Source organism: Kitasatospora sp. NEAU-CNBT7 (assembly GCF_057220535.1).
In genome coordinates this window covers 1-57,671 of the sequence record NZ_JBXQQB010000018.1, presented here as the reverse complement: position 1 = coordinate 57,671, position 57,671 = coordinate 1, and the positions used below count along the sequence as shown (strand labels likewise).

General features: G+C 74.2%; 46 protein-coding genes, 1 tRNA gene, 1 pseudogene and 3 riboswitches (1 of these 51 running past the window's edge). Of the genes and pseudogenes, 29 read left to right on the top strand and 19 right to left on the bottom strand.

The window, feature by feature from the left end; genetic code table 11:
* The 5 genes from AC2TEW_RS22950 to AC2TEW_RS22930 form a co-directional block, all read left to right on the top strand.
* A protein-coding gene (locus AC2TEW_RS22950; RefSeq protein ID WP_484625210.1) for an ATP-binding SpoIIE family protein phosphatase crosses the window boundary here: on the top strand, positions 1-1,774 show its 3' portion. Its footprint begins 290 nt before the window's first position; 1,774 of the gene's 2,064 nt are visible here — the last part of the coding sequence; its start codon lies off the left edge, out of view; its stop codon occupies positions 1,772-1,774.
* Between the two features lie 124 nt (positions 1,775-1,898).
* A complete protein-coding gene (locus AC2TEW_RS22945) occupies positions 1,899-2,738 on the top strand; it encodes an alpha/beta fold hydrolase (RefSeq protein ID WP_484625209.1) in 840 nt (279 codons plus the stop codon).
* Between the two features lie 52 nt (positions 2,739-2,790).
* The gene (locus tag AC2TEW_RS22940; protein ID WP_484625208.1) at positions 2,791-3,576 is read left to right on the top strand and encodes an alpha/beta fold hydrolase; all 786 of its coding nucleotides are present in this window, start codon (positions 2,791-2,793) and stop codon (positions 3,574-3,576) included.
* A gap of 108 nt (positions 3,577-3,684) precedes the next feature.
* Positions 3,685-4,020, top strand: a complete 336-nt coding sequence (locus tag AC2TEW_RS22935; RefSeq protein WP_484625207.1) for a CU044_2847 family protein — start codon at positions 3,685-3,687, stop codon at positions 4,018-4,020.
* Complete coding sequence (locus tag AC2TEW_RS22930; RefSeq protein WP_484625206.1) at positions 4,007-5,227, top strand: trypsin-like serine peptidase; 1,221 nt, start codon at positions 4,007-4,009, stop codon at positions 5,225-5,227. Before AC2TEW_RS22935 ends, AC2TEW_RS22930 begins: the two co-directional genes overlap by 14 nt.
* Positions 5,228-5,242: 15 nt before the next feature.
* Here the strand turns inward: AC2TEW_RS22930 and AC2TEW_RS22925 are convergent, their stop codons facing one another.
* Positions 5,243-5,698, bottom strand: coding sequence for a nuclear transport factor 2 family protein (locus AC2TEW_RS22925; protein ID WP_484625205.1), 456 nt, complete (start codon positions 5,696-5,698; stop codon positions 5,243-5,245).
* Between the two features lie 42 nt (positions 5,699-5,740).
* On the bottom strand, positions 5,741-6,634 hold the full coding sequence (locus AC2TEW_RS22920; RefSeq protein ID WP_484625204.1) for an SDR family NAD(P)-dependent oxidoreductase: 894 nt from the start codon (positions 6,632-6,634) through the stop codon (positions 5,741-5,743).
* Positions 6,635-6,987: 353 nt separating this feature from the next.
* Here AC2TEW_RS22920 and AC2TEW_RS22915 point away from each other — a divergent pair, with 353 nt between their 5' ends.
* The 5 genes from AC2TEW_RS22915 (at position 6,988) to AC2TEW_RS22895 (ending at position 19,770) form a co-directional block, all read left to right on the top strand.
* Positions 6,988-7,539 (top strand): EF-hand domain-containing protein, encoded by a 552-nt coding sequence (locus AC2TEW_RS22915; protein ID WP_484625203.1) that lies wholly within the window; start codon positions 6,988-6,990, stop codon positions 7,537-7,539.
* Positions 7,540-7,828: 289 nt separating this feature from the next.
* The gene (locus tag AC2TEW_RS22910) at positions 7,829-8,653 is read left to right on the top strand and encodes a methyltransferase domain-containing protein (RefSeq protein WP_484625202.1); all 825 of its coding nucleotides are present in this window, start codon (positions 7,829-7,831) and stop codon (positions 8,651-8,653) included.
* 38 nt (positions 8,654-8,691) lie between these two features.
* Positions 8,692-9,963: a cytochrome P450 family protein gene (locus AC2TEW_RS22905; protein ID WP_484625201.1), complete on the top strand. Its 1,272-nt coding sequence runs from the start codon at positions 8,692-8,694 to the stop codon at positions 9,961-9,963.
* Positions 9,960-17,192 carry a non-ribosomal peptide synthetase gene (locus tag AC2TEW_RS22900; protein WP_484625200.1) on the top strand — a complete coding sequence of 2,411 codons (7,233 nt, stop codon included), beginning with the start codon at positions 9,960-9,962 and terminating at the stop codon, positions 17,190-17,192. The genes AC2TEW_RS22905 and AC2TEW_RS22900 overlap by 4 nt, the downstream gene beginning before the upstream one ends.
* A 4-nt stretch (positions 17,193-17,196) precedes the next feature.
* Entirely contained in the window at positions 17,197-19,770 is a 2,574-nt protein-coding gene (locus AC2TEW_RS22895) for an FAD-dependent monooxygenase (protein ID WP_484625199.1), read from the top strand.
* A 29-nt stretch (positions 19,771-19,799) separates the two neighbouring features.
* Here the strand turns inward: AC2TEW_RS22895 and AC2TEW_RS22890 are convergent, their stop codons facing one another.
* Together AC2TEW_RS22890 and AC2TEW_RS22885 are read right to left on the bottom strand one after the other, a co-directional pair.
* Complete coding sequence (locus tag AC2TEW_RS22890) at positions 19,800-20,048, bottom strand: acyl carrier protein (protein ID WP_484625198.1); 249 nt, start codon at positions 20,046-20,048, stop codon at positions 19,800-19,802.
* A gap of 136 nt (positions 20,049-20,184) precedes the next feature.
* Positions 20,185-20,463, bottom strand: coding sequence for a hypothetical protein (locus tag AC2TEW_RS22885; protein ID WP_484625197.1), 279 nt, complete (start codon positions 20,461-20,463; stop codon positions 20,185-20,187).
* A gap of 95 nt (positions 20,464-20,558) precedes the next feature.
* On the opposite strand from AC2TEW_RS22885, the gene AC2TEW_RS22880 reads away from it, so the two are divergent.
* A complete protein-coding gene (locus AC2TEW_RS22880; protein ID WP_484625196.1) occupies positions 20,559-20,921 on the top strand; it encodes a hypothetical protein in 363 nt (120 codons plus the stop codon).
* Positions 20,922-21,018: 97 nt separating this feature from the next.
* Here AC2TEW_RS22880 and AC2TEW_RS22875 read toward each other — a convergent pair whose 3' ends face one another.
* From AC2TEW_RS22875 to AC2TEW_RS22845, 7 genes are all read right to left on the bottom strand, one after another.
* The gene (locus tag AC2TEW_RS22875) at positions 21,019-21,729 is read right to left on the bottom strand and encodes a DUF6193 family natural product biosynthesis protein (RefSeq protein ID WP_484625195.1); all 711 of its coding nucleotides are present in this window, start codon (positions 21,727-21,729) and stop codon (positions 21,019-21,021) included.
* Between the two features lie 323 nt (positions 21,730-22,052).
* Complete coding sequence (locus tag AC2TEW_RS22870) at positions 22,053-22,304, bottom strand: hypothetical protein (protein ID WP_484625194.1); 252 nt, start codon at positions 22,302-22,304, stop codon at positions 22,053-22,055.
* A gap of 82 nt (positions 22,305-22,386) precedes the next feature.
* A complete protein-coding gene (locus AC2TEW_RS22865; protein ID WP_484625193.1) occupies positions 22,387-23,745 on the bottom strand; it encodes a carotenoid oxygenase family protein in 1,359 nt (452 codons plus the stop codon).
* A gap of 95 nt (positions 23,746-23,840) precedes the next feature.
* Positions 23,841-24,329 carry an SRPBCC family protein gene (locus AC2TEW_RS22860; protein ID WP_484625192.1) on the bottom strand — a complete coding sequence of 163 codons (489 nt, stop codon included), beginning with the start codon at positions 24,327-24,329 and terminating at the stop codon, positions 23,841-23,843.
* Positions 24,330-24,451: 122 nt separating this feature from the next.
* The gene (locus AC2TEW_RS22855) at positions 24,452-25,018 is read right to left on the bottom strand and encodes a TetR/AcrR family transcriptional regulator (RefSeq protein ID WP_484625191.1); all 567 of its coding nucleotides are present in this window, start codon (positions 25,016-25,018) and stop codon (positions 24,452-24,454) included.
* Positions 25,019-25,211: 193 nt separating this feature from the next.
* Positions 25,212-25,508 carry a hypothetical protein gene (locus tag AC2TEW_RS22850; RefSeq protein ID WP_484625190.1) on the bottom strand — a complete coding sequence of 99 codons (297 nt, stop codon included), beginning with the start codon at positions 25,506-25,508 and terminating at the stop codon, positions 25,212-25,214.
* A gap of 138 nt (positions 25,509-25,646) precedes the next feature.
* Positions 25,647-26,249, bottom strand: coding sequence for a hypothetical protein (locus AC2TEW_RS22845; RefSeq protein WP_484625189.1), 603 nt, complete (start codon positions 26,247-26,249; stop codon positions 25,647-25,649).
* Between the two features lie 249 nt (positions 26,250-26,498).
* Here AC2TEW_RS22845 and AC2TEW_RS22840 point away from each other — a divergent pair.
* The 13 genes from AC2TEW_RS22840 to AC2TEW_RS22780 all read left to right on the top strand — a co-directional run bounded on the left by AC2TEW_RS22840 (position 26,499) and on the right by AC2TEW_RS22780 (position 41,275).
* Positions 26,499-26,593, top strand: a tRNA-Cys gene (locus tag AC2TEW_RS22840).
* A 298-nt stretch (positions 26,594-26,891) separates the two neighbouring features.
* On the top strand, positions 26,892-27,458 hold the full coding sequence (locus tag AC2TEW_RS22835; protein ID WP_484625188.1) for an RICIN domain-containing protein: 567 nt from the start codon (positions 26,892-26,894) through the stop codon (positions 27,456-27,458).
* A gap of 402 nt (positions 27,459-27,860) precedes the next feature.
* Positions 27,861-28,784: a tetratricopeptide repeat-containing protein gene (locus AC2TEW_RS22830; RefSeq protein WP_484625187.1), complete on the top strand. Its 924-nt coding sequence runs from the start codon at positions 27,861-27,863 to the stop codon at positions 28,782-28,784.
* 361 nt (positions 28,785-29,145) lie between these two features.
* Positions 29,146-29,318, top strand: a riboswitch (cobalamin riboswitch).
* Positions 29,319-29,541: 223 nt separating this feature from the next.
* A complete protein-coding gene (locus tag AC2TEW_RS22825) occupies positions 29,542-31,041 on the top strand; it encodes a CoA-acylating methylmalonate-semialdehyde dehydrogenase (protein WP_484625186.1) in 1,500 nt (499 codons plus the stop codon).
* Entirely contained in the window at positions 31,038-32,186 is a 1,149-nt protein-coding gene (locus AC2TEW_RS22820) for an acyl-CoA dehydrogenase family protein (protein WP_484625185.1), read from the top strand. Before AC2TEW_RS22825 ends, AC2TEW_RS22820 begins: the two co-directional genes overlap by 4 nt.
* Entirely contained in the window at positions 32,186-33,259 is a 1,074-nt protein-coding gene (locus AC2TEW_RS22815; protein ID WP_484625311.1) for an enoyl-CoA hydratase/isomerase family protein, read from the top strand. The genes AC2TEW_RS22820 and AC2TEW_RS22815 overlap by 1 nt, the downstream gene beginning before the upstream one ends.
* On the top strand, positions 33,256-34,143 hold the full coding sequence (gene mmsB, locus AC2TEW_RS22810) for a 3-hydroxyisobutyrate dehydrogenase (protein WP_484625184.1): 888 nt from the start codon (positions 33,256-33,258) through the stop codon (positions 34,141-34,143). The genes AC2TEW_RS22815 and mmsB overlap by 4 nt, the downstream gene beginning before the upstream one ends.
* Positions 34,140-34,916, top strand: a complete 777-nt coding sequence (locus AC2TEW_RS22805) for an enoyl-CoA hydratase (RefSeq protein ID WP_484625183.1) — start codon at positions 34,140-34,142, stop codon at positions 34,914-34,916. The genes mmsB and AC2TEW_RS22805 overlap by 4 nt, the downstream gene beginning before the upstream one ends.
* 150 nt (positions 34,917-35,066) lie before the next feature.
* Positions 35,067-35,287: riboswitch (cobalamin riboswitch) on the top strand.
* Between the two features lie 155 nt (positions 35,288-35,442).
* Positions 35,443-37,758, top strand: coding sequence for a 5-methyltetrahydropteroyltriglutamate--homocysteine S-methyltransferase (gene metE / locus AC2TEW_RS22800; RefSeq protein WP_484625182.1), 2,316 nt, complete (start codon positions 35,443-35,445; stop codon positions 37,756-37,758).
* Positions 37,759-38,027: 269 nt separating this feature from the next.
* Positions 38,028-38,555, top strand: a complete 528-nt coding sequence (locus AC2TEW_RS22795) for a hypothetical protein (RefSeq protein ID WP_484625181.1) — start codon at positions 38,028-38,030, stop codon at positions 38,553-38,555.
* Between the two features lie 112 nt (positions 38,556-38,667).
* Positions 38,668-39,441: a hypothetical protein gene (locus tag AC2TEW_RS22790; RefSeq protein WP_484625180.1), complete on the top strand. Its 774-nt coding sequence runs from the start codon at positions 38,668-38,670 to the stop codon at positions 39,439-39,441.
* A gap of 184 nt (positions 39,442-39,625) precedes the next feature.
* Positions 39,626-40,363, top strand: coding sequence for a YcnI family copper-binding membrane protein (locus AC2TEW_RS22785; RefSeq protein WP_484625179.1), 738 nt, complete (start codon positions 39,626-39,628; stop codon positions 40,361-40,363).
* Between the two features lie 231 nt (positions 40,364-40,594).
* Positions 40,595-41,275 (top strand): scabin-related ADP-ribosyltransferase, encoded by a 681-nt coding sequence (locus AC2TEW_RS22780; RefSeq protein ID WP_484625178.1) that lies wholly within the window; start codon positions 40,595-40,597, stop codon positions 41,273-41,275.
* A gap of 147 nt (positions 41,276-41,422) precedes the next feature.
* On the opposite strand, the gene AC2TEW_RS22775 is transcribed toward AC2TEW_RS22780, so the two are convergent.
* On the bottom strand, positions 41,423-43,150 hold the full coding sequence (locus AC2TEW_RS22775) for an amidase (RefSeq protein WP_484625177.1): 1,728 nt from the start codon (positions 43,148-43,150) through the stop codon (positions 41,423-41,425).
* 271 nt (positions 43,151-43,421) lie between these two features.
* Between AC2TEW_RS22775 and AC2TEW_RS22770 the strand changes: the two genes are divergently transcribed.
* Complete coding sequence (locus AC2TEW_RS22770) at positions 43,422-43,979, top strand: TetR/AcrR family transcriptional regulator (protein ID WP_484625176.1); 558 nt, start codon at positions 43,422-43,424, stop codon at positions 43,977-43,979.
* Between the two features lie 55 nt (positions 43,980-44,034).
* Here the strand turns inward: AC2TEW_RS22770 and tsaD are convergent, their stop codons facing one another.
* The 6 genes from tsaD to AC2TEW_RS22740 all read right to left on the bottom strand — a co-directional run bounded on the left by tsaD (position 44,035) and on the right by AC2TEW_RS22740 (position 52,801).
* Positions 44,035-45,102 carry a tRNA (adenosine(37)-N6)-threonylcarbamoyltransferase complex transferase subunit TsaD gene (gene tsaD / locus AC2TEW_RS22765; RefSeq protein WP_484625310.1) on the bottom strand — a complete coding sequence of 356 codons (1,068 nt, stop codon included), beginning with the start codon at positions 45,100-45,102 and terminating at the stop codon, positions 44,035-44,037.
* A gap of 102 nt (positions 45,103-45,204) precedes the next feature.
* Entirely contained in the window at positions 45,205-46,047 is an 843-nt protein-coding gene (locus AC2TEW_RS22760) for an ECF transporter S component (protein ID WP_484625175.1), read from the bottom strand.
* Positions 46,044-47,687, bottom strand: a complete 1,644-nt coding sequence (locus AC2TEW_RS22755; RefSeq protein ID WP_484625174.1) for an ABC transporter ATP-binding protein — start codon at positions 47,685-47,687, stop codon at positions 46,044-46,046. Before AC2TEW_RS22755 ends, AC2TEW_RS22760 begins: the two co-directional genes overlap by 4 nt.
* Positions 47,684-48,868, bottom strand: a complete 1,185-nt coding sequence (locus AC2TEW_RS22750; protein ID WP_484625173.1) for an energy-coupling factor transporter transmembrane component T — start codon at positions 48,866-48,868, stop codon at positions 47,684-47,686. Before AC2TEW_RS22750 ends, AC2TEW_RS22755 begins: the two co-directional genes overlap by 4 nt.
* A 4-nt stretch (positions 48,869-48,872) precedes the next feature.
* Positions 48,873-49,925 carry a hypothetical protein gene (locus AC2TEW_RS22745; protein ID WP_484625172.1) on the bottom strand — a complete coding sequence of 351 codons (1,053 nt, stop codon included), beginning with the start codon at positions 49,923-49,925 and terminating at the stop codon, positions 48,873-48,875.
* A complete protein-coding gene (locus AC2TEW_RS22740) occupies positions 49,922-52,801 on the bottom strand; it encodes a prenyltransferase/squalene oxidase repeat-containing protein (protein ID WP_484625171.1) in 2,880 nt (959 codons plus the stop codon). The genes AC2TEW_RS22745 and AC2TEW_RS22740 overlap by 4 nt, the downstream gene beginning before the upstream one ends.
* Positions 52,802-53,132: 331 nt before the next feature.
* Positions 53,133-53,208: riboswitch (cobalamin riboswitch) on the top strand.
* Between the two features lie 125 nt (positions 53,209-53,333).
* Here AC2TEW_RS22740 and AC2TEW_RS22735 point away from each other — a divergent pair.
* The gene (locus AC2TEW_RS22735; RefSeq protein ID WP_484625170.1) at positions 53,334-54,740 is read left to right on the top strand and encodes a prenyltransferase/squalene oxidase repeat-containing protein; all 1,407 of its coding nucleotides are present in this window, start codon (positions 53,334-53,336) and stop codon (positions 54,738-54,740) included.
* On the opposite strand, the gene AC2TEW_RS22730 is transcribed toward AC2TEW_RS22735, so the two are convergent.
* Positions 54,728-55,453: an adenosylcobinamide amidohydrolase gene (locus AC2TEW_RS22730; protein ID WP_484625309.1), complete on the bottom strand. Its 726-nt coding sequence runs from the start codon at positions 55,451-55,453 to the stop codon at positions 54,728-54,730. The two genes, AC2TEW_RS22735 and AC2TEW_RS22730, sit on opposite strands and share 13 nt — an antisense overlap.
* Before the next feature lie 302 nt (positions 55,454-55,755).
* On the opposite strand from AC2TEW_RS22730, the gene AC2TEW_RS22725 reads away from it, so the two are divergent.
* From AC2TEW_RS22725 to AC2TEW_RS22715, 3 genes and pseudogenes are all read left to right on the top strand, one after another.
* A complete protein-coding gene (locus AC2TEW_RS22725; protein ID WP_484625169.1) occupies positions 55,756-56,094 on the top strand; it encodes a hypothetical protein in 339 nt (112 codons plus the stop codon).
* Positions 56,095-56,412: 318 nt separating this feature from the next.
* Positions 56,413-57,222 carry a hypothetical protein gene (locus AC2TEW_RS22720; RefSeq protein WP_484625168.1) on the top strand — a complete coding sequence of 270 codons (810 nt, stop codon included), beginning with the start codon at positions 56,413-56,415 and terminating at the stop codon, positions 57,220-57,222.
* 37 nt (positions 57,223-57,259) lie between these two features.
* A pseudogene (locus tag AC2TEW_RS22715) lies at positions 57,260-57,484 on the top strand (helix-turn-helix domain-containing protein); the annotation flags it as partial.
* Positions 57,485-57,671: the final 187 nt, after the last annotated feature.

The window sequence follows — 57,671 nt, the reverse complement described above, 5'->3', positions numbered from 1 at the left end:
CGTCTCCGGATTCCGGCTCGAGGGCAGCGACGGCACGGTGCTCGGCCTGGCCACCTCGCTCACCGACATCACCGAACGCACCCGCGCCGAGGAGCGCCTGCGCCTGCTGGAGAAGGCCGCGGGCACGGTCGGGACGACGCTCGACATCTTCCGCACGGCGCAGGAACTGTGCGACCTCGCGCTCCCCGGCCTCGCGGACAGCGCCGCCGTGGACGTCCTCGACCTCGTCCTGCGCGGGGACGCGGCACCGGCCGGCGCCTGCCGCGGCAACGCCACCATGCGCCGCGCGGGCTTCCGCACGGTGGCCGCCCACCACCGCGAGGGCGTGCCCCGGGTCGGCGAGGTCGACACCTACCCCGACGGCACCCCGCACTCGGACGTCCTCACCGGCCTGCGTCCCCGGCTGATCCGGCGGATGGGGCCCCGCACCCACTGGCTCGACCCCGCCCGCCCGCGCGACGCCCGGCTGCTCGCGGCCGGCGTCCACTCGATGATGGTCGTCCCGCTGCGCGCCCGCCGCGTCGTCCTCGGCCTGGTCAGCTTCTACCGCTGGCACAACCAGGTCCCGTTCGGCCGCGCCGACCTGGCCGTCGCCGAACTGCTCGCCTCCAGGGCCGCCCTGTCCGTCGACAACGCCCGCCTCTACCAGCGCGAACACTCCGCCGCCCGGATCCTGCGCGCCCACCCGCACCGGCCCCCGGAGCTCACCGGAGCCGCCGCCGACACCGCCGGCGCCTACCTCCCGGCAGCGTTCGGCGGCGCCTTCGTCGACGTCATCCCGCTCTCCGGCGCCAGGGTCGCCCTGGTCGCCGGCGACACCACCGGGCGGAAGTCCTCCGACGCCGCCCAGGCCATGGGCGAACTGCGCGCCGCCCTCGCCGCCCTGTCCGACCTCGACCTCGCCCCCGACGAGATCCTCCACCGGCTCCACGACCTGGCCAACGGCCCCGAACACGACCCAGAACCGGGCGGCGTCCGCCCCGCCTTCGACACCCCCGCGACCGCCACCTGCCTCTACCTCATCTACGACCCCGTCACCCGGCTGTGCACCATGGCCAACGCCGGCCACAGCCTCCCGGTCCTCGCCCACGCGAGCGGCGCGACCGAACACCTGGAGATGCCCCGGGGACCGGCCCTCGGCCGCGGCATCGCCCACTACCCGCTCGCCGAACGCGTCCTGCCCGAAGGCGCCACCCTGCTCCTGCACACCACCGCCCTGCTCCCCGCCGACGGCCCCGCCCACCGCCTCCCGCTCGACCTGCTGCCCCCCATCCCGGCCGGTCCCACCCCGCCGCTGCAGGAGATCTGCGACGCCGTCCTCGCCGCCATCGCCCCGGCCCGCCCCCGGCGCGACGCCGCCCTGCTGCTCGCGCGCACCCACCAGCTCGACCGCCGCCACACCGTGTCCTGGACCCTCGACAACCGGCCGCAGGTCGTCTCCGAAGCACGGAAGCTGATCCGCGACCAGCTGGCGGCCTGGTCCCTCGACACCCTCGCCGACACCACCCAGCTGATCGCCAGCGAGCTGATCACCAACGCCGTCCGCTACGCCGACGGCCCGATCGACCTGCGCCTGATCCGCGACCACGCGCTGATCTGCGAGGTCACCGACGACAGCAGCACCGCCCCCCAGCTGCGCCGCGCGCTCGACAGCGACGAGCACGGACGCGGCCTGTTCATCACCGCCCAGCTCACCGACCGCTGGGGCGTGCGCCCGACCGGCCGGGGGAAGACCATCTGGGCCGAACAGCCGCTGGAGGCGGACGACGCCTGACACCTGCCGGCCGGGCCGTCCCGGGCCCGTCACCCGGGCGGTCGGCGCGGCTCGCCCCGCCCCCGGCGCTCCGAGAGGCTGGGATCTCCCGCTGTTCCCGCCCCTCCCCAGGAGACCCAGCACCATGGCCATGACCCCGCCCGTCCGCCCCCGCCGCCCGTGGGTGGCCGCCGCCGCCCTGCTCGCCGCCACCGCCCTCACCACCGCGCTCACCGCCGCCACGCCCGCCGGAGCCGCGGACCGGCACCCGGAAGGGCCGAAGCCGACCGTGGTGCTGGTGCACGGGGCGTTCGCCGACGCCTCCGGCTGGAACGGCGTCGTGGAGCGGCTGCAGTGCGCCGGCTACCGCGTGGTCGCCCCCGCCAACCCGCTGCGCGGTCTCGCCCAGGACTCCACGTACATCGCGAGCGTGCTGGCGAGCATCGACGGGCCGATCGTGCTCGCCGGGCACTCCTACGGCGGCGCCGTGATCAGCACCGCCGCCGCCGGGAACCCCGCCGTCAAGGCGCTCGTCTACATCGCCGCGCTGGTCCCCGACACCGGCGAGGTGATCGGCGAACTGGCCGCCCGATTCCCGGACACCGAACTCGGGCCGGCCCTGCAGCCGGTGCCGTTCAGCAACGCGGACGGCACCTCGGGCACCGACCTGTACATCAAGCCCGACAAGTTCCGCCAGGTCTTCGCCGCCGACCTGCCGGAGAACACCACCTCGGTGATGGCCGCGACCCAGCGCCCCATCAGCGCCTCGGCGTTTGCCGACACCGCCACCGCGGCGGCCTGGCACACGATTCCCTCCTGGGCGCTGGTGGCCCGCCAGGACAAGGCGCTGGGCGCCCAGCTGGAACGCTTCGAGGCCGAGCGCGCCCACTCCACGACCGTCGAGATCGACTCCTCCCACGTCGCGATGGTCTCCCACCCGGAGGTCGTCACCGATCTCATCCTGGACGCCGCCCACACCCACTGAGCGGCACCTCAATGCGGTGGCGCCCACCGCTGCGACCTGCGACCATCTGCGGATGATCACTCTCGCCGACGACCTCGGCCACCTCTCGTACACCGTCGCCGGTGAGGGCCCGCCCCTCGTCCTCGTGCACGCCGGCGTCGCCGACCACCGGATGTGGGACGGTGTGGTGCCCGCCCTCGCCGAGCACCACACCGTCATCCGCTACGACCTGCGCGGCTTCGGCGAATCCGCGCCCCCGACCGGCCCGTTCCGGGAGACCGACGACCTCGGCCGACTGCTGGACCATCTCGGCCACCGGCAGGTCCGGCTGGTCGGCGCCTCCTGGGGCGGCCGGGTGGCCGCCGACTTCACGCTCGCCCACCCGGACCGGGTGCGGTCCCTCGCGCTGCTCGCCCCGCCGTGGCCCGGCTACGACTGGTCGGCCGGGATGATCGCGTACGACGAGGCCGAGACGGCGGCCCTGGCCGCGGGCGACCTCGATGCCGCGGTCCGGGTGAACCTGGACATGTGGCTGCGCGGCCCGGCCCGCGGCTGGGCGGACGTCGCCCCCGGGCTGGCCGAGCAACTCCGGGACCCGGTACGGACCTCGCTGGTCAACCAGGACACCGTCGGCGCGCACTCCCAGGGCGGCCCGCGCGGCGACCTCGCGGCGATCGACGTCCCCACGCTGGTCGGGATCGGAGGCCTCGACGTCCCCGACTTCCAGGACATCGCCCGCCGCTACGCCGCCGCGATCCCCGGCGCCGAGCTGGTCGAGTTCCCCACGGCGGCCCACCTCATCGCGCTGGACGCGCCCGCCGAACTCCTCGCGGCGCTCGTCCCGTTCCTCGGCCGCTGAGCCCGCCGGCTGCCCGCGCCGTCGACCGGCCGCTGCCGGCGAACGCCTGACGGTTCGTCGGCAACTGCCCTAGGGTGGCGGCACGTTGCGCAGAGTGAGGGTGGGGCGATGGCGCGAAAGCTGCTCGAGGTGCCGGTCGAAGGCGGCCGGGCCGTGGTGTTCGAGGTCGAGCAGGCGGACCTCTCGGAGGACCTCCGGCTCGCCTCCGAGGGGGAGGCCGGGCTGACCGTACGGGCCCGGGAGAGCCTGGTGTCCGCCCTGGACACGCTCCGCCCGGCGGTGGCCGACATCCGGCGCTCGCTGTCGGCGGCCTCCCCGGACGCGGTGGAGATCGAGTTCGGCATCAAGGTCGGCGGCGAGAGCGGCGTGATCTTCGCCAAGGGCACGGCCGAGGCCAACATCGTGGTCCGGATGTCCTGGGACAGGTCCGGTGGCGGCGAGTAGGCGCGAGCAGTTCATCGTCCGGATCGGGCGAACGACGGGTGAGAGCCCCGCCGGGGTCGGCTTCCTGGTCGGCCGACGGCAGATCCTCACCTGCGCCCACGTGGTGAACACCGCCCTCGGCCGGCCCCAGCGGGCGCAGGAACGGCCGTCGGCCGACCAGCCCGTCCCGGTGACGTTCCCGCTGCTGGACGACGCCGGCGGGGCGCGGCCCGGCGCGCGCGTCGTCTCCTGGTCACCGCCCCCGGAGAAGGGCCTGATCGGGGCCGACGTGGCGGGTCTGCTGCTGGACGGCGACCCGCCGCCCGGCAGCGCCCGCGCGCAGTGGTTCCGCGGCGAACCACGCGATCAGGCCGTCTCGCTGTACGGATTCCCGGGCAGCCCGCCCCGCAGGGAGCACGGCGCCTGGGCCACGGCGAGGCTGCGCGGACGGGTCGGGATGGGCGCCCTCCAGATCGACCGGGCGGCCGAGTCCGCGCTGCGCACCCAGCCCGGCTACAGCGGCGGGCCGGTCCTCGTCGACGGCGGTCCCGGCCGCGGGGACACGGTCGCCGGGATGCTGGTCGTCGCCAGCAGCGACGACGAGGCCGGGGACGCCTACGCGACCTCCGTCCACCACCTCTCCGCCTGCTGGCCGCAGGCCTACGCGCTGTCCTCCCACCCGGGCGCGAGCGACGCCGCCGCGCGGCTGTTCAGGGACGCGCTGAGCGCGATCCTGGCCGACGCGGCGGCCGACTGCCGGCTGTCCCTGCCGCACGACCTCGAGTACTCGATGATGAGGGCCGAGTACCGGCGCGCCCTGGAACTCCGCTCGCTCGACGGGCTGCTGGCCGTCTGGGGGCGGGCCGGGATCCTCCGGACCGGCTCGCTGATGGCGTTCGGCCCGCACGACCTGGTGGTCCGGATCCGTAGCGCGCGGCCGCTGCGCACGATCCCGTACGCCGAACTGCCGGAGTACCGGGTCGTCCGGTACACCGTGGCGAACCGGCGCGGCGGGGAGATGGACTACGGCGTCCTGTTCACCCGCGGCGGCGACCGTTTCAACTGCGTCCCGGGCTTCGGCCCCACCGGACTCGGCGGGGCCGGGACCCGCCAGCCGATGGCCCGGACCCTGGCCCGGGTCACCGCCCTCGTCCTGGGCGAAAGGCAACCGACCGGTGACGGGCCGACCCCGCTGCACCGGGAGTACCTGGAGCAGTTCTTCCGCTAGCCACCCCTTCGGGGCTCAGCTCCGTGCCATCGTGGGGAGGAGCTGCTTCCAGGCGAGTTCGCCGCCGGCGGCCTCCATCACCGCCCACGGGTTCCAGAAGTCGCGGAAGAGGGCGATCCGGCCCCGCTCGTAGCGCACCACCGACAGGTAGGTCTGCCGGTAGTGGCCGCCGGTGGCGATCAGGGTGCACTCGCCGGTGAAGGCCGCGACCAGCAGGCCGGCGTCGCCGTCCTGGGTGGCGGCGTAGAAGTCGGGTTCGGAGAAGGTGACCTTCAGCTGCTCGCGGAAGACGGTCATCTGGGCGAGGAGTGCCGCCCGGCCCTGGAACCGGGTGGGGAGTCCCCAGGCGGGGTACGGGAATTCGAGCACGCCGTCCTCGGTGAAGCCGTCGACCCACTCCTCGATCCTGCCGTCCGACAGCAGGTCCAGGCCGTACCTGAACAGGTCCTCGAGTGCCTGGGGCGTGGTCATGCGGGTCCCTCTCCGGTGGATGGTCGGGCGGGTGGGCGGTGGTCAGCGGGTGGCGGTACCGGTGGTGACGATGCGGCCGAGGATCCGGTCGATCGCCCGGTCGGGCAGCAGCCTGGCCAGCACCCGGCTGCCGGTTGCGTCCCGGCCGACGCCGTAGCGGGTCCTCGGGCGCTCGGCGACCAGGGCGCGGAAGACCACCCGGGCGACGTCGTCGGCGGTCGTGCGGCTGGTCCGGGCCTGGGCCGCGTTGGCCGCCATGAACTGCGGGAACGTGTCCTGGTAGAGCGCCCGGACGGCCTCGGGGGCGCTGTCCAGCGCCAGGGCGCCCGCCTCGTGCATCTTGTCCCAGATCGGCGTCAGGACGGCGCCCGGCTGGACCACCGAGACCGCGATCCGCTGCGGGGCGAGCTCGCGCCGCAGCGCGTCGCTGAGCGCCTCCTTGGCGAACTGGGCGGCGGCGTAGGCACCGAGGTAGGGGATCGCGACGTTCCCGAGGCCGGAGGTCACATTGACGATCCGTCCGGTACCGGCCCGCAGCAGCGGCAGGAAGCCCTGGACCACCAGCAGCTGGCCCGTGACGTTGGTCTCCAGCTGGCGGCGCAGGAGTTCGCCCGGCACGCACTCGAGGGGGGCCGTGACGGCGATGCCCGCGTTGTTGACCAGCCCCCACAGCCCGGATCCGCCGAGGAGTCCGGCGACCTCGTCCGCGGCGGACCGGACCGACTTCTCCTCCGTCACGTCGACCACCAGCGGGGTCAGCCGTCCGGGCGCGGCCTCGCGCAGCCGTTCCCCGTCCTCGGGGCGGCGGACCCCGGCCAGGACGTGGAACCCGACCCGCGCCAGGTGGAGCGCGCAGGCCCGGCCCAGGCCCGAGGAGGTGCCGGTGACGACCACGGCGCGGCCCTGCGGTCGTACGGGACCCGACGACTTGGACACGTGAATCCTCCGGGTTCGGGGCGGTGCGGGGCGGCGTGGGGCGGTGCGGTGGACAGGGCGCCCGCCGTGTGCCGCCGGCGGGCCGGTGTGCCCGCTCCGCGCGGGCGGGTCCCGTCGGACGGTGGGCAGCCCGGGTCGTCCGTCCACGGCCGGTTCGGCCGGTCCCACCCTAGGGGGTGCCGGGGGGAAGATCCGGGACGCTCGGGCCGGGAGCCGGTCGGGCGCGTCCGTGACCCGGCGGGCCTCACTCGATGGGGTGAACGGCGCGGCCCGCCCGGCATGGCGGATAGTGCACTAACGATCGGCTGGCCATGGTTGCGGGCAGGTACCCCCTTCGTCCCCGAGGAGGAGACATGGCAACAGCCACCCAGGACGTCATCACCGTCAAACTCGAGCGCACGTTCCAGACCATGGACGCCAACAACGACGGCTACGTGGACTGGTCGGACTACCAGAAGCTCGCCGACCGCTACATCCAGGCCTACAAGCTCGGCAAGGACGACCGCCGGGCCAGGGCCCTGCAGACCTTCTGCCAGATCTACTGGCTGGAACTGCTGCGCCACGCCGGTGCGGACACGGACCGGCTCACCAAGGACCAGTTCGTGATGGCCAACCGCCTCGCGTCCATCGACACCAGCCGGCTCAACATGGCCGACGGCGCCGGCCACGTCATCTTCGACGTGATCGACGTCGACGGCGACAACGAGATCAGCAAGGACGAGTTCAAGCGCTTCCTGCGGGACGTGTGGCGGACCGAGGCGCCCGACTCCATGGACGTCTTCATGAAGCTGGACACCGACGGCGACGGCGCGATCTCGCGCCAGGAGTTCATCCGCGCGGTGCGTGAGCACTTCCTCTCGAACAACCCGGACGCACCGGGCAGCCTGTTCTTCGGGCACGTCTGAGCGGACCCGCGCGAGCGGACACCGCGGGGGCGTGACAGGACGTCACCCCGCGCCGCCGTCGGGGGCGTGCAGCGGGGGTGACCTGTCCCGCGACCGTACGTCCGCCCCGCCGGGAGCACCCGCCCGGAGCACCCGCCCGCCGGTGACGGCACCCCCGTCCCGGCGGGCGGGTGACCCCCGGGCCCCCGGCTTCCCGGCCCCCGGCACCCCGGCTTCCCCACCACCCACGTGTTCCCCGTCCCCGCACCCCTGCCGTGGGCGGCTCGACCCCACCGCGAAAGGCCATCCGATGCTGACGCAGCACCCCCACACCTCCGGCGACGTGGGGACCTTCTACAACCGCCACACGGATGTGTACGACAGTGCGCTCGGCGGCAACATCCACGTCGGCTACTGGGACGACGAGGCCGACGCCAGCCCCATGCGCGAGGCGACCGACCGGCTGACGGACCTGGTCACCGACCGCCTCGCCCCGGCCGAGGGGCAGCACCTGCTCGACGTGGGGTGCGGCCACGGCAGCACCGCGGCCCGGATCATCGCGCACCACGCCGTGGAGATCACCGGCGTCAGCGTCAGCGACTACCAGGTCGACCTGGCCAACAGCCGTCCGCAGCCGCTGGACCTCCCCGGCCGCGCCTCCTTCCGGCTGGCCGACGCCATGGAACTCCCCTTCCCCGACGAGACCTTCGACGGCGCCTACGCCATCGAGTCCCTGATGCACATGAAGGACAAGGCCGCGGCCCTCGGCCACCTCGCGCGGGTCCTGCGCCCCGGCGGCCGCCTCGTCATCGCCGAGCACCACCTCGACGGTGACCTCGACCTCCCCGACGTGGCCCGGATGGCCGACGCGCAGGCGTTCTTCAAGTTCGCGCTGACCGGCGACCTCTACCGGCGGCTGCTGCGGGAGGCCGGGCTGAAGGTGGTGGACCACACCGACATCACCGAGAACGTCCGGCGCTCCTACGACAGCATGACCGACGCCTGGCGGGAGGCCGCCCGTACCGATCCCGACCGCAGGGCGGCGGGCGAGTGGCAGACGGCGGCCGACCTGGGCGCGTGGTGCTTCGCCGTTCCCCAGCTCCGCTACGGCCTGCTGACCGCCGTCCGCCCCTGAGTCCCGCCCAGTGCCGAGTGCCGCCGAGGTCGTGAGCCATGTCCGCCCCGCCCGCCCCGCCCGCTTCGAACCGCTGTCCGTACCGGCTGGACGGCGGCGCAGCCGATGTCCACGGTGAAGCCGCGGCCCTGCGCGCGCTGGGACCCGCCGCCCGCGTCGAGCTGCCCGGCGGGGTGCCGGCCTGGTCGGTGACCGACCCGGGGCTGGTCCGGCGGCTGCTGGTCGACCCCCGGGTGTCCAAGGACGCGCACCGGCACTGGCCCGCCTTCCTCGACGGCGACCTGCCCGCCGACTGGCCGCTGCGGATCTGGATGGACATCCGCACCGTCCAGACCGCCTACGGGCCCGACCACGGCAGGCTGCGGCGGCCGCTGGTCCCCGCGTTCACCGCGCGCCGGGTCCGGGCCCTCGCCCCATGGATCGAGGAGATCACCGCCAGGCTGCTGGACGGCCTCGAGGCGGCGGCCGCGGCCGCCCCCGGCGGGGTGGTGGACCTGCGCGAGCACTTCGCCGCGCGCCTGCCGTGGCTGACCGTCACCGCGCTGGTGGGCCTGCCGGAGACCCTGCACGACGGCTTCCAGGCCGTCAACGACACCGTCTTCGGCACCGACCTGACGGCGGAGCAGGTCGCCGCCAACGCGGCCGAGGCCGCGCAGCTCCTCGGGGACCTGCTCGCGGCCAAGGCCGAGCACCCCGGCGACGACGTCACCAGCGCCCTGCTCGCCGCCCACCACGCGGGGCAGCTCGACCGGCGGGAGCTGGCCGACAGCATCTGGATGACCCTCGGCGCCGGCTACGGCACCACGGCGGGCCTGCTGGACCACGCCGTGGTCAACCTGCTCACCCACCCGGCCCAGCTGGCGCTGGCGGTCTCCGGCCGGGTCGGCTGGGACCAGGTCGTCGAGGAGACCCTGCGCCACCAGGCCCCGGTGGCCAGCTTCATGATGCGCTTCCCCACCGAGGACCTGCACGACGAGGCGACCGGGCTGACCTTCGCCCGCGGCGAGGCCCTGGTCGTCAACTACGCGGCGGTCGGCCGCGATCCGGGCGTGCACGGCCCGGACGCCGACCGCTTCGACCTCACCCGCACCACCGCCCGCGAACACCTGGCGTTCAGCCTCGGACCCACCTACTGCCTGGGCGCCGAACTCGCCCGCCTCGAAGGGCGGACCGCGCTGGCGGCACTGTTCGCCCGGTTCCCCCGCCTCGAACTCGCCGTCGCGCCCGCCTCGCTGGTCCCGCTGCCCTCGCTGATCTTCAACGGGCACCGGGAGATCCCCGTACGGCTCGGAGGACCTTCCCGCACGTGAGCACCGACCCGCAGACCCTCCACCGGTTGACGGCGTACCAGCAGGACGTGTGGGCCGCCGGGTCCCGTGCGCCGCAGTCACCCCAGTTCAACTGCGTCCTGCACGAACGCCTGCGCGGCAGCGTCGACCGCGAACGGCTCGCCGCCTGCGCGGAGCTGGTGCTGCACCGCCACGAGACGTTCCGGCTGCGGTTCGCCGACCGGGCGGGGGTGCCGTTCCAGCGGGTGGCGCAGGAGCGGGTCCCGGTCACCGTGGTCGACCTCTCGCACGAACCCGACCCGGGCGCCGCCTGCGCCCGCTGGATGCGCCGGTCGCTGGCCTGCGCCCTGCCGCTCACCGGCGGCCCGCTGGTGGAGGCCGCGCTCCTGCTGGAGGGCCCGGACGTCACCCACCTGCACGTCAAGGCGCACCACATCGTCGCCGACGGCTGGAGCCTCGACCGGCTCGGCCACGAGATCCTCCACGCGTACGGGCAGGCGCCGGACGGCGGTGCCCGGCGCAGCGTTCCCGCGGCGCCCTCCCCGCTGGCGTCCGTCGGGCCGGACGCCGCGTACCGCGCCGGTGCGGACGGCGAACGCGACCGGGCCTTCTACCGGGAGTACCTGCGCGGTGCCGCGCCGGCACTCTTCGGGCGCACCCGGGGGGAGGGCCCGGGGGAGCGCGGCCGCCACTCGTTCGTGGTCGACGGCGCGCTCGTCGGCCGGATCCGCGCGGCGGGCTTCTGGCCGTTCACGTACGTGGCGGCGATGCTCGGCACGTATCTGACGCGGGTGCACCGCACCGAGGAGGTGATCCTCGGCGTCCCGTTCCTCAACCGGACCTCCGAACCCCACCGGGGCGTGCTCGGCCAGTTCGCCAACACCCTGCCGCTGCGGATCGCGGCACCGGGCAGCCGCACCGTCGGGGACCTGCTCACCGGGATCCAGGACACGACCCGCCGGCTGCGGCGCCACGAACGGCTCTCGCTCGGTGACATCCTGCGGGAGGCGCCCGCGGTCGGCCACGGCCCGCGGCAGCTGTTCGACGTGACGCTCTCCGCCGTGAACTGGTCCCGGCGGGAACAGGTCGGCGGCCTGGTGCGGCGGACGGCCCTGCGCGCTCCCTCGCACGACCAGCACGCCCTGGGCGTCCTGGTGTCCGCCTTCGACGACACGCCCGACCTCCGGGTCGACCTGGACCACGCCCGAGACGTCTTCGACGGGGACTCGCCCGTCACCGCGCTCGCCGACCACCTCACGACCCTCCTGGAACACGGCGTCGCGCGGCTGGACCGGCCACTGGCCGAAGTACCCATGCTGTCGCCCGCCGAGCACCGGGACCTCACCGCCGGGCGGGCCCGCGGCCGGCGGGTACCCCGCGCAGACCGCGCCACCGTGCACGGACTGTTCGAGGCGCAGGCCGCCCGGCACCCGCAGCGGACCGCGGTCGTCGCACCCTCCGGCGACACCCTGACCTACGCCGCGCTCGACGCCCGGGCCGACCGCGTCGCGCGGGCCCTGCGGGCACACGGCGTCGGCCCCGGCGACCGGGTCGCGGTGATGATGCAGCGGGGGCCGGACCTGCCGGCCGCCCTGCTCGGCACGCTCAAGGCGGGCGGCGCGTACGTACCGGTGGACCCCGACCTGCCGGCCGAGCGGGTGCGGTTCCTGCTGCACGACAGCCGGGCCAAGGTGATGATCGTCGACGACGACGCCTCCGGCGTGCCGCCCGGGGACGCGACCGTGCGCCGGGCCGGGGACCTGCTGCACGCCGGGGAGTTGCTGCACGGCAGCGCGGACCCGGTCGGGCCGACCGCCACCCACCGCGACCTGGCGTACGTCATCTACACCTCCGGCTCGACCGGGGCGCCCAAGGGCGTCATGGTCGAGCACCGCAGCGTGGTCAACCGGCTGGCCTGGATGCAGCGCTGCTACCCGCTCGGCCGGTCGGACGTGCTGCTGCAGAAGACACCGGTCTCCTTCGACGTCTCCGTCTGGGAACTGTTCTGGTGGGCCACCGAGGGCGCCACCCTGGCCCTGCTGCCGCCCGGCGGCCACCGCGACCCGCGCCAGGTCCTGGAGGCCGTCCGCGCACACCGGGTCACCGCCGTGCACTTCGTCCCCTCGATGCTCGGCCCGTTCCTCGACCTGCTGGAGGACCCCGCCGCCGGCGCGGCCGTCCGGTCGCTGCGGTACGTCTTCTGCAGCGGCGAGGCCCTGCCCGCCGCCGGCGTCGAGCAGTTCAACCGCCTGGCCGCCCGGTGGCGCCGCGAGAACGGCACCGGTCCCCGGCTGGTCAACCTGTACGGCCCGACCGAGGCGACCGTCGACGTCTCGTCCTACGACTGCCCGGGCGACCCCGCGCACGGCATCGCCCGGGTACCGATCGGCCGCCCGATCGACAACACCGCACTCTACGTCCTGGGCGCCGACGACCTGCCGCAACCCGTCGGGGCCGCCGGCGAACTGTGCATCGGCGGAGCCGGCGTCGCCCGCGGCTACCTCGGCCGCCCGGAGCTGACCGCCGAGAGGTTCGGCGACGATCCGTTCACGCCGGGCGGCCGCCTCTACCGCAGCGGCGACCTGGCCCGGTGGCTCGCCGACGGCACCCTGGAGTACCTCGGACGGCTCGACGACCAGGTCAAGATCCGCGGCCACCGGGTCGAACCCGGCGAGGTGGCCGCCGCGCTGCGCACGGTGCCCGGCGTCCGGGACGCCGTCGTGGTCGGCCGCACCACCCCCGACCGGGGGACCGTGCTGGCCGCCTACTACGTCGCGCACGCCCCGATCGGGGCACCGGAGCTGCGCGAACGCCTCGGCCGGGCGCTGCCCGCGGTCATGGTCCCGGCGTCCTTCACCCGGATCGACGCCGTGCCGCTGACCCCCAGCGGCAAGGCCGACCGCAACGCGCTGCCCCGCCCGCACGACACCCCGGACGCCACCGGAAACGCCCGGCCGCCGCGCAACCGGGCCGAAGCGGTCCTGGCCGAGGTCTGGGCCGGGGTCCTGGGCCATCCGGCCGTCGGGATCCACGAGGACTACTTCGCCCTCGGCGGCGACTCCCTCCTGATGCTCAGGGTCCGCGCCGAGGCGGAGGCCCGCGGCCTGACCTTCTCCCTCACCGACCTCCTGCGCCACCCGACGGTGGCCGCCCTCGCCACCCGCACCCGGGAGTGCCACGCGCCCGAGGCCCTCCCGCAGCCCTTCGCCCTCGTCAGCGACCTCGACCGGACCCGGCTGGGCGACGCCGGGGACGCCTTCCCGCTGACCCGGCTCCAGCTCGGCCTGCTCTACCACAGCCGTCGGCACGAGAGCTCGGCCCGATACCGGGACGTCTTCCGCTACACCCTCGACATGCCCTGGGACGAGACGCAGTTCCGCCGCGCCTTCGACCGGCTGACGGCACGGCACCCGGCGCTGCGCTCCGCCTTCGACCTGGCCGGCGCCGAACCGCTGCAGGTCGTCCGCCCCCGGGTGGACGGCGGCCTGGACATCGCCGACCTGCGCCCGCTCGACGGTAGGGCCGCCGAGGCCCGGGTACGCGCCCACATCGAGGAACGGCGCCGCCACCGCTACGCCTTCGACCGGGCGCCGCTGTACCTGTTCCGCGCCCACCTGCGGCCCGCCACGGTCGACCTGGTCCTCAGCTTCCACCACGCGCTGCTCGACGGCGGCAGCGTCGCCACGCTGCTCCAGGAACTGCTCCGGGACTACGCCCACGGCCTGGGCCTCGGCGCCGAGCCGGTCGAGGACACGGCGCTCCCGTCACCGGCCGCCCACGTACGGCTGGAGCAGGCCGCCCTGCGGTCGACGCAGGCCCGGCAGTACTGGCGGCGGAAGCTGGCCGGCCACGAGCCCCTGCCGCTCGAGTCCTTCCCGCCGCACCGGCCCGGCACCGCCCGACCGGCGGCCTCGCGCCGGGTCGACCTGCCCGCCGACCTCGTCGAGGGCGTGCGGCGCCTCGCCGCCGAGCACACCCTGCCCGTCAAGTCCGTCCTCCTCGCGGCGCACGCCCTGACGCTCGCGATGCTCGCCGGCACCAGGGACGTCACCACCGGGCTGATCACCCACGGCCGGCCCGAGCTGCCCGGGGCGGAGCGGATCGCGGGCCTGTTCCTCAACACCGTGCCGGTCCGCCTGGACACCGCACGGGACAGCTGGCTCGCCGTCGCGCGCGAGGCCCTCCACCAGGAACGGGAGGGCCACCCCCACCGCCGCCACCCGCTGAGCGCCATCCAGGAGGACCACGGCGGGCCCGTCCTGGACACCGCGTTCAACTACGTGCACTTTCACCAGCTCGCCGCCGTCCTCGCGCTGCCCGGCCTGCGGCTCGCCGAGTTCCACAGCTGGGAGGAGAGCGACTTCCGGCTCCTGGTGAACGCCGTCACCGAACCCGACGGCACCGGCATGTGGCTGCGGATCGACTGCGACGGGACGACGTTCTCCGCCGAACAGGGAGACAGCTTCGCCGCCGGCTACCTCGGCATCCTGCGGCGCATGGTGGAACAGCCGCACGCCGAACCGGACTTCGCCTTCCTCGCCGCCCCGCCGCCGGTGGCCCCCCGCACCGCGCACCCCACCGCGAACCCCATGCCGCACCCCACCACGCACCCCACCGTGACGGCCCGCTTCGCCGAACAGGCCGCCCGCACCCCGCACGCCACCGCCCTGGTGCTGGGCGACGAACGCTGGAGCTACGCCCGGCTGGCCGACACCGCGGAACGCGTGGCGGCGCGGCTGCACGCCCTCGGCCCCCCGGCGAACGCCCGGATCGGCATCGCCATGAACCGCTCGCCGCTGGCCGTCGCCGTGCTGCTGGGCGTCCTGCGGGCCGGCTGCGCCACCGTCCCGCTGGACGTCGGCTACCCGGCGGCCCGGCTGGCCGCCATGCTGGCCCAGGCCCGGCCCTTCCGCGTCGTCACCGAACCCGCGTACGCGCACCTCGCCGGCGATCCGGCGCTGCCGCTGCCCGCCGAGGCACTCGCCGCACCGGCGCCGCCGGACGGCCCGGCCCCGCCCGGACCGGACACCGGGAACACCGCGTACCTCCTGTTCACCTCGGGCTCCACCGGAACGCCCAAGGGCGTCGCCATGCCGCACCGTGCCCTGGCCGGCCTGGTCGACTGGCAGACCCGCGCGCCCAGCGCCGCCGTCGGCGGGGTGACCCTGCAGTACGCGCCGCTCAGCTTCGACGTCTCCTTCCAGGAGATCCTCTCCACGCTCTGCTCCGGCGGCACCCTGTGCCTCGCACCCGACGCCGAGCGGCGCGACCCGGCCGCCCTGCTGCGCCTGCTCGGACGCGAACGCGTCGAACGGGTCTTCCTCCCCCCGGTGGCCCTCCAGCAACTCGCCGAAGCCGCCCGTGCGCTGGGCCTCACCCCGCCGGCCCTGCGGGTGGTGATCACCAGCGGCGAGCAGCTGCGCATCACCCCGGAGATCCGCGCACTGTGCGCCGCCCTGCCGGGAGCCGTGCTGGAGAACCAGTACGGCCCGACCGAGACCCACGTGGTCACCGCGTACACGATGACCGGCGACCCCGAGGGCTTCCCCGCGCTGCCACCGATCGGCCGACCCGTCGACGGCGCCGAGGTGCACCTCCTGGACGAGCGGATGCGACCGGTCCCGGCCGGTACACGCGGCAGCATCCACCTCGGCGGCCGCTGCCTCGCCGACGGCTACGAGGGCCGCCCGGACCTCACCGCCGAGCGCTTCCTCCCGCACCCCTGCGCCGACCCGGACCGCAGGCTGTACCGCACCGGCGACCTCGGCATGACGCTACCCGGCGGCGACCTCGTCCACCTCGGACGCGAGGACACCCAGGTCAAGGTACGGGGCTTCCGCGTCGAGCCCGCCGAGGTCGAACTCGCCCTCACCGGAATGGCGGACCGCCACCCCGGCCTCGCCGACGCCGCCGTGGTGGCCCGCCGGCGCGCCGACGGTGAGACCGTCCTCGCCGCCTTCCTCCTCGGCGAGGGCACCGCCGACGACCTGGCCCGCATCCGCGAGCGGCTGCGCGCCACCCTGCCCGACCACCAGGTCCCCTCCCACCTGCAGTGGATCCCCCGGTGGCCGCTGACCCCCAGCGGCAAACGCGACGACGCCGCCCTGCGCCGCCTCCCGCCCACCGCACCCGGCCGCGCCCCCGCCACCGCGCCGCGCGACGCCTACGAGCGGGCCCTGACCGAGATGCTGGCGGATGTGCTGTCGCTGGACACCGTCGGGGTCCACGACAGCCTCTTCGACCTCGGCGGCACCTCGCTCACCGTGATGCGGCTGGTGGTCAGGATCGAACAGCGCTACCGCGTGCACCTCCCGCTCGCCGAGTTCATCGCCGCACCCACCCCCGCGGGCCTCGCGGCCCGGCTGCGCGACCGCGGCGCGCGGGCCGTCCACGACCCGCTGGTGCAGATCCGCCCGCAGGGCACTCGCCCACCCCTGTTCCTGGTCCACCCGATGGGCGGCAACGTGCTGTGCTACCTCGCCCTCGCCCGCCACCTCCCCGACGGCCGGCCGCTGCACGCCCTCCAGGCCGCCGGAGCCGACCCCGGCACCACACCGCTGCGCAGCGTCGAGGAACTCGCCGCCCGGTACCTCACCGCACTGCGGACCGTGCAGCCGCACGGCCCGTACACCATCGGGGGGTGGTCGTTCGGGGGCTTCGTCGCCTTCGAGATGGCCCGCCGGCTGCGCGCGGCGGGCGAGGAGGTGGCCCGCCTGCTGGTGCTGGACACCACCGCCCTGCACCGGGGACCACGCGCCCCGCACGGCGACGACGCCCTGCTCGGCTGGTTCCGCCACGAACTGCTCCGGCCCGGCGACGGCGCCGGGACCGGCTCTGCCGGGCCGGGCCCACGCGAGGAGAAGTTCGCGGCCATGGCCCGTCTCGCGGCCGAGCGGGGCATCCTGCCGGCCGGCAGCTCCGGGGCCGCCGTCCGCCGCCTGTTCGACGTCTACCGGGCCAACTGGCAGGCCACGCTGGACTACCGGCCACCGCTCGAGGACCAGGACCTCACCCTGATCCGCGCCTCCGAACCGCTGCCCGCCGTCCTCGCCGACCTGCACCGCGCCGCCGGAACCTGCCACCAGGACCCCCGCAACGGCTGGAGCGGCATGACCCGCGGCCGGATCGACGTCGTCGGAGTCCCCGGCGACCACCTGACCATCATGGAGGAACCGCACGTGGCCCACCTCGCCGCCACCATCGCCGCCCTGACCGGGACCGGCCCCGCCCGAACCGGCCGGAAGAGCTGACACCATGACAACCCGACAGCGGGCCAAGGCCCTGGTCATCGGCGCCGGCGTCGGCGGCCTCGCCTGCGCGCTCACCCTGCGGCGCGTCGGCCTCGACGTCGAGGTGTACGAGCGCGCCACCGAGCTGCGCACCACCGGCTCGGCCCTGTCGGTCATGAGCAACGCCGTCACCGCCCTCGCCACCCTCGGCATCGACCTCGCACTCGACAAGCGCGGCCGGGCCGTCGAATCGTTCAGGATCATGGACCGGCGCGGCCGGAAGATCAGGGACCTGCCGTTCAAGGAGGTCTGCGACACGGTCGGGGCGCCCAGCTACTGCCTCGGCCGCGCCGAGCTCCACGAGGCGCTGCTCACGGAACTCGGGGACTGCCCGATCCACCTGGGGGCGACCGCCGCCGGCTTCGGGACCACCGGCGCGGGCGTCACCGTCCGGTTCACGGACGGCCGTTCGGCGAGCGGGGACGTCCTGATCGGCGCCGACGGCATCAACTCCGCGGTCCGCCGCCACCTCGTCGGCCCCGAGACCGCCCGGGACGGCGGCTACCTCGTCCGGCTCGGCATCGTCCCCTTCCGGCACCCGCTCCTCACCCCGGGCGGTGTCCGCCACTACTGGGGCAGCGGACAGCGCTTCGGCCTGATCGACATCGGCCACGGCCGCTGCTACTGGTGGGCGACCACGAGCACGGCCACGGCCGTGGCCGCGTCCACCGGCGGGCCGACCGCCGACGGGCCGACCGCCGGCCACGTCAAGGACACCCTCACCGACGCCTACGCCGACTGGGCGGACGAAGTGCGGGAAGCCATCCGGGTCACCCCGCCGCAGTCCATCCTCACCGTCCCCTCCCGGGACCGCGCCTTCCTGGAACGGTGGGGCGACGGCCGCATCACCCTGCTCGGCGACGCCGCGCACCCCATGCTGACGGCGCTCGCCCAAGGGGCGGCCATGGCCATCGAGGACGCCGTCGTACTGGCCGGAAAGCTCGCCGGGACCACCACCGGCGACGACCCCGCGCCGGCCCTGCGCGCCTACGAGGACCGCCGCCGCGACCGGGCGCGGGCCATGGTGGCCGAATCCCGGGCCGTCAGCGACCTGGAACAGGCGGCCCGCCCCGCCCGGCGCCTGCTCCGGGACGGCTACTTCCGGCTGGTACCCCGCCAGATCCTCGCCCGGAGGCTGACCTCGGCGCTCACCTACCCGCACTCCCCGGCCGCCGGACCGGGCGACGTGCGGCGCGAACTCAGCCCCCTGGAGCGCCTGTACCGGATCGCCGACCGGACCTCGCCCCTCAACGTCCTCGCCCGGGCCCGCGTCCACGGGCACCTGCCCCCGGCGCTGCACCGCCGCGCGCTCGACGCGCTCCAGCTCCGGCACCCCCTGCTGCGCGTCGCGATCACCGACGACGGCACCGGAGCGCGCCCGGCCTTCACCCCGTGCGACGGACAGCAGATCCCGCTGCGGCACGTCGAGCTGCCACCCGACGACCCCGAGGCCGACACCCGGTGGGAGCGGGAGGTCAACGACCACGAACTGGCGGAGTCCCTCGATTCGGGCACCGGGCCGCTGATGCGCGCGGTGGTGATCACCTCCGGCGGGACCGGCGGCGGGGACCAGGGACGCGTCCACGACCTGCTGCTGACGGCATCGCACACCATCGCCGATGGCAAGACCTGCCTGTCCCTGCTCCGGGAGTGGATCGACCTCGCCGCCCGGGCCGCCACCGGTGCACCGCTGCCGCTCACCCCGCTGCCCGTACGGCCCGCGACCGAGGACCTGCTCCCGCGCCGCCACCGTGGCGCGGCGGGCGTCGCCGGGCTCGAGGCCATGATGGCGCGCGACGAGGCGGACGCCGGGGCGAGCCCCGCCCAGCGGGTCGTCCCGAGCCGGCAGGTGCCGTTCGAGCAGCGGCGTACCCGGATGGTGCACCGGTACCTCGGCGCCGACCGGCTGGACCTGCTGGTGGAGGCGGCCGCGCGCCACGGCACCACGGTCCACGGGGTGCTGGCCGCCGCGATGGTGACGGCCGTCGCGCGGGATGCCGGGACCCCGGCGGGCGGGCACGTCTCGATCGGCTCGCCGGTCGACTTCCGGGGCGATCTCGACCCGGCCGTCGCCCTCGACGAGGCCGGCACCTACGTGGCCACCGTCCCCTCCCGGGTCCGCTACGAGCCCGACCGGCCGCTGTGGTCGACGGCCCGGGAGATCAGCCAGGACCTGGTGCGCCGCCGGGCCCGCCAGGACCACCTGGCCATGCTCAGCCTGCCGCGCTGGGCAGGGCTGGACTCGCCGCAGGAGTGCGAGGCGTTCATGCGGTTCATGGACGAGCGGGGACCGATCAACCTGTGCCTGTCCAACGTCGGCCGCTACGCGTTCCCCGACCGGGTCGGCCCCTGGCAGGTCAGCGACGCCCAGTTCCTGACGGGCATCTCGATCATGGGCGCGATCGTGGCGACGGCCACCACCTGCCACGGCCGACTCGCCTGGAACTTCAGCCATGTCGAGCACCTCGTCCCGCAGGCGCGCGCACGGCGGATCGCCGACGAGTCCGTGCAGAGCGTGCTGTCCGCGCTCCCGGGGTGACGGTTCACGGCGTCGTCACCATCACCTCGTCACGGGCGCCGGACTCCGGACGGCACACCGGCCCTGTCCCGCATCAGCTGCGCGATGTCGGCCAGGGTCGGCGCGTCCGCCAGCTCGTCCTGGTCGATCACCAGCCCCGAGTCCTCCTCCAGCACGATGGAGAGTTCCACCGCGAAGAGCGAGTCCAGGCCCAGCGCCGCCGGGGTGGCGGTGGGGGAGAGCAGTTCGGGCCGCACCTGGAACCGGTCGGTCAGGACGCTGGCCAAGATGTCGTACACGTCGTCTCTCCGGAACGGTCGGTGCGAGCGGGAGCGTGCTCGGGCGGCGGCGCGCCCGGCGTGCCCGATGCCGAGCGGCGGCTCAGTCGTATCACGCCGTAACGCCCGACGGACGCAGTGACTCGCGGCCGTGGGGTCAGGAGAACTCCTGGTCGGGTGCGGCGAGATGGAACGGGACGCCGCTGCGGCGCGCCTCGCCGAGCCGCCCGAGCAACTCGAACTGCTCCGCCGGCACCAGCGGCTCCCACTCCCGCAGGCTGCGCACCGCGTGGTCGGTGTGCTCCGCCGGGTCCAGGACGATCGCGGAGATCTCCGCGGCCGCCATGACACCGTCGGGGGTCTCGCCGGGGTCGAGCATGCCGCCCGCCGAAGCGAGCGGGTTCGCCGATTTCTGGGCGGGATTCGAAGGCTCCACCAAAGCACCGTGACGGCTGCTGGACGCGCCCCACGGGCTGCCGGGGTTGGATCGACGAAGCAGGCTGAATCGTGGGCGCGGCTAGTGTTGCGGACATGGCTGTCATGGATGTCCGCAACGGTTCCAAGGGTTGGCTCGTCATGTGGCTTGAACCACTGGGTGAGGATCGATGGCTCAGGCCGGACGAGACGTTCCGGGTTCGATCCGACTACAACGGCGATGAGCCGGCCTTCTCCATGACCTTCTGGGTGGATGACAACGACCGGTCGGCGGGGATCGAGAACGTCGCCGTCTGGATCGAGAACGGTGACTTCTACGCGGAAGTCGCCGACCGGGCGGGCAACCTCATCGAGTGCGGGCACCAGAGACCTGCCGAAGTCGACAGGCGATGGCAGGCCACGCTCGAAGAGGCGAATAGGCGCGCGACAGAACGGAAAGCGGGAGGAGAGACGGTCTGATGACCAGGTGGTGCCCTGGCGATCAAGAGCGCTGGGGCCAGGTGCACCCGGGCGTGGGGACGAACACGACCGCTGCCGCTACCGCTCGAACAACGTCTTAACGCGCCGGCCCGATCCCCTCCGGCAGGACGGCGACCACGAAGGCGACGGCTTCATCCGGCGTCTCGAAGCGCGCGAGCAACTCGCTCCGGTTCCGTACCCCGTAGAACCCTTCGTCGTGCGGCCAGATCGTGTACCCGACCTGTGTCGTACTCCGTCGCGCCGTGGTACTGGTGGAGAACCAGAGGGTGAAGTGGCTGGTCACCGGCATCAGTTGGCGGAGCGCCGGCTGGCTGTACGCGGCCGCCAACAGCGCATGCACGCGCGGGAACCGGTTCATCGGCGGCATGTGGATGCCGTCGAGCTTGAGGCACCACGCCAGCTCGACAACACCGAGCGGCTCCCGCTCGTGCGCGAGGGCCCAAGGGCGGAACTCGATGCACGGAGCCTGTTCCTTGGTCTCCTCGAGACCCGCTCCACCGGTCCAGGCCACCACCGCCCTGACCACCTCGGCCGGATCGGCGGTCCACCCGCAGGCCAGGCTCCGGCCGTTGCTCTGGAGATACACCCAGAAGGCAGGCCGCTGCCCGTCGGCCGGACGCACCGACACCCGCCGGCCGAGCCCCGAGTCGACGTACACCGCTATGCCGCTCCACTGCCCGTCCGGCGCAGGCAAGACGACCCCGAGGCCCTCCGCCACACGCCCCAGCGTCTCCTGGAGCACCCCGCCACCCCAGTAAACCTCGCCGGACCCCACCCCGAACTTCATCCCGCCAGTATGCCGCTGCGCGCATCAACGGTCCCAACGGACCCAGACATTGCAGCAGCAACACCTGAAGTTCAGGAGATCAGCTCAAAATCCGGGATGGTCGCTCAGCGGGCCCGATGAGCCGCCAGCCAGCTGAGATGGAACGACGCGCCGCTCGGCATTCTCGGGAACCCGCTCGTACTCCAGTTACCACCCAGTGGGCGGGCCAGCTGATGTCGGGCCGGTCGTCCCGGACCCGGTGCGGCGGCCGTTCGGCGGGGACGCCTGGAGCCCGTCACCCCGTGGTACGGGTGGCGGGCTCCCAGAGGCGGAGGCGCGGCGGGTCAGTCACGCAGGGCGAGCAGCAGGGCCGGCACGATGAGCAGCAGCAGCCACGGTTCGGCGAGGGCGGCCACGCCCAGTCCGGTGTAGACGGCGGCTTCGGCGGCCCGCTGCCGGGTGCGGCGGCGCTTCTTGTCAGCCTTCTTGTCGGCCTTCTTGTCCGTCCTCCGGGCCGCACTGTCGACCTGCTCGGCGCAGTGCCGGTCGCTCTGCTTCTCCAGGGACACGGGAAGCTCGGTGTGGTTCTCCGACATCGTTTTCTCCTCGGGGTTGTTGGTGGTGGAGGGTGGGTGTTGGTGGTCCGGTGGTCCGGTGGTCCGGTGGTCAGGTGGGCGGTCAGGCCAGGTCGGCGTCCGGGATCCAGGAGCCGTGGATCATGGCGGGGACCCGGCGGGGCAGGTGGACGGTGGCGACCGGCGGCAGGGTCAGGTCGGAGGCGTCCAGGACGAGCAGCTTCGAGGCGTCCGCGTTCAGGTCGCTGACCACGGTCAGCAGGTACCCGGAGTCCTCGCCCGCAGCGTCGGCGGACGCCACGAACACCGCCTCGCTGGGGAGTTGCCCGGTGCCGACCGGACGGAGCTGCCGGGCGCCGGTGGCGCGGTCGTACTTGACCAGGGTGTGGTTGCCGATGCCCTGGTCGTCCGGGAAGGCCAGCGCGTACTGGAAGCGGTGTTCGCGGCCGATGAAGGCGTCGTTGATGGTCGGGAACTCCACCACCAGGTCGTCCGTGTCCTGCTCGGTGACCCGGCCTGCGCCCAGGTCGATGGTCCAGCGGCGGCTGCGCGAACCGGAGTTGGGCTCTGCGCCGCGGTCCGGAGCGCCGACCCACCAGTTCCACGAACGCTGCCAGCCGGCGCGGCCCACCGCGGGCCCCTCGACCACGATCCGGCCGCGGGCGTCCTCGTACGCGTTGGCGAGGTGCATCGCGTAGCCCTGGCCGATCTCGAACCAGCGGACCTTGGCCGCGCCGCCTTCGCCGCGCGGCATCACGCCGATCCGCGACGTCTGTGCGTCGCTCCAGCCGTACGGGATGCCGGAGTGCTCGTTCGGGTCGAAGGTGACCGAGCCCTCCAGGAAGACCACGTGGTGCTCGGTGATGGCGAAGTCGTGCTTCAGCGCGGCGCTCGCTCCCGGCACCTCCTGGCTCGTCAGGACCTGGCCGTCGGCCGAGGCGACGTGGTGGATCAGGTAGGGCGGGAAGGGCGAAGAAGCGAAGAAGTGCAGCTCGCCGGTGGCCGGATCCTCCTTGGGGTGCGCGGTCATGGCCGAGGTCAGCTTGCCGTTGAAGTCGTAGGCGCCGACGGTCTCCAGGTCCCGGGTCAGCTCGAACGGCAGGTTGGCCTCGCAGAGTGCGAGCAGTCGGCCGCCGTGCTCGATGACGTGGGTGCCGGCGGTGCTGGCGGTCAGGTCGGGGCCGTGCTCGGTCATGTACGGCGCGCCCTCGAGGGCCGGGGTGTGCACCCAGCGGTTGCGGTACCACTCGGCGCGGCCGTCACGCAGCCGGATGCCGTGGACCATGCCGCTGCCCTTGAACCAGTGGGTGGGGGTGACGCCGGGCTTGGGGTTGTGGCTGTTGCGGATCAGACGGCCGGTCAGTTCGGGGGGCAGGGTGCCCTCGACGGTGAGGCCGGTGGCGGTGATCTCGTCGGCGACGGGGGTGTAGTGGCCGGTCAGGTACGGCTTGCTGCTGGTCATGGCGGGTTCCTCGGGTCTGTCGTGGGGTGGGTAGGGCTAGTGGGGCTCGTGGGGCTCGTGGGGTGTGTCGTGTGTCCTGTGCCTTGCGGCGGGCGTCACCGGCGCTCGGCGCGTGCCTTGAGCTCGTGGAGCCAGGTCTCCAGGGACTGCCGGAGCGCGTCGCCGAGCAGCTCCGGCTCGGCGTCGACCGGGGCGCCGGCCCAGGACTCCTCGGTGCGGACCGTGACGACGCCCTCAGACTCCTCGAAGGTCCACACGTGGATGCCGTCGATGCCCTGCACCGGGCCGCCCCAGACGATCCGCTCGCCCGGCACGACCTGGAGGACGGTGGAGGTGATGTCGAGCCCGTGGGTGGACCAGCGGAAGGAGGTGCCCGGGACGAGCGGGCCGAGGATCGCGGCCCTGGTGACGTCCGGGTGCCAGTCCGCCCACGCGTTGATGTCGGTGTGCAGGCGCCAGACGGCGGCCAGCGGGGCGTTCACCGTGGTCGACAGCCGGACGACGACGGGGGCGTTCTCGTCGACGGTGGTCTCGGGGCCGGTGATCGCGGTGGCGGCGGTGGTGTTGGCGGAGTCGGTGTTCATGGTGGCTCGTGTCCTTCCGGGTCTGGGGGGAGGGTCAGATCTAGGAGTGGTTAATCACTCACTCTTTGGCCCGAAGAAGCGGCAGCCCGCTGTCGATGGGCTGCCACGTTGCGGGCGGGTCCTCAGTAGTGCCGGATGCCCGCCGTGAGGGTGCGCGTCCAGGGCGCGTCCACCTTGTCGGCGTCCATCGCGGCCACCAGGTGACACAGCATGCCGACGGCGAAGAACTCCTGGACCTGCCGGTCATCACCCCCGGAGGCCCCGCGGACGTACTCGACCATGCGGGCGTACCCGGCCCGCACGGCGTCGCGGATCGCCGGCTCGGAGACCGCGGCGGCCTGGGCGTGCATCTGCACCAGCAGCAGATCCTTGTCGCTGATCAGCCGGGCGTAGGCATCACCCATCGCGTACAGCACGGCCTCCGGCGAGCTGCCCTCGGCGGCGGCCGCGCCGCCCTCCAGGCTGGCCCGCACCCGGACGAAGCAGTACTCGACCACGGCGACGAACAGGGCTTCCTTGCTGGGGAAGAGCCGGTAGACGTACGCCTGCGAGATCCCGGCGGCCTTGGCGACCTCCGTCGTCGTGGTGCCGAAGTAACCCCGCGAGGCGAAGGCGCCGATCGCGGTGCGCAGCACCGTGTCGCGGCGTTCCTCGGCGGTGGAGAGTTGGCGTTGGCGTTCCGTTTGCATGTGAGTACTCAACCACTCACACTTTCGAGGTGTCAAGCGCCGGGGCTCGCGAGGTCGGGCTGACCCGGTGGCGGAGCCCGGGCTGGCGCGGGAGAGAAGGGGTGCCTCCGGTCGCCCCTGGGCGGAGTGGTCGTCCGTCCTCGGGGCGGAACCGCTCGATGGCGTCAGGGGCGTGCGGCAGTCGTCCGGAGAATCAGACGCCGCTGTTGTCGACGAGTCCCACGACGTCGAGGTATTCGATTTTCGGCGGGACGCCGTAAATTCCCGTCACCTTTTCGACGATCTCCGCCGTGAAAAATGCGCGGGCCTTCGCCTCGTCGTCCCAGAGGTAGAAGTTCCGCGCCTGAACGCCGCCTTCGTCGAGCATGAAGCTCTTGAAGCGAAGGCCGTCCATGCCTTCGAACGGCGCCCGGAGGTCGCTCGCAATCTTGGCGAGAGTTGAACGGTCGAACTTGTCGGGCTGCGTGAACGTCACGAGCACGCCGATCATCATGCCTCCTGTCGATTGGGCGGGTAAATGGTCGATCGAGTGGCGCTGGAGGCGATATTCCAGTATACGCGGCCTGATATTCCGGCCGCCCGGCCGCGAGTCGGATGTGCTCGCCCGCGGCCCGGGGCCGGCGGATGCTCAGGGGTTCGCGAGGGTGATCGTCTGCGGGTTCGGGTCGGTGTCGAGGTTCGGGGGGAAGTTCGCCGGGAGGCTTCCCGGGGAGGTCTGCGGGATGTACGAGCCGGGATCGGCCTCGGTGCGGCCCGGGGTCAGGGGGTTCGGGCCGAAGACGCGCAGGTTGAAGATCTGCGGCCGCCCGGTGCAGGGGGTGTCGACCTGGACCGTGTGTGCGCCGGCGTCGAAGTCCGGCAGGTCCACGTTCACCCACTGGATCGTGTAACCGAGGGTGCAGGTCACGGTGACCGGGACGGTCGCGAGGTTGGACGACTGGATGACTCCGTCGCCCACCAGCATGGTTGCCGACGGGGAGGTGACCGGACCGGTCGCGCCGACGGTGTGGCCGGTGCCGGTGATGTGACCGGTGCCGGTGGTGTTGTCGTGGCCGGCGGCACTGTTGTTGGCACCGACGTTGGTGACGTTGCCGTCGCCGTTGTTCACCACGATGGCCGAGCCGAACGCGGGCACCGCGGGGCTGTCTGCCGACACCCGGGCCGCCGTGCCCGCGATCAGGAGCGCGGCGGAGGCGACGACGGTGGCGGAGCGTGCGGAGAGCACCTTCATGAGCGGGAGGTCCTTGCTGTTCCGGGGCGGGTCGGCGCGGTGGGCCGCACCGCCGATGATTCGGGACGGAGCGGCCCTGATCCCGACCGGCGGCACGTGGCGGGCCCGAAAGTCACCCGTAGTGGTCAAGCGGAGATCCGTCCGCCCGGCCGGGGCAGCCGCGGTCAGCGGGGTGTCAGCCTGCGGTCAGGCGGATGGGCCAGGCTGAGGGCACGTCAGGGAGTCCCGGAGAACGGGAACCCGGGACTGGGAGAGGTGCCCGGAGCGGTTCATCGGGTGCCTGGCCGGCAACGGCCGAGCAGGGTCCGCAAGGGCCCGCGCAGGTTCGAATCCTGCCCTCTCCGCCCGAGCAGCCCCGGCCGGGCCGGGCCGTGACGGCCGGTCACGTCCGCGGTGCGTGGCGCAAGCGGTCCCGTGCCCCGTAGTCCGGCCGCCCCGAGGCGGGCACCGTCGGTGTCGGTTCGATGTCGTATCATTCGCCGACGTCGGTGGCCCGGCGCGGGAGCGCGGGCCGTGGGGGACGGGGACGGACGGGCGTGGCGCCCGGGCACGCACCCGGGCCGACGCGGGACCCGGGCGATCTCTCGTCCGGGCGATCCGCCCCTGCCGGTTCTGCGACTCGTGCAAGGGGATCGAAGCTCGATGACCATCCGTACACCGCTGCGCCGTGTCCGCGCGGCAGCGGCCGTGGCAGGCGCCGCCGTCACGTTCCTCGCCGTCCTGCCCGCCACCCCGGCCTCCGCGGCGGGCGGCGGCTTCACCACACCGAAGTCCACCACCCTGGTGAACGCCAACTCCGGGAAGTGCCTGGAGGTCGCCGACTGGCGTACCGACAACGGCGCCCCGGTCCGGCAGTGGGACTGCCACGGCGGCGCCAGCCAGCTCTGGGACTTCAAGCAGGCCGGCGGCGTCACCATGCTGGTCAACCGCAACTCCGGGAAGTGCCTGGAGATCGCCGACTGGCGGATGGACGACGGTGCGCCGGCCCGCCAGTGGGACTGCCACGGCGGCTGGAACCAGGGCTGGCTCTACTCGGGCGAGATCGGGCCCCACAAGGAGCTGGGCCTGTCCAACCTCAACTCCGCGGCGCTGCTGGAGGTCGCCGACTGGCGTACCGACAACGGGGCCCCGGCCCGCCAGTGGCGGGGCGCGACCAACCGGGTCGTCGACGGCAACAAGGCCTGGATCACCGGCATCAAGCTGCTCTGACCGGCCCTGAGGTCCGTCGGTGCGGGTCCCTGCCGGGTCGGCGGGGACCCGCACCGCCGTCCGCCGTGGACCCCGGCGCCGGGATCCGAGGCGCGACGGGTGGTGCGGAGGCACTGGATCGACCAGACCCCGGATCAACCCGCCACTGCTACCGACGTGGAGAACGCTCCGGACGGTCCGGCGGGTGCGCCGCGCTCTCCCGGCACGGCCGGCACGGTCACGTCGGGGGAGTGCCATGGCGCGGGTGGCCGACCGGGTGGCGCAGCGCGGCTTCGTCGAGGACCACCTCGAGCTCCGGCCGGCGCTTCGGGGGTGCGGTGCAGCAGTTCCTCGGTGCGGTGAACCGGCGCAGCGGCCGCCCGCGTACTTGCGTACGAGTGTCCACAGCCCGGGGAGAACGCGGTGTCCGTAGTCGATCGGTCGGTCTTCTCGTGGCACCAGCAGTGCGCAGCAACGGAGTTGGTGCGCGCCTTGACCGAGTGCACCAGCGCCGACCGGGCCAGGCGGCTCGCCGAGCAGGCCGCGCCGGACCTCGCCGCGATGCAGAACCCGTACCGGCGGGCCTTCGCGCTGGCGGTCCCGGCGGTGGCCCTGGTCGCCCTCGGCGACCCGGTCGGCGCCCGGCGGCTCGTCGAGCGGGCGGAGCCGATCGCCCGGGCCGTCGACTACGGCAGCAACCGGGCGAACGCCCTCACCGGCCTCGGCGCGGTGCTCCACGCGGCCGGTGATACGGCCGGGGCCCGGCGCCTGCTGGGCCTCGCCGAACAGGCCGCGCTGGCCGCCACCCACTCCGAGGACCGGGTCGGCGCCCTCGGCGAGGTGGCCGAGGCGCTCGCCGGCCTCGGTGACACCGACGGCGCCATGCGGGTGGTGGCGACGGCGGAACGGATCGTGGCCGACGAGCCGGACGACGTCTACCAGTCCCGCGCGATCTGCGGGCTGTCGGCCATGCTCGTCGCCGTCGGCGAGCCGGCCCGGGCCGAGGAACTGGCGGCCACCGCCCGCCACTCCTCCTACCGGTACGGCGCCCACGAGCACCTGATGCTCGCGCTGGCGGGCCAAGGACGGGTCGAGGACGCCCGCCGGGTCATCCGGAACCTCGGCGACCCGGAGCTGATCGGGGACGCGACCCGCGCGCTGGACGAGGCGCTGACCACCAACACCTTCCACGTCGTCCCGCCGGTTCCCGGCCTCGACCTCCCGGTGCCGGAGCCGGCGCCGGGACCGGTCCCCGCCGAGCCGGCGCTCCCGGCAGGCCCCGCCGTCGAGCCGCGCCCCGCAGCCGCCCGCCGACCGCCTCCGTCGTCCCCCGCGGAACCCGGCTGAGGTTCTCCCCGAGCAGCGCGCGGCCCTGGGCCCGAACCAGCGGGTCGTTGCCGACGCAGAGGACCTGGGTGCGTCCGGGATGTCCGCGGCGCCGCGGCCGTGCGATCCACGTCCGGACCGGCATCGGGGGTACCCGACCCCACCTGGTCGGCGGCGCGGACGTCGCGGATCCCGGTACCCGGTCAGGCCCGTCGGCGGGGCCGGCGGCAGCGGTACGCGGGGTGGCGGACCGGGACGGTCCGGGACGGACGGCGACTCCCGTGGCCGGACGGTACGCGGGTGCCGCCCGCGAGGCTCGGCCCGAGCCCCGGGCGAGGAATCGGGGCGGATGCCCTGGACTTACTAGGACGTCCAACTATATGGTCGACGGCAGGTCCGCGGTGTCAGGGAAGCCGGTGCAAGTCCGGCACGGTCCCGCCACTGTGACCGGGGAGTTCGTCCTCGCAGGTGAAGGCCACTGGCAGCCAGCCGGGAAGGCCGGGGGACGGGCGTCGATCCGGGAGTCAGGATACCGGCCGCGGGTGTTCCGTGTTTTCCACGAGGATGGAGACGACACGCCATGACTCCGGGCTGCTCCCGATCCACCACCCCTGGCTGTCCTGCGCCGACGAGCGCCGGGGCCCACACGCCCTGACGTCCCGTCCGGCCGCCGCAGGCCGATGGACGGCGGTCGCACCACCGTGCGCCCGCCCGTCGACGGCGGCCCTCCACTCCTCCTCTCCGCACCTCTCCGCACCCAGGACGAGAGAAGGAACCGATGGTCCGAGAACTCACCCACTACATCGCCGGCAAGCACGTCGCCGGCACCTCCGGCCGCTTCGGCGACGTCCACGACCCCAACACCGGCCGGGTCCAGGCCCGGGTGCCGCTCGCGAGCCGCGCCGAGGTCGGGACCGCGATCGCCGACGCGGCCCAGGCCCAGCCCGAGTGGGCCGCCTGGAACCCCCAGCGCCGGGCCCGGGTACTGCTGCGCTTCCTCCAACTGGTCGAGCAGGAGAAGGACAGCCTGGCCCGGCTGCTCTCCGCGGAGCACGGCAAGACCGTCGCCGACGCCCACGGCGACCTCCAACGCGGCCTGGAGGTCGTGGAGTTCGCCGCCGGGATCCCGCACCTGCTGAAGGGCGAGTTCACCGACAACGCCGGCTCCGGCATCGACGTGTACTCGATGCGCCAGCCGCTCGGCGTGGTCGCCGGCATCACCCCGTTCAACTTCCCCGCGATGATCCCGCTCTGGAAGGCCGCGCCCGCGCTGGCCTGCGGCAACGCCTTCATCCTCAAGCCCTCCGAGCGCGACCCGTCGGTGCCGCTGCGCCTCGCGGAGCTGTTCCTGGAGGCGGGCCTGCCGCCCGGCGTGCTCAACGTGGTCAACGGCGACAAGGAGGCCGTCGACACCCTGCTGGAGGACCCGCGGGTCGAGGCGCTCGGCTTCGTCGGCTCCACCCCGGTCGCCCAGTACGTCTACGCCACCGCCGCCGCGCACGGCAAGCGGGCGCAGTGCTTCGGCGGCGCCAAGAACCACATGGTCATCATGCCGGACGCCGACCTCGACCAGGCCGTCGACGCCCTGGTCGGCGCCGGGTACGGCTCGGCGGGCGAGCGCTGCATGGCGATCTCGGTCGCCGTCCCGGTCGGCGAGGAGACCGCGAACGCCCTGGTGGCGAAGCTGGTGGAGCGCATCGCGGCGCTGAAGGTGGGCCGCTCCGACGATCCCGACGCCGACTTCGGCCCGCTGGTCGGCCGTGATGCGGTGGACCGGGTCCGCGGCTACCTGGACATCGGCGTCCGGGAGGGCGCCGAACTCGTCGTCGACGGAAGGGACTTCCGGCTGGAGGGGCACGAGGACGGCTTCTTCCTCGGCGCCTCGCTGTTCGACCGGGTCACCCCGGCGATGCGCATCCACCGCGAGGAGATCTTCGGCCCGGTGCTCTGCGTGGTCCGCGCCGCCGACTACGAGGAGGCACTGCGGCTGCCGAGCGAGCACGAGTTCGGCAACGGAGTGGCGATCTTCACCCGGGACGGCGACACCGCCCGCGACTTCACCCGCCGGGTGAACACCGGCATGGTCGGGGTCAATGTACCGATCCCGGTCCCGATCGCCTACCACACCTTCGGCGGCTGGAAGCGCTCCGGCTTCGGCGACCTCAACCAGCACGGGCCGGACTCGATCCGCTTCTACACCCGCACCCGTACCGTCACCTCGCGCTGGCCCTCCGGGGTCAAGGAGGGCGCGAGCTTCACCATTCCGACGATGGGATGAGCGCCGTGCACGACCTCACCGAGGACCAGCGGGCGATCGCCGACGCCACCCGCGCCTTCGCCGCCGAGCACCTCGCCCCGTACGCGGTCGAATGGGACCGCACCAAGCACTTCCCGGTGGACGTGCTGCGCAAGGCCGCCGACCTGGGCCTGGCCGGCGTGTACGTCCGCGAAGACGTCGGCGGCTGCGAACTCGGCCGCCTCGACGGCGTGGTGGCCTTCGAGGCGCTGGCCACCGGCTGCCCGTCGATCGCCGCCTACCTCTCCATCCACAACATGGTCGGCTGGATGATCGACCGGCACGGCACGGCGGAGCAGCGCGCCCGGTGGCTCCCCGCCCTGTGCACGGCCGAACAGCTGGGCAGCTACTGCCTGACCGAGCCGGGCGCCGGCTCCGACGCCGGAGCGATCGCCACCCGGGCGGTCCGCGACGGCGACGGCTGGGTGCTGGACGGCGTCAAGCAGTTCATCTCGGGGGCAGGCGCCGCCCAGGTGTACCTGGTGATGGCGCGCACCGGCGCGCCCGGACCGGCGGGCATCTCGGCCTTCCTGGTGGACCGCGACGACCCCGGCCTGTCCTTCGGCCCGAACGAGCGGAAGATGGGCTGGAACGCGCAGCCGACCAGGCAGGTCGTGCTGGACGGTGTCCGGCTGCCCGCCGACCGCCTGCTCGGTGCCGAGGGCGACGGCTTCCGGATCGCCATGGCCGGCCTCAACGGCGGCCGGCTCGGCATCGCGGCCTGCTCGCTCGGCGGCGCCCGGGCCGCGCTGGACCGCGCCGTCGCCCATCTCGCCGACCGCGAGGCGTTCGGGACCGTCCTGCTGCACGCCCAGGCGCTGCAGTTCCGGCTCGCCGACATGGCCACCGAACTGGAGGCCGCCCGCGCCCTGGTCCGGAGCGCGGCGGCCGCGCTGGACCGCGCCGACCCGCGCGCGCCCGAGCTGTGCGCCATGGCCAAGCGCCTGGCCACCGACACCGGGTTCGAGGTCGCCGACCAGGCCCTCCAACTCCACGGCGGCTACGGCTACCTGGCCGAGTACGGCATCGAGAAGATCGTCCGCGACCTGCGGGTGCACCGGATCCTGGAAGGGACCAACGAGATCATGCGCGTCATCGTCGCCCGCGGCCTGACCGGAGCCGCATGATGTCCGACAGCGACACCGAGGAGGTCGTGATCCGCCGTGAGGGCCGGACCGGCCGGATCGTTCTCAACCGGCCGACGGCGCTCAACGCCCTCACCCACCCCATGGTGCGGCGGATCACCGAGGCGCTCGACGCCTGGGAGCGGGACGACCGGATCGCCACGGTCGTCGTCACGGGCGCCGGTGACCGGGCCTTCTGCGCCGGGGGCGACATCGTCGCGATCCATCGCGCCGCCACCGGCGGGGACGTGGCCGCCGTCGAAGGGTTCTGGCGCGACGAGTACCGGCTCAACGCCCGGATCGCCCGCTACCCCAAGCCCTACGTCGCCGTGATGAGCGGCATCGTGATGGGCGGCGGCGTCGGCGTCTCGGCGCACGGCAGCGTACGCATCGTCACCGGCACCACCCGGATCGCCATGCCGGAGGCCGGGATCGGCTTCGTCCCCGACGTCGGCGGCACCTACCTGCTCGCGCTCGCCCCCGGCGAGCTGGGCACCCACCTCGCGCTGACCGCGGGCTCGGCCGGCGCGGCCGACGCGATGGCCTGCGGGCTCGCGGACCACTTCGTCCCCGGCGAGCGGGTGGCCGCGCTGCTCGACGACCTGGCCGCGCTGCCCGTCCACGACGCCCTGCTGCGGCATGTCGGGGCCGCGCCGCCCGGCCGGCTGGAAGGGCAGCGGGCCTGGATCGACGCCTGCTACCAGGCCGATACCGTCGAGGAGATCCTGGAGCGGCTGCGGGCCGCCGGCGAACCCGAGGCGAAAGAGGCCGCCGACCGGATCGCCGCCAATTCGCCGACCGCCGTCAAGGCGACCCTGGCGGCCCTTCGCCGGGCCCGCAGGCTCGGCCCGCTGGAGGCCGTCCTCGACCAGGAGTACCGCACCTCGTGCGCGGCGCTCGCCACCCCGGACCTCGCCGAGGGCATCCGGGCCCAAGTGATCGACAAGGACCGTTCGCCGCGGTGGGACCCGGCCACGCTGGACGCCGTCCCGCCCGCCGCCGTCGACCGCTACTTCGCCCCGCTCGGCGCGGCGGAACTCGGCCTCGCCACCACCACACCCCTGGAGCGCTGGTGACCCACCGCATCGGATTCGTCGGACTCGGCAACATGGGTGGCCCGATGGCCGCCAACCTCGTCAAGGCCGGGCACCGGGTGGCGGGCTACGACCTCGCCCCGGCAGCGGTACGGCAGGCGGAGGCGGCAGGCGTCCGGCCGGCGACCTCGCCCGCCGACGCCGTGGCCGGGGCCGAGGTCGTGATCACCATGCTCCCGGCCGGGCGGCACGTCCTGTCCGCCTACGCGGACCTGCTGCCCGCCGCCCCAGCGGGGACGCTCTTCGTCGACTGCTCCACCATCGACGTGGCGGACGCCCGGGCCGCGTACGCCTCGGCGGTGCAGGCCGGCCACCGGGCGGTGGACGCTCCGGTGTCCGGCGGCGTGGCCGGGGCCCGGGCCGCGAGCCTCACCTTCATGGTGGGAGCGGCGGAACCGGACTTCGGTGCGGCCCGGCCGGTGCTCGAGACGATGGGCCGCAAGGTCGTGCACTGCGGACCGTCGGGGGCCGGGCAGGCGGCGAAGATCTGCAACAACATGATCCTCGGCATCTCGATGATCGCGGTCAGCGAGGCGTTCGTGCTCGGCGAGAGCCTCGGGCTCAGCCACCAGGCGCTGTTCGACGTGGCGTCGACCGCCTCCGGGCAGTGCTGGGCGCTGACCAGCAACTGTCCGGTGCCCGGCCCGGTGCCGGCCAGCCCCGCCAACCGCGAGTACGCGGCGGGGTTCGCCGCGGCGCTGATGGCCAAGGACCTCGGACTGGCCGCGGGCGCGGCCGAGGCCTTCGGGCTACCGGTCGAGCTCGGCCGGCGGGCGGCCCGGCTCTACGCGGAGTTCGCCGAGGGACACGGCAGCGGCCTGGACTTCTCCGCGATCATCACCAGCATCAGGGAGGGCGTCAAGTGACCGGTTACGGGACGATCCTGGTCGAGCGCAAGGGCCGGGTCGGGCTGATCACGCTCGACCGGCCGAAGGCGCTGAACGCGCTCAACACCCAGCTGATGAACGAAGTCGTCGCCGCGGCAACGGAGTTCGACCGGGATCCGGAGATCGGCTGCCTGGTGGTCACCGGCTCGGAGCGGGCCTTCGCGGCCGGCGCCGACATCAAGGAGATGCAGTCGCTCGACTTCGCCGGCGCCTACCTCGGCGACTGGTTCGCCGCCTGGGACCGCTTCGGCGCTCTGCGCAAGCCGGTCGTGGCGGCCGTCGCGGGCTACGCGCTGGGCGGTGGCTGCGAGTTGGCGATGCTGTGCGACATCCTGCTGGCCGCCGACACCGCGAAGTTCGGCCAGCCGGAGATCAAGCTCGGCGTCATCCCGGGGATCGGCGGCTCGCAGCGGCTCACCCGGGCGGTCGGCAAGGCCAAGGCGATGGAGCTGTGCCTGACCGGCCGGATGATGGACGCGGAGGAGGCCGAGCGGGCCGGGCTGGTGTCCCGGATCGTCCCCGCCGCGGATCTGCTCGCCCAGGCGATGGCCACGGCCGACGCCGTCGCGGCGATGTCCGGACCGGCCGCCGTCATGATGAAGGAGAGCGTCAACCGCGCCTTCGAAACCACCCTCGCGGAGGGCGTGCGCTTCGAACGCCGGCTCTTCCACGCCACCTTCGCCACCGCCGACCAGAAGGAGGGCATGGCGGCCTTCGCCGAGAAGCGCCCGCCGTCGTTCACCCACCGCTGACCCGCCGCCGGGGTGGGGCCGTGCGGCGCCCGGGTTCCGACGGACGTCGCGACCTCGACGCGGCCCCCGACCTGCGGATCCCACCCCGACGGAGTCTCACCATGTGGGCGATCGGGTGACATTCGGACCGCGGGCCGGGGCAGTGGGCATAGGGTGAGCGGTGCAGCTGGTTCACCCCGTCCGCCAGGCGGGGTGTCGTAAGAGGGAACCCGGTGGGAATCCGGGACTGCCCCGCAGCGGTGAGTGGGAACGACCGCCGTCATACGCACTGGGCCCGGGAGGGTCTGGGAAGCGACGGCCAGTAGGTGTCCGCCCTGATACGGGCGGGTGTGCCCGCGAGTCCGAAGACCTGCCCGCTGCCCGTGCGCGACCATCGCGCGCGGACATCCGGTGACCTCGTGGGCGGGTCGGCGTACACAGCAGGCGGAGCCGTACCCGGTACGGGTGTCCGTCCGGCTCGTCGTACCTTCGCGCTCCCGTCCCTTCACCGGGTACTTGAGGAGCAAGACTCGCGAAGGAGAGTCCCTTGACAGCGAAGTCCGCAGCCGCGGCCACCCGCGCCACCGTGTACGGCTACCCCCGCCAGGGCCAGGGCCGGGAACTCAAGAAGGCGATCGAGGGGTACTGGAAGGGCACCGTCACCGCCGACGCCCTCCAGGACACCGCGGCCGCCCTGCGCCGGGCGAACTGGCAGCAGCTCGCCGACGCGGGCGTACGGGAGGTGCCCACCGGCGACTTCTCGCTCTACGACCACGTGCTGGACACCACCGTCGCCGTCGGCGCGATCCCGGCCCGCCACCGCGCGGCGGTCGACGCCGACCCGCTCGACGGCTACTTCGCCATGGCGCGCGGCACCCAGGACGTCGCGCCACTGGAGATGACCAAGTGGTTCGACACCAACTACCACTACCTGGTACCCGAACTCGGCCCCGACACCGCCTTCACCGCCGACTCCGCCAAGGCCGTCGCGGAGCTGCGCGAGGCGCTCGCTGCCGGCCACGACGCCCGCCCGGTGCTGGTCGGCCCGGTCACCTACCTGCTGCTCGCCAAGCCGGCCCCCGGCGTCGCCGCCGACTTCCGGCCGATCACCCTGCTGGACCGGCTGCTGCCCGTCTACGCCGACCTGCTCGCCGACCTGCGCGCGGCCGGCGCCACCTGGGTCCAGCTCGACGAGCCGGCCCTGGTGCAGGACCGCGCCCCGGCCGAGCTGAACGCCGCCGCCCGCGCCTACCGCGAGCTCGGAGCCCGCACCGACCGGCCGAAGCTGCTGGTCGCCAGCTACTTCGACCGACTCGGCGAGGCCCTGCCGGTGCTCGCCAAGGCCCCGGTCGAAGGACTGGCGCTGGATTTCACCGGACCGGCGGCCGGCAACCTGGACGACCTCGCCGCCGCCGGTGGACTGCCCGGCAAGCGCCTGGTCGCGGGCGTGGTCGACGGCCGCAACATCTGGATCAACGACCTGGAGAAGTCACTCGCCACCCTGGCCACCCTGCTCGGCCTCGCCGACACCGTCGACGTCGCCACCTCCTGCTCGCTGCTGCACGTCCCGATCGACGCCGATGCCGAGCGCGACATCGACCCGCAGATCCTGCGCTGGCTGGCCTTCGCCAGGCAGAAGGCGCAGGAGGTCGCACTCCTGGCCCGCGGCCTGCGCGAGGGCACCGGCGCGATCACCGCCGAACTCGCCGCGAACCGGGCCGACCTCGCCTCCCGCGCCACCTCCCCGATCACCCGTGACCCGGCGGTCCGCGCCCGGGTCGCCGCCACCACCGCCGAGGACGCCCGCCGCGCCCAGGCGTACCCGGAGCGCACCGAGGCCCAGCGGGCCCGGCTCCGGCTGCCGCTGCTGCCGACCACCACCATCGGCTCCTTCCCGCAGACCTCCGAACTGCGGCTCGCCCGGGCCGACCTGACGGCCGGCCGGATCGGCGCCGACGCCTACCGGGAGCGGATGGAGGCCGAGGTCCGCGAGGTGATCGCCTTCCAGGAGAAGGCCGGGCTGGACGTCCTGGTGCACGGCGAGCCCGAACGCAACGACATGGTCCAGTACTTCGCCGAACAGCTCACCGGCTACCTCGCCACCCGCCAGGGCTGGGTCCAGTCCTACGGCACCCGGTACGTGCGGCCGCCGGTACTGGCCGGGGACATCTCCCGCCCGCACCCCATGACCGTCGACTGGTTCCGCTACGCGCAGTCCCTGACCGACCGCCCGGTCAAGGGCATGCTCACCGGCCCGGTCACCATGCTCGCCTGGTCCTTCGTCCGCGACGACCAGCCGCTCGGCGACACCGCCCGCCAGGTCGCCCTCGCCCTGCGCGACGAGGTCGACGACCTGGAGGCCGCGGGGGCGGCCGTCGTCCAGGTCGACGAGCCCGCCCTGCGGGAGACGCTGCCGCTGCGCGCCGCGGACCGTCCGGCCTACCTCGACTGGGCCACCGAGTCGTTCCGCCTCGCCACCTCCGGAGTGCGGGCCGACACCCAGATCCACACCCACATGTGCTACGCCGAGTTCGGCGCCATCATGACCGCGATCGACGAGCTCGACGCGGACGTGATCTCGCTGGAGGCCACCCGTTCGCACATGGAGGTCGCCGGAGAGCTGGCCCGGGCCGGCTACCCGCGCGAGGTCGGCCCCGGTGTGTGGGACATCCACTCCCCGCGCGTGCCCGGTACCGACGAGGCCGTCGAACTGCTGCGGGCCGGGCTCGCCGCGATCCCCGCCGAGCGGCTGTGGGTCAACCCCGACTGCGGCCTGAAGACCCGCGGTTGGACCGAGACCCGGGCCTCGCTCGACAGCCTGGTCGGTGCCGCCCGCCGACTGCGGGAGGAACTCGCCGGCTGACGGCCGACGGGAGACCGCAGGGGGCGGGCGCGGGACACCTTCCACGCCCGCCCCCCTGCCCGAAGACCTCGCGCGAGGGCAGTGGGTACCCGGCGACCACGCCCGGTCATCTCCGGAGGACAGCGAGAGCCGGCCGGCCCGGGCCGCGAGGAGCGACAGGACAGCTGTGGCCGACCGACGGGCAACGGGCCTTCCAACTCGCCGTCCAGATCGCACTGTTGGAACACCGGCCGATACCCGGGCCCGGCCGGTGCGGGATGATGGGTGACATGACCGAGCCGATCGAGCCCGCTGTCCCGTTCTCGCCGATGGACGCCCTGGACACGGAGGGCCGGGGGAGCGCAGCCGCCGCCCGCGGACCCGCGGGCAGAACCCGGGCGCCGCTGTGGGCACTTGCCGGCTTCGCCGCCGGCGCGGCCGTGGTGGCCCTCACCTGGGCCGTGTCCGCCAGCGGCGTCACCCGGACCGCCCCCAGCACCGAGACGTTCGGCGTCGACGGCACGCTGACTCTCGGAAACGACGTGGTGGTAGCCGGAACGACCTGCGCGGGCCGGGCCCCGATGGACGACATCCGATGGGGAACGGACGTCACCGTGGTCGACGAGCACGGCACGGTCGTGGCCGTCAGCGCGCTCGGCGGGGCCACGCCCGAAGGAGACGGCGGCTGCCGGTTCACGGCCACGCTCAGCCTGCCGACGGGACCGACCTTCTACCGGGTCACCGTCGGGCGGCGGGACACCTTCGTCCTGACCGCAACGGAGGTGGAGAGCCGGCGCTTCGTGCGCGCGATCCGCTGAACAGGGGGAAGCGCCGACATGCGCGGGCGGTGTGCCCGCCGCGTGCAGGGCGCCTGGAGGTTCGGAACCGGGGCACCGGTGGGCGGCGGGCGGGTGGCATGATGTGGCGGCCATGATGACCGTCACCGTCGCCCCGGGGCCATCCCGCCGTACGGCCGCACTGGATGTGCGGCTGGTGCGGGCGTCGGCCTTCGCCACCGTGAGCGTGGCGCTGGCCGCGGCGGCGCACGGCGCCGCGGGCAGGGCGGCGGTGGGTCTGCCGCTGGTCGCGCTGGGCTGGCTGCTGGTCTGCGCCGCGGCTGCGGTGGCGGCCGGCCGCCGCCGGACCCTTCCGGCCATCACCGCGGGCGTGGCCGCCGGGCAGCTCGGCCTGCACCTGCTCTTCCGTACCGGGCACGCCATGGCCACGCCGCTCTCCACGCCTGCCTCGATGCCGGGCATGCCCGGGATGCCTGGGATGCCGGCGGGGGCCCACCGGCCGGGCGGCCGGGCGGGATCCGGTCCGGTGCCGTCGGCCGGGGCCGGGGCCCACGCCGGGCATGTGCACCACGCGGTCGCCGCCGTGCACGGCGGCGTTCTCGGCCTCTCACCCGGCATGCTGGCCGGCCATGCCGCCGCTGCGCTCGCCACCGGCTGGCTGCTGCACCGGGTCGAGGTGGCGCTGTGGCGGCTGCTCGACCTCGCGCGGACGGTCCGGGCCGCCGCCCGCCACTGGAGCCGGCGCGCCCGGCGCACCCTGGCCGTCCTCATCGGCACGGCCGTCCCGCCGCCGGTGGCTGTCCCACGCACGTGGCCCGGCCGTGACGCCGTCCCGCGGCACCGCCGGTCGGCGCTGCTGCGCCACAGCCTGGTCCGCCGGGGACCGCCCGGGGTCGTCACCGCCTAGGCACGGACGGACGGAGTTGCCGCTCCGCCCGATGCCTTCGCGTTGCCAAAGGCGGCCGCACCCCGTTCCGGGGCGGCCGCCGGACACCCCGTCAGCGTTCCCGCACCGCGCCCCGCCGGCGTGCCGACCTGCCCGGTCGGTGCGCGGCCGCGCGGTGCCGATCTCCCGGATGGAGACCACACCCATGCGTTCCACCCTCTCCCGCCGTCTGGCCGCCGCGTCGCTGCTGGCCGGTGCGGCCCTGCTCGCCTCGGCGGTTCCCGCGTCCGCGCACGTCACCGTGCAGCCGGGCACCGCCGCCCAGGGCGCGTACACCGCCGTCGCCTTCCGTGTCCCGGACGAGAGCGACACCGCGTCCACCACGAAGCTGGAGGTGACCCTGCCCGCCGACCACCCGGTGGCCTCGGTCGCGACCCGGCCGCTGCCCGGCTGGACCGCCACCGCGGAGAAGACCAAGCTCGCCACGCCGCTGAAGACCGACGACGGCGACGAGATCACCGAGGCGGTCTCGAAGATCACCTGGACGGCCGACGCGAACGCGAAGATCGCGCCCGGCCAGTTCCAGGACTTCGCGCTCTCGCTCGGCCCGCTGCCCAGCGACACCGACAAGCTCGTGTTCAAGGCCCTGCAGACCTACGACGACGGCACCGTGGTCCGCTGGATCGAGGAGGGCAAGGACGGCCAGCCCGAACCCGAGCACCCCGCGCCCGTCCTGACCCTCACCAAGGCCGCGGCCGAAAGCGACACCCACGGCATGACCGCGACCACCGGGGGCCAGGCCGCCCCGCCGGCCGCCGCGCGCGCCACCTCCTCCGACAACGCCGCGCGCACCCTCGGCGTCGTGGGCATCGCGGTCGGCGTGGTCGGGGCCGCGCTCGGCGTCCTCGGCCTGCGCCGACGCAACGAGGGCCCGCAGGCCTGACCGTCCCGGAAGCGCCGCGACCCGGCCGGACCGTCCGGCCGGGCCGCGGCCGTCCCCGCGACCGCCGTGGCCGGGGTGGTGCTCACCCGTCGTCCGGCACCGGGTGACGGTACGACTAGTTCACCCGGGTGGGTGCAGTCCGCGTATCGGTCCCGATGCGAACGGCCCCGGCCGCCCATAAAGATGCCCGTCCTGTTGATCAACCGATGGGCTGTCGCCATGCTGCGCACCGTGCTCCGAGTAGTCGTCGCCGCCTCCCTCGCCTCCGCCGTCACGGCCGTCGCCGTGCCCCCGGCCACCGCCGCGCCCGCGGTCCCCGCCACGCGGGCGGCCGACGACGACCTGACCTCACCCTGCGGACCCGTCCGCGACTACCGGGCCTCGGACTGGTGGCGCACCACCACGGAGCCGCAGATCGCCCAGCCGGTCGCGGCCAAGGCGACGCAGGAGAGCTGGCAGTGGCGCAACGACGTCAACACGCTCTGGCGCGGCGACACCCGGGAGAACGTGGAGGACATCTTCCGGGCCGGCTTCGTCCCGCGGGGCGATCTGGTGACCCCGCTCGCCGAGTACATCGTCCAGGGCGGTGGGCAGAACAGCGCGCACCTGAGCACGAGTTGCGAGATGTGGGTGGCCCAGAAGTTCGCCACCTACGGCGCCGCCAAGACGGGCTGGGTGTACGAGATCTACGCGCCCGGCGGCATCGACGTCAACGCCACCGCCCGCCTCAACAGCTACCAGTCCCCGTACCTGTGGAACAAGGAGATCGACTTCCCCGGCGGGCTCGAGGGCCGGTACCTCAAGGGCGCCTGCAAGTACCGCCTGACCGGCACCGACCCGGACACGAAGGTCAGCACCTTCGAGAACCTCGGCTGCAAGTCCAACCCGGACTTCGCTCCCTACGCGGGCTGAGGCGCGCGTCGCCGACGGGTCGAGCGGTCGAGGAACGACGGGTCGAGCGGTCGACCGGTCGAGGAACGACGGGTCGACCGCCCGGGCGGCTGCCCGGCCGGCGGCGGGGGAGGAGGGCAACCTCCGCTCCGCCGCCGGCCGTTGTGCTCAGAGCCGCGGCGTGCGCGGCGGCTCCGTACGGCGGCTGCCGGTCGCCTCGAAGGCCGCGCCGAGGGCCAGCAGCGCATTGTCGTCGTAGGCGCGGCCCGCGAAGGTCAGGCCGACGGGCATGCCGGTGTCCGCCATGGCGCCCATGGGCACGGTCACCGTCGGGATGCCGAGGTGGCGGGGCACCAGGTTGCCGTTGGCGACCCAGACGCCGTTGCGCCAGCCGAGGTCCGCGGACGCCTCGGAGACGTCCATGTCCGCGGGGCCCACGTCGGCGACGGCCGGGAACACCACGGCGTCCAGGCGCAGTTCGTCCATCCAGGCCTCCAGGTCGACCCGGCGGGTCTCCTCGAGCCCGCGCAGCCCCGCCTCGAGGTGCGGCATGTCGGTGAACGATGCGTACGGGCGCTCGCGGACGAACCGCGGGTACTCGCCGATGGTGTCGTCGAAACCGGCGTAGCGGTCGGGGAGTTCGCCCTCGTGCTTGGGGAAGATGCGCTCGCCGTCGACCTCGGTCAGGGTGGCGAGGGCCGGGTCGCCGTTGGCGCACAGGAAGTCGTCCCACGCCCAGGCGGACAGGTCCTCGATCTCGACGGTGAGGTAGTCGCGGCCGACCAGGCCGCGGGTGAGCAGCGAGGGCGCGCCGGGCCGGTCGGCCTCGTAGTTCGACACGACGGGGAAGTCGACCTCGACCACCTCGGCGCCGGCCGCCTCCAGGTCGCGGCGGGCAGCCTCCCACAGGGCGATCACCGAGGGGCGGGTGTCGATCCGCTGCCCGGTCTGGCCGCCGATGCCGCCGTCGGGGTTGGTGCCCGCGTCGGGGTCGGCGTTGATGTACATCCGCGGCACGCCGACGCGCTTGCCGGCGAGCGCGGCGGCCGCCGTCCCGGCGTCGGCGGGGGCGAGCGCCGGGTACGAGGCGGGACGCACCTGCGACGCCGCGGGCAGCGGGACCCACGGCTGCGCGCGCCACAGGTCGCCGCGGGTCTGCGGGTCGTCGGCCACCACGACGTCGAGGAGTTCGAGCAGGTCGGCCATGGTGCGGGTGTGCGGGACCACGACGTCCATGGTCGGCACCAGCGGCCAGTTGCCGCGCACCGAGATGACGCCGCGGCTGGGCGTGTAGGCGCACAGCGCGTTGTTGGACGCGGGCGCCCGGCCCGACGACCAGGTCTCCTCGCCGAGGCCGAACGCGCCGAACGACGCCGCCGTGGCGGTGCCGGAGCCGTTGGAGGAGCCGGAGCCGTACGCGCTGGTGAGCCAGTCGGCGCTGTAGGGGCTCTCGGCGCGGCCGTACACGCCGCGCTGCATGCCGCCGTTGGCCATCGGCGGCATGTTGGTCAGCCCGATCAGGACGGCGCCGCCCGCGCGCAGCCGCTCGATGGCGAAGGCGTCGTGCTGGGCGGTCAGGTGCTCGAACGCCGGTGAGCCGGAGGCGGCGGTCAGGCCCTTGGCCAGGTAGCTGTTCTTCGCGGTGTACGGGATGCCGTCCAGCGGGCCGAGGGTCTCGCCGCGGGCGCGGCGGGCGTCGGAGGCCTGCGCCTCGGCGCGGGCGTCCGGGTTCATCACGACCATCGCGTTGAGCGCGGTGGCGGTGCCGGGCCGGTCGTACGCCTCGATCCGGGCGAGGTAGGCGTCGAGCAGGCCGACCGCCGTGGTCTCGCCCTTCTCCAGCGCCGCGCGCAGATCGGCGATACAGGTCTCCACAACGTCGAATCCGCGCGTCATGCGGGTGCCTCCTGGCTGGTTGGTACGGGACGGGCGGGCGGGTCGGGGTCGGTGAACCGCCCGGATGGGGCCGGGCCGGTCCGGGCATGCGTCGGCCGCGTCCGGTCGTACTGACTAGATTTTCAGTCTAGACTACGGATCTAGATCTCCAGAATCGAGGGGTGAGGCCATGCCGACGCCAGAGACCGGGCCGGGTGCCGCCCCCCGGCCTGCTCGGACCCCGGTGGACCGGAAGCGCCAGCCCAGCGGCGACGAGGCACGGGGACGGGCGATGCGGGCCGCCATCAGTGCCATCGCCGAGAAGGGCACCGCGGCCGTACGGATGTCGGACATCGCCGCGCGGGCCGGGATGAGCACCGGGCACATCCTCTACCACTTCGGCAAGAAGGACCGCCTGCTGCTCGAAGTCCTCGCCTGGAGCGAGGCGGACCTCGGCCGGCAGTTCCAGCAGGCCGCGGACGAGGCCGCATCCCCCGGCGAGAAGCTGGCGCTGTTCGTCCGCTACTACCTGCCCCGCCACCCCGGCGACGAACGCTACGCCCTGTGGACGCAGGTCCTGGCCCAGCGTCACGACGACGCCGGCCGGGACCTCCTCACCGCGCTCTCGGACACCTGGGAGGAGCGCCTGGAGGCGATCGTGCTGGAGGGGCGGGCCCTGGGGCGGTTCGCCGAGGTCGACCCGTCCGAGTTCGTCATCAGGGCGGTGGCCATGCTCAACGGGCTCTCGGGGGACGTGATGTTCGGCCGGTCGCGCTGGCAGCACGCCTCCGCCAACGCGTTCGCCCTGGCCGCCCTGGAACGCGAACTGCGGCCGTCCGATCAGGGCTGACGGCGCGTCCGGTCGCCGGGGTCCGCGCCGTGCTCCGGGCCGGCGCCGGCGGCCGTCACGCGGCGTCGATGCCGACGCGGGGGGTGAGGGCGGCGTACTCCAGCGGGGCCGAGGGGTCGATGGAGAGGTCCAGCGGGGCCGGCCGGGCGCCGGAGCGGACCAGGAGGTCGCCGATCGCCGCGATCATGGCGCCGTTGTCGGTGCACAGGCGCAGGGCGGGGACCCGCAGGGTGATGCCGGCGGCGGCGCAGCGCTGTTCGGTGAGGGCGCGGATGCGGGAGTTGGCGGCGACGCCGCCGACCACGACGAGGGTGCCGATGCCGTGGTCGGTGCAGGCGCGGACGGCCTTGCGGGTGAGGGTGTCGGCGATGGCCTCCTGGAGGGCTGCGGCCGCGTCCGGGACGTTCGGTTCGGCGCCGGCGGCCCGTTGGCCCTCGACCCAGCGGGCGGCGGCGGTCTTGAGGCCGGAGAAGGAGAAGGCGTACGGCGGGTCGCTGGGCCCGCTGAGCGGGCGGGGGAGGCGGACCGCCTTCGGGTCGCCGTCGCGCGCGGCGCGGTCGATGGCGGGGCCGCCGGGGTAGGGCAGGCGGAGGATCCTGGCGACCTTGTCGAAGCACTCGCCGGCCGCGTCGTCCAGGGTGTCGCCGAGGTGGACGATCGGGTCGCGGGCGAGGTCGCGGACCAGCAGCAGGGAGGTGTGCCCGCCGGAGACGATCAGCACGATGCTGGGGTCGGGCAGCGGTCCGCCGTCGAGGGTGGCGGCGGCGACGTGGCCGGCCAGGTGGTGGACGCCGTACAGCGGGACGCCGAGGGAGAAGGCGTAGCTCTTGGCGGCGGCCACGCCGACCTGGAGCGCGCCGGACAGGCCGGGGCCGGTGGTGACGGCGACGGCGCCGATGTCGGCGAGGGTGAGCCCGGCCCGGTCCAGCGCCTCCTGCACGACGGGGGCCGCCGCGTGGACGTGGGCCCGGGCGGCGATCTCGGGGACCACGCCGCCGAAGCGGGCGTGCTCGTCCATCGAGGACGCCACCGCGTGCCCGAGCAGCACGCCGTCGCGTACCAGACCGGCGCCGGTCTCGTCGCAGGACGACTCGATCCCCAGCACCACCGGCGATCCCGCCATCGTCACCCTCACCCAACCTTGTCGCAGTCTGCTATCACCTGCATATATTGTGCAACAAGGTGTGGGGGTGGCCGGACCACCGCCCCGGCCCGGTGCTTCTGCTCACCGCGCTGGATCCGGGGCAGCGTTCGGTTCCGGGCCCGGGGAGGCGGGGGAGGCGAAGGTGACCGGGGCCTCGAAGTTGGCGCGGCGGGCGGCGCGGCGGAACACCGTGAGGACGGCCGGCCCCACGATCAGGACGCACACCCCGGTGGTGACGGCGCGTCCGGTGTCCCAGCCGAGCGAGGTGGCCAGGTCGAAGAGCAGGTAGCGGTGCCACTGCTCGGTGAACGGCAGCCCGGGCAGATAGGCGATCGAGCTGTTCGGGTCGGTGGCGAACGGCCAGAACGACAGGTTGAGCAGGAACCCGAAGAGATAGCCGGAGACGGCGCCGTACCCCGCGAGCATCAGCACCTCGGCCCGCCCGCGCAGCCGCGGCAGCAGCCCCGCGAGCAGGCCGACGAACGCGCAGCCGAACATCTGGTACGGCATCCAGGGCCCGACACCTCCGGTGATCAGGGCGGAGGCGAACAGCGAGGTGCAGCCGAGGGTGAAGCCGAAGCCGGGGCCGAAGACCCGACCGGCGAGGACCAGGATGAAGAACACCGTCTCCACCCCCGCGGTCCCTGCACCGAGCGGGCGCAGACCGGCGTTGACGGCGGAGAGCACGCCGAGCATCGCGAGGGCCTTGGCGTCGATGCCGCCGGCGGAGATCTCGGCGATCACCACGGCGAGGACCAGGACCAGCAGCGCGCCGAAGATCAACGGCGGCGCGTAGTTCGACCCGAACTTCCCCGGGGCGACCACGAACGGCCAGGTGAAGGCCGTCAGGCCGATGAACGAGGCCAGCGCCACCACGAGCCGGGCACGGACGGGGACGCGGACGGCGACCCGGGCCGCGCTCACCGGGCGACCCGCTCGGCGCCGAGGACCTGGGCGACCTGGCGGGTGGTCAGGTACGGCAGCGGGGCGAGGATCTTGGCGGTCTGCGGGGCGAAGGTCGGCGAGGCGACGATCACCTCGGTGGTCGGACCGTCGGCGACGACCTCCCCCTCGGCCATCACCACCACGCGGTCGGCGGCCGCGGCGACGAACTCGACGTCGTGGGTGCACACGACGACCGTGCGCCCCTCGGCGGCGAGGTGGTCGACGATGCCGATCAGCGCCTCCTTGCCCGGGTAGTCCAGCCCGCGGGTGGGCTCGTCCAGCAGGACCACCTGCGGCGCGGCGGCCAGCTGGATCGCCAGCACCAGGGCCAGCTTCTGACCCTCGGACAGGTCGCGGGGATGGCTGTCGTCCGGGATGCCCGGGGCGAGCCGGTCGAGGATCTGCCGTGCGGTGTGCCCGGCGCCGGGGGCGGCGTCCAGGTCGCCCTGGGCGAGCTCCTGGGCGACCGACTCCAGGTAGAGCAGGTCGGTCGGGGTCTGCGGGACCAGGCCGACCAGCCGGCGGGCCTCGGCCGCGGAGACCTTCTTGGGGTCGGCCGACGCCTTGCCGTCCGTCCCGGCGACCTCGACGGTGCCGCCCTGCCGCGGGCCGGAACCCTGCAGGGCCCACAGCAGCGAGGACTTGCCCGAGCCGTTGCGCCCCATCAGCGCGGTGACCTGACCGGCGCGCAGATCGAGGTCCACCTCCCGGACGGCGAGGACCTGACCGTGGCGGACCACGACCCGCCGCGCGGACAGCACCGTCGCGCCGTCCGGCTGTGCCCGCCGCGGCGGCGGGACGGGGTGCCCAGCCAGCTGCTCCCGGAGCGGGGCGGCGGCCCGGCGGGCGTCGCGGACCGAGAGCGGGAGCGGCCGCCACCCGGCCAGGCGGCCGAGGTCGACCACCGGAGGGGCGATGCCGGTGGCGGCGAAGACCTCCGCGGGCGGCCCGTGGACCACGGTGCCGTCACCGGGCAGGTAGGCGACCCGGTCGGCGTACTGGACGACCCGCTCCAGGCGGTGTTCGGCGAGCAGCACGGTGACGCCGAGGTCGTGCACCAGGCGGGTGACGGCCGCCAGCACCTCCTCGGCCGCGGTCGGGTCGAGCGCGGAGGTGGGCTCGTCCAGGACCAGGATCCTGGGGTGCGCGGTGAGCACCGAGCCGATCGCGACCCGCTGCTGCTGACCGCCGGAGAGCTCGTGCAGCGCGCGGTGGCGCAGGTCGGCGAGGCCGAGCAGGTCGAGGGTCTCCTCCACCCGCTTGCGCATCACCTCCGGCGGGATCGCCAACTGCTCCATCGCGTAGGCGAGTTCCTCCTCGACGGTGTCGGTGACGAACCCGGCCAGCGGGTCCTGGCCGACCACGCCGACCACGTCGGCCAGTTCGCGCGGCGGATGGTCGGCCGTGTCGCGGCCGTCCACCGTCACCCGGCCGTGCAGGGTGCCGCCGGTGAAGTGCGGGACCAGCCCGTTGACGGCGCCCAGCAGGGTGGACTTGCCGGCGCCGGTACGGCCGACCACCAGGCAGAGTTCCCCCTCGGGGATGTGGAGGTCGACGTCGCGCAGGACGGGGGCGGACCCGCCGTCGTACACCACGGCGACCTGGTCGAAGCGGATCACTCGGTCACCTCGGTGCGGGGACGGGCGGTGCCGGCGGCGGTCCCTGCGGACCGCTTCACCGGCAGGGCGGCGGAGGCGGGTGCCCGGCCGGGTGGCGGGGAGAGGACACCGGCCGAACCGGCCAGCAGCAGGGCCAGCACCGGGACGGCCGGAAGGGCGGGCCAACTCAGCGGGTAGAGCGACGGGTTGAGGTCGGTGGCCGCGTAGCCGACCGAGACGCAGAGCAGAACGGCGGCGGCCACCCCGCAGCCCGCGACACCCCACTCGGCGGCCCGCCACGGGTCGGGACGGTACGTGGTACGCCGCACCCGGCGCCCGCCGAGCGCCAGACCGCCCGCGCACAGCGCCGAACCGGCCGCCAGCGCGGGCAGCCCCAGCACGGCGGGCGCGGTACCGTCGAGCAGCCCGTACACCCCCGCGCACAGGCCGCACATGCCGAGCAGCATCAGCGCGCCGGTCACCCGGCGGGAGGCGCGGGTCGCGGTGCCGGAACGGCCGTACCCGCGGGAGTCCATCGCGGCGGCCAGGTGCAGCGAACGCTCCAGGGCGTCCTCCAGCACCGGGACGACGATGCTGCGCAGAGCGCGGATGCCCTTGCTCCGCCCGGCCCGCAACCGCCGGGCCCGCACGACGCGCTGGACGCTCTGGACGAGCTGGGGCGCGACGCTGAGCGAGACGGTGACGGCGACGCCCAGTTCGTACAGCGCGCCGGGAAGTACGCGCAGGGCGCGCTTGGGGTTGGCGAGGGTGTTGGCCGCGCCGATGCAGCACAGCAGGCAGGCCAGCCGCAGACCGTCGGTGGCCGCCGACAGGGTGGCCTCCAGCGAGACCGGTCCGCCGATCCGGATCCCCGCGTACCAGGCCGGGGTGGGGAGGTGCGGCAGCGAGAAGAGCAGGTGGTCGTGCGGGGTGATGCCGGTGGCGAACACGCAGCGGAAGGCGACCCGGATCGCCACCACGGTCAGCGCCAGCCACAGGTAGTACTTGAAGCCGCCCGCCCAGGGGGCCTCCGTGCGGCGGGCGGTGACCACGTAGCCGAGCACGGCGAGCACCAGGAACAGCAGCAGCGGATTGGTGGTGCGGCTCGCGGCGGTCGCCATGGCCAGCGCCCAGATCCACCAGGCGAACGGGTGCAGGTCGCGCGGTACCCGGCCGGGGGTGCGCTGGTCGAGCTGGTTCACCGGATCACTCGGCCTGTCGTCGGCGTCGGCGCAGCGCGGTGACCGCGGTGGCGGCGCCGAGGGCCACCACGATGACGGCGCCGGTGACGGCGGGGGCGATCGAGCCTGCGGAGTGCGGCGCGTCGGGGGCCGGGGCCGCGTCCACGATGCCCGCGGCCGGGGAGGCCGGGGAGGCCGGGGCGGTCGGGGCGGTCGGGGAAGCGGCGGCGGAGGCCGGATCGGTGGCGGTGCCCGGCGAGGCCGGGGCGCTCTCCGTGGCGGTGGGCTCCGCGGGGGTGGCGTCGCCGGCGGATGTACCCGGGTCGGGGGTGGTGCCGCCGGGGGACGGCTTGGTGGCACCGCCGGAGCCGCCGGCCGCGTTGCCGCCGCCCTTCGTTCCGCCGCCGCCCGCACCGCCGTCGGCGGTGCCGCCGGCCCCTCCGCCGCCCGGACCGCCGCCCGCGGGCGGGGTGGTGGGCGGCTTGGGCGCGCTGCTCTGGCCGGAGCCGCCGCCGGGCGCCGGGTTGTGGGCGCGGACGCTGTCGGGGGAGAAGGCCGGGCGGCCCTCGGTGCCCTCGATGTTGGTGCCGCCGAAGATCCACAGGTCGACGCTGCCGGGCTTGGGCTGGTAGCTCATGGCGCCGAGCTGGCTGTACGACCAGGTGTCCTGGCCCGGGTCGGCGTGCCAGTACGACCAGTACGCGGTGGCGGGCGGGGTGAGGACGCACTTGTCCTGATCGGGCGTCGGGAACTGCTTCCCGCCCTGGAACCCGCTGTAGCCGATCCGGCAGATGAACGCCGGCCCGTCGTGTCCGGTACCGGTGGTCTTCCAGCCGCCCTGGTTGAGCAGGGCGTAGCCGGTGGTCGGCGTGGTGCCGCAGGAGCGCAGCAGCGGGCCGCCCCAGTGGCCGAGGTCGACCGCGAGAACGACGCCGGAGGTGGTGGTGCACTGATCGATCGGCAGCGGCGAGGCCGCCGCCGGGGCCGCGGCCGTACCGACCCCGCCGAGGGCGAGGCCCAGGGTCACGGCCGCGGCGGCGGCCGCGCGGACGAGGGGGCGCCCCGTGCGGCGAATCACCGGTGCCGTCCGGGGACGGCGGCCGTCCGGCGGCGGGTGGCGACCAGCACGCCGCCGCCGGCCGCGGTCAGCAGCAGGGCCGGGATCACCAGTCCGAGCACATCGGTGCCGGTCCAGGCCAGGCCGTCCGCCGGCTCGCCGTCGGTGGCCCGGGTGCCGGAGGGGGCGGGGGCCGCGTCCGTGCCCTGGCCGGCGGGAGTCGACGTGGCCGGGGCCGGGGAGACCGAGTCGCTGCCGCTCGGGGACGGCGAGGCCGAGTCCGACGGGGAGGACGGCGAGGCCGAGTCCGAGGGGGAGGCGGAGGCCGAGGTGGACGGCGATCCGGTCGGGGTCGGCGTGCCGGTTCCGGTGCCGAGGTCCCGGTGCAGCGTGCCGAAGGAGATGCCGGTGACGCCGCCGAGCGCCTGGGTGGAGGCGCGGACGTCGGAGCCCTGCTGTCCGGCGGTGGCGACGTCGAAGCCGCCGTCGGCGTTCTGCTGTCCCGCCAGGAACTCCACCGCCTTGGCGATCTGCGCGGCGTAGGTGCTCTGCCGCAGGGTCATGCCCTGGACGGCGAGGGCGGCCGAGTTGGTGGAGTCGCCGGCCGCGCCGGGGAAGCCGCCGTCCGGCTGCTGCTGGGCGGCGAGCCAGGCGAGGCCCTTGTCGACCGCCGCGGCCGCCTCGTCGCCCGGGACGAGTGCGAGGGCCATCACGGCCATCGCGGTGCTGTCCACGTCGGAGTCGCCGGCGGCGGGGATCAGGCTGGGCCAGGAGCCGTTGGCGGCCTGGAGGCTCTTCAGGTAGGCGATCGGTGCGGCGGCGTGCTCGGCGTCCCCGGCCCGCAGCTGGGCCATCACCCCCAGGGACTGGGAGAACACCGAGGTCGCCCAGAGGTAGTTGCCCGGCGCCGCGCAGCCGTTGTCGAGGTCGGCGTGGGCGCAGACGGCCTGGGCGAGCGCGGCGATCAGGTCGTGTCCGCCGAACGCGTGCGGGTCGCGGCCGACCACCTCGGCGAGCAGCGCCTCCTTGCCGATCGAGCCGCCGCCCGCGAACTCGGTGCCGATCCCGGTCCAGTCGTTGACGGTACGGTCGTTGGCGTCCTTGCCTTGCTGGTCGAGGAAGTCGACGATCTTGCGCAGGGCGGTGTCGTCGGTCCCGGTGGCGGCGAGCGCGTAGGCGCCGTCGATGGTGAGGCCGAAGTCGGCGAAGGTCGGGAAGGCCTCGTAGTAGTGGCCGTCGACCAGGTTGGCCGGGGCGGTCAGATAGGCGCTGCCCTTGGCCAGGTCGGGTGCCTTGCCGGGCTTCGGGGGCTGCGTGCCGCCGCCGAGGTCGCGGGTGACGCTCGCCGGGTCCGTGCCGGTGAGGGCGAGGATGGCCTGCTCGGTGGCGGCCGGGTCCGAGTCGGTGGTGCCCTCGTCGGGGCCGAAGCCGCCGTCCTTGTTCTGCCGGGCGGCGAGCCAGGACTTGGCGGCGGTCTGCTCGGCGGTGTGACCGGTGGCCTTGAGCCCCTGGGCCGCGCCTGCGGTGGTGGAGGTGTCGCCGCCGGGGGCGCCGATGTACGGGAGGTAGGAGCCGTCGGCCTGGTGGCTCGCGGCGAGCCGGTCCGCGGCCTGCTGCACCAGCTGCTCGTGGCCGCCCGCCCTGCCCAGCGCCAGCACGGTGAGCGCGGTGGTGGACGGGTCGGACTCGCAGTTGTCGCCGGGCACGATCATGGCTCCGGCGATACCGCCGTCGGCGCACCGCAGCGCGTCGAAGCGGGCGAGTGCGCCGGCCGGCGGGGTGACGCCACCGCGCTCCAGGGCGATCACGGCGAGGGCCTGCACCCACGGCGAGGCGGCGCCGAGGAAGTCGCCCGCGGCGGTGCACTTCCCGTCCTCGCCGGCCGTGGTGCAGACATGGTCGGTCAGCGCGGCGAGCAGGTCGTGGCCGCCGAACGCGCGGGGGTTGCCGCCGGTGCTCTCGGCGACGAGGGCCAGCAGGGCGGCGGCCCGGGAGTCGGGCCTGCCGTTCGGGCCGTCGGGAAGGAGGAAGGCGTCGGTGTGCGCCTGGAGGAAGGCGACGACCTTGCGCAGGGCCGGGTCCTGGGTGCCGGCCGCGGCGAGGGCGAGGGCCGTGAGCGAGGTCCTGGGGTAGTCGGCGCCCTCGAAGGCCCAGTTCTCCATGTGGTCGCCGTTGACCAGCTGGCCGGCCAGCCAGGCCGCCGCGGCGGCGGGGTCGCCGGTGGCGGGTGCCGGGCCGGTCGGGTCGGAGGTGGCCGAGGCGGATGCCGACGCAGAGGCCGAGGTGGACGCCGAAGCGGAGGCGGAAGCGGACGGGCTGGCCGAGTTCTTCGCCCGTACCGAGTCCGGGGTGAACGAGGGCGCCCCACTGCTGCCGCCGATGTCGGTGCCGCCGTACACCCAGGCCTCGACCTCGCCCGGCTTCGGCTTCTGGGTGCCGGCGCCGAACTGGCTGTAGGACCAGGCGTCCTGTCCCGGTTCGGCGATCCAGTAGGACCAGTAGGCGGTGGCCTGCGGGGTGTTGACGCAGGGTTCCTCGGCGGGGGTCGGGTACTGGGTGCCGTTGCCGAACGTGCCGCTGCCGAGGCGGCAGACGAAGGCGGGGCCGTCGTGTTCGGTGCCGGTGGTGGTGAACCCGGCGTTGTGCAGAAGGTTCAGGCCGGTGGTGGGGTGGGCGTCGCAGCCGCGCACCACGCTGCCGCCCCAGTGGGTGAAGTCGACGGCGACCACGGCGCCGGTGGTGGCCGTGCACTCCTCGATCGGGTCGGCGGCGGCGCGGTCGGGGTGGCCGATCATCACGGCGCCGCCCGCGGTGATCGCGATGGCGGTGGCGAGCAGGAGGGAGGCGGGACCCCGGCCTCTGTGTCCCGTACCCGTACGCGTGCTGTTGACCCTCACCGGCGACTCCCTGATCGGTCGAGGCGGGGTGCCGACGGCGCAGCCGACCGGGTCCCGGGAAGGGGGCCGATCCGGACCGCGTCGTAGTCCGCGACGACGCACGTGTTGCTGACAAGCCCCTCGGCGCAGGCATTCCGGCTCACCCGCCGCTCGGCGACGGGTCCACGGTTGCGGGTCAGCGCCGGAGTTGGACCGGCTTCCCCTGACTGCCGAGGGTGAAAAACCGGTTCATCAGACCATGCGGCCGAGCGGGGAGTCAACGAGGCGTCATGTCGCCTTCGCCACCTCGTGACCACCCGTGAGGTGCGATAGCGTCCCCGGTGGCCGTGTGGGGGAACCCGGTGCGAATCCGGGGCTGACGCGCAGCGGTGTGGGGCGGATCGGTGCCGCCCCGAGCCCGAATGCCCGCCCGGCCGCGCACCACGAGCGAGAGCCAGCCCACGCGATCCGGGCGGCGGCCGCCCCAGCTGTCGTGCCCCCGAGGGGACACCGGACCGGCGCGGGTCGACGCCCCCACCCAAGGAGCCCGACCGTGCCCTTCCGCCCTTCCTCCGCCACCGTCGTCGCCCTGGCGGCCGGCGCCCTGCTGCTGTCGGCCGTCCCGGCCGGCGCCACCGCCTCCCCGGCCCAGATAGCGACTTCCAAGTCCACCGGCGTCACCTACCTGAAGTCGCTGCAGGCCGCGGACGGCAGCTACGTCACCGGCGGCGGGCTGTCCAACGAGTGGGCGTTCAGCGCCCTCGCGGCCGCCGGAACGGCCGCCGTCGACGTCACCCCGGGCGGCGACACCACCAAGAACGCCCGGACCGTGTACCGCAACCAGCTCGCCGCCGCCTCCTGGCCCAGCGCCTCGCCGGTCGTCACCGACTACGAACGTGCCACCCTCAACGCCTATGCGGCCGGCATCGACCCGGCCCGGGTCGGCCCCGGCCGCAATCTGATCGCCGACCTCGCCGCGTACTGGCAGAGCGCCGAACCCGGCTACTACGGCCCGTCCGCCAACTTCAACGGCACCGTCTTCGGCCTGCTCGCACTCGGCGGAGCCCGCACCCAGGCAGGTGCCCGGCGCGTGCCGCAGGCCCTGATCGACGCCACCGTCACCGCGGTACGCGCCAACCAGCACAACGACGGCGGCTGGAACTACGGCAAGGCCGCCGGCAACCCGACCGCCCTCGCCCAGGGCAGCGACATCGACATGACCGGCGCCGCGATGGCCTCGCTGTGCAGCAGCGGAGTGCCCGGCACCGATTCGGCGATCGTCGCGGCGAAGAACTTCCTCAAGGGCAAGCTGGTCTCCTCCGGCGCCTTCAACTCCATGTTCGGCGCCAACACCGACTCCAACGGCTGGGCCGTCTCAGGCCTGAACGCCTGCGGCATCAACCCCCAGGGCGCCGACTTCACCAGCGGCAGCGGCAAGACGCCGATCGACTTCCTGATCGCCCAGCAGTTCAAGCCCGGCGGCGGCTTCAAGTACCTGCCCACCGACACCGTTCCCGCCGCCTATGCCTCGGTGGACGGGCTGCGCGCCGTCGCGGGAGCCGGTTTCACCGCCGTCCCGCCCGTGCCGGTCACCGCGGGCGCCCCGACCTGGGTCGCCACCGGTACGTTCACCGCCGGGACGGCCGCCCGCCTCGCCCTGGTCGTCGACGACGGCACCGGCACCGCGGGGTTGAAGGTCTGCGCGGTCACCCTCACGCCGACCGGCACCACCACCACGCTGGGCGCCGTTCTGGACGCCGCCGCCACCGCGACCCCGAGCGGCTGCGTCACCTCGGTCACCCCGTCCACCGGCGGCGGCACCGTCACCGCGATCAACGGCACTGCCAACAGCGGCGGTTCCACCTGGAAGGTGGGCCTGGACGGCGGCACGGACAGCGCCGCGACCCGGGCCACCGTGATCAACGTCGGCGACACGGTCTCGCTGCGCTACGGCAGCTGACCCACCGGCAGCAGGAAGCTACGGCGGCACTCCAGGGTCGGCAGTGCGTGCTCGGGCACCGGACCCCGGGCCCGGCGCGCGCGGTCGGCCACCGCGCCCTCGCGCACCGCGGTGTGCACCGCGCGGGCGACCCGCGCGCCCCAGGGCGAGCGCGGTCCGCCGAACGGCTCCGCGCCCTCCCCGGGACGGGCTCGCCGCACCGCGACACACACCGCGTCGGAGGGCGTCCCCGAGCAGTCGTACCCGGCGTCCAGCAGCGCCTGTACCTTCGCCTCGGTGGCGGTGGCCAGCAGGTTCACCAGACCGGCATCGGACACCGCCGCCGGGACGACCGCCAGGATGTTGATGGTCCCGGGCCCGTGGGCGGCCTCCGCTTCCGGTGCGGCGGCCCAGCTCGGCACCCCGATCCCTGCGGTGACCACCGCGGCGGCCCCGGCGTCGCACGCCCAGGTCACCGCGTCGACCGGGGCGGCCGTCATCAGGCCGGCCCCGGGCCCGGCCAGCCTGTGGGCCGCGGCCAGCTCGGCCAGGTGCCGGTCCGGATCCATCCGGCCGTACCCCGGCCGGACCTGGGCGTTGACCACCCACTCCCGGTCGCCCAGGCCACCGCCGAGCACCGCGCTGCTGACCATCCGCCAGCCCGGCCCGGCCCGCCACACCAGCAGGTGACGGCAGGCACCGTCCTCCACCCGGTACGACCGCTCGAGCACCAGGCCCTCACCGTGCCTGGTCCGCGCCGGACGGAGGTCCGCCTGCTGCTGCGTCGCTGCCACGAAACGGGTCCGCCTTCACCTCGGGCGATCCCGGCACCCGGCGGGCGCCACCGGCGGCCGGGCCCCCGAGCCTCCGGAAGCTCCCGGGATCGAGGCCCCGAGACTACCGAACACCCTCTGGCCGTGGGCGGGCGGACGGAGGATCATCACCACCCGGGTCCACAGAGCACGTCGGTTTCACGGAGCGCGTCGGATCCAAGGAGCGCGTCGGATCCACGGAACAAGGGGGAGGACAGGTTCGGATGAACTGGTTCAGGTGGGCAGCGGGGGGTTATGTGGCCCTGGTCGGGACGCTGGCCGCGTTGGGCGGGATCCGCGAGGACGCGGCGTTCTACCTCGCGGCGGTGGTCCTGACCCTCCCGGTCGGCATCGCCGCGCTGATCGGTGTCTACGTCCTGCGCGGGGCGCTGACGGGCCTCGGCGGACTGTTCGCCGCCACCACGCAGCCCGACGGCGCGGACGCGTCCTGGCTGGTCACGGCGGCCACGGTCGGCAACACCGCACTCTTCACCGGCGCGGCGCTCGTCACGGTCCTGCTCGCCAACCGCGTGCTGCGCGGCCACCGGGCAGCCGCCCGCTGAGGGCTCACCCACCGCGCCGGGGCGGTGCTGCGGGGCAACCCGCCGTCCCCGGCCGCACACGAGAACCGGGGGCGGTTCGGGCGGCTCAGCAGGGAACCGTGCTCGGGTAGGGCAGGCCGATGGGCGCGGCAGGTGTCCGCCCGGCGGCACGGCGGGCCTCCATCGCGGCGGCCGCGCCGAGCCGGCCCCGGTCCCTGGCCTCCTGGAGCCGGCCGATCAGGTTCGTGTTCCGACCGGGGCATTCGAGCGGGGATCCGACGCCGGGACGGTCCGGCGAGTATGCGATGCTCCCGTCCAGATGCCGACAAGGAGCCCAAGGTGAAGCAGATTCGGTTTGACGCCGCCGTCGAGGACGGGCTGAATGTCCACCGCTATCTGCCCGGGACCGATCTGCCGGTTGAGCGGCACTGGCCTGGTCTCTATGAGTGGTGGTCCGACGGACCGACCCCCTGGACGGAGTACGCGGTCAACAACAACAACACCGAGGAGATCGCGGTCTATCTCGGCCTGGTCTGGCGCTTGACCGATGGCCTGGCCCGCTATGGAGTTGCGACGTACTACCACGATGCCGCCGCCCGAATCCTCGGTCAGCAGCCGACGTTCGTCGACTGGGAATACGAGGTCGACGCCGAAGCTCTCGAACCCGTAAGTCGCGATCACGGATTCGTGCCTGGCTGTTCCTGCGTTCCGATCCGGCCGGCGCCGACCGCATGGCAGTCCGAGCACGCGGCTCAGGCAGGTGTGTTCAGCATCACGACTCCGCGAGACCTGGTCGGGCTGCTGCAGGCGACGTTGCCCGACGCCTCCGCGGAGGTCGCCGTCTTCGGCGTCGAACCCGGCCCGGATCGCATTGCCGCGCTGACGCAATCGCTCAGCGGCCCGGTCCGCCCCAGCCTGGCAAAAGTCCTGCGACCGGGGGATGTGTTCGTCGATCTGACCGTCGGGGTCGATCTGGGCCACTACGACTCCATCACCGTCGCCGCCCATACGGACCGAGGCGCGCACCTCCAGCAGTTGGCCGAGGACTACGGTCGACGAGTCGCCGAGTACGAGGCGAAGGCTGATTCCCTGCCCGATATCCCGGCGTTCCTCGCCGCCATGCGCGACCTGGCCGGCATCGGCGCTTGAGGGCGGCCGAGGGCTCCCCGCCGCCATCCCGATGCGGCTTCGCCGCGAAGGCGGCGACGCGCCGGGCCGTGGCCGGGCGTGGAAGCTGTCCACGGACGACCGGGTGCTACCGGTAGCCGCGTACTGGCACACCAACTTGACCCTGCGCCAACTCGCGCCGCTCTTCGGCGTGTCCGAGTCCACCGCCGATCGCGTCATCGACCACCTCGGCCCCAGGCTCGCGCCGGCCCCGCGCGGGCGCTCCGCCAAGGACGTGGACGGGTTCGCACCCGCGTCGAGCGCGCTTTCGCCCGTATGAAGACCTCGAGGATCCTGTGAGAGTGCCGCTTGGGAGGCGACGGTGTGCGCCATGCGATGCACGGCGTTGCCCGCCTACCCGATCTCGCTCTCATGGGCTGACTCCCGCCGCATACGGGACCTGAGAGGTCCACGGGAGACCGGCCGCGGGG

Excerpts from the sequence above, each read along its gene's own strand:
- AC2TEW_RS22865 (WP_484625193.1), bottom strand. The coding sequence starts at position 23,745 with ATGACCAGCAGCAAGCCGTACCTGACCGGCCACTACACCCCCGTCGCC.
- AC2TEW_RS22790 (WP_484625180.1), top strand. The coding sequence starts at position 38,668 with ATGATGACCGTCACCGTCGCCCCGGGGCCATCCCGCCGTACGGCCGCA.
- AC2TEW_RS22910 (WP_484625202.1), top strand. The coding sequence starts at position 7,829 with ATGCTGACGCAGCACCCCCACACCTCCGGCGACGTGGGGACCTTCTAC.
- AC2TEW_RS22925 (WP_484625205.1), bottom strand. The coding sequence starts at position 5,698 with ATGACCACGCCCCAGGCACTCGAGGACCTGTTCAGGTACGGCCTGGAC.
- AC2TEW_RS22770 (WP_484625176.1), top strand. The coding sequence starts at position 43,422 with ATGCGGGCCGCCATCAGTGCCATCGCCGAGAAGGGCACCGCGGCCGTA.
- AC2TEW_RS22895 (WP_484625199.1), top strand. The coding sequence starts at position 17,197 with ATGACAACCCGACAGCGGGCCAAGGCCCTGGTCATCGGCGCCGGCGTC.
- AC2TEW_RS22915 (WP_484625203.1), top strand. The coding sequence starts at position 6,988 with ATGGCAACAGCCACCCAGGACGTCATCACCGTCAAACTCGAGCGCACG.
- AC2TEW_RS22880 (WP_484625196.1), top strand. The coding sequence starts at position 20,559 with ATGGCTGTCATGGATGTCCGCAACGGTTCCAAGGGTTGGCTCGTCATG.
- AC2TEW_RS22825 (WP_484625186.1), top strand. The coding sequence starts at position 29,542 with ATGGTCCGAGAACTCACCCACTACATCGCCGGCAAGCACGTCGCCGGC.
- AC2TEW_RS22850 (WP_484625190.1), bottom strand. The coding sequence starts at position 25,508 with ATGATCGGCGTGCTCGTGACGTTCACGCAGCCCGACAAGTTCGACCGT.
- AC2TEW_RS22725 (WP_484625169.1), top strand. The coding sequence starts at position 55,756 with ATGAACTGGTTCAGGTGGGCAGCGGGGGGTTATGTGGCCCTGGTCGGG.
- AC2TEW_RS22775 (WP_484625177.1), bottom strand. The coding sequence starts at position 43,150 with ATGACGCGCGGATTCGACGTTGTGGAGACCTGTATCGCCGATCTGCGC.
- AC2TEW_RS22940 (WP_484625208.1), top strand. The coding sequence starts at position 2,791 with ATGATCACTCTCGCCGACGACCTCGGCCACCTCTCGTACACCGTCGCC.
- AC2TEW_RS22785 (WP_484625179.1), top strand. The coding sequence starts at position 39,626 with ATGCGTTCCACCCTCTCCCGCCGTCTGGCCGCCGCGTCGCTGCTGGCC.
- tsaD (WP_484625310.1), bottom strand. The coding sequence starts at position 45,102 with ATGGCGGGATCGCCGGTGGTGCTGGGGATCGAGTCGTCCTGCGACGAG.
- AC2TEW_RS22855 (WP_484625191.1), bottom strand. The coding sequence starts at position 25,018 with ATGCAAACGGAACGCCAACGCCAACTCTCCACCGCCGAGGAACGCCGC.
- AC2TEW_RS22905 (WP_484625201.1), top strand. The coding sequence starts at position 8,692 with ATGTCCGCCCCGCCCGCCCCGCCCGCTTCGAACCGCTGTCCGTACCGG.
- AC2TEW_RS22835 (WP_484625188.1), top strand. The coding sequence starts at position 26,892 with ATGACCATCCGTACACCGCTGCGCCGTGTCCGCGCGGCAGCGGCCGTG.
- AC2TEW_RS22845 (WP_484625189.1), bottom strand. The coding sequence starts at position 26,249 with ATGAAGGTGCTCTCCGCACGCTCCGCCACCGTCGTCGCCTCCGCCGCG.
- AC2TEW_RS22815 (WP_484625311.1), top strand. The coding sequence starts at position 32,186 with ATGTCCGACAGCGACACCGAGGAGGTCGTGATCCGCCGTGAGGGCCGG.
- AC2TEW_RS22860 (WP_484625192.1), bottom strand. The coding sequence starts at position 24,329 with ATGAACACCGACTCCGCCAACACCACCGCCGCCACCGCGATCACCGGC.
- AC2TEW_RS22945 (WP_484625209.1), top strand. The coding sequence starts at position 1,899 with ATGGCCATGACCCCGCCCGTCCGCCCCCGCCGCCCGTGGGTGGCCGCC.
- AC2TEW_RS22820 (WP_484625185.1), top strand. The coding sequence starts at position 31,038 with ATGAGCGCCGTGCACGACCTCACCGAGGACCAGCGGGCGATCGCCGAC.
- AC2TEW_RS22935 (WP_484625207.1), top strand. The coding sequence starts at position 3,685 with ATGGCGCGAAAGCTGCTCGAGGTGCCGGTCGAAGGCGGCCGGGCCGTG.
- AC2TEW_RS22875 (WP_484625195.1), bottom strand. The coding sequence starts at position 21,729 with ATGAAGTTCGGGGTGGGGTCCGGCGAGGTTTACTGGGGTGGCGGGGTG.
- AC2TEW_RS22795 (WP_484625181.1), top strand. The coding sequence starts at position 38,028 with ATGACCGAGCCGATCGAGCCCGCTGTCCCGTTCTCGCCGATGGACGCC.
- AC2TEW_RS22870 (WP_484625194.1), bottom strand. The coding sequence starts at position 22,304 with ATGTCGGAGAACCACACCGAGCTTCCCGTGTCCCTGGAGAAGCAGAGC.